General features: G+C 66.7%; 55 protein-coding genes. 38 read left to right on the top strand and 17 right to left on the bottom strand.

Going from position 1 to position 57008, the window contains the following annotated elements:
- Nucleotides 1-313 precede the first annotated feature (313 nt).
- Complete coding sequence (locus QOC76_RS07485) at nt 314-949, bottom strand: GntR family transcriptional regulator (protein ID WP_526355771.1); 636 nt, start codon at nt 947-949, stop codon at nt 314-316.
- 161 nt (nt 950-1110) lie between these two features.
- Here QOC76_RS07485 and fadD5 point away from each other — a divergent pair, with 161 nt between their 5' ends.
- From fadD5 to QOC76_RS07400, 17 genes are all read left to right on the top strand, one after another.
- Nucleotides 1111-2760: a fatty-acid--CoA ligase FadD5 gene (gene fadD5 / locus QOC76_RS07480; protein WP_526355775.1), complete on the top strand. Its 1650-nt coding sequence runs from the start codon at nt 1111-1113 to the stop codon at nt 2758-2760.
- A 213-nt stretch (nt 2761-2973) separates the two neighbouring features.
- Nucleotides 2974-3774, top strand: coding sequence for an MlaE family ABC transporter permease (locus QOC76_RS07475; protein WP_526355769.1), 801 nt, complete (start codon nt 2974-2976; stop codon nt 3772-3774).
- A gap of 1 nt (nt 3775) precedes the next feature.
- Entirely contained in the window at nt 3776-4645 is an 870-nt protein-coding gene (locus QOC76_RS07470) for an MlaE family ABC transporter permease (RefSeq protein WP_526355767.1), read from the top strand.
- 3 nt (nt 4646-4648) lie between these two features.
- Entirely contained in the window at nt 4649-5917 is a 1269-nt protein-coding gene (locus QOC76_RS07465) for an MCE family protein (protein WP_526355765.1), read from the top strand.
- A complete protein-coding gene (locus QOC76_RS07460) occupies nt 5914-6945 on the top strand; it encodes a virulence factor Mce family protein (protein WP_526355763.1) in 1032 nt (343 codons plus the stop codon). The genes QOC76_RS07465 and QOC76_RS07460 overlap by 4 nt, the downstream gene beginning before the upstream one ends.
- The gene (locus QOC76_RS07455; protein WP_526355761.1) at nt 6942-8552 is read left to right on the top strand and encodes a virulence factor Mce family protein; all 1611 of its coding nucleotides are present in this window, start codon (nt 6942-6944) and stop codon (nt 8550-8552) included. Before QOC76_RS07460 ends, QOC76_RS07455 begins: the two co-directional genes overlap by 4 nt.
- Nucleotides 8549-10183 (top strand): virulence factor Mce family protein, encoded by a 1635-nt coding sequence (locus QOC76_RS07450; RefSeq protein WP_526355759.1) that lies wholly within the window; start codon nt 8549-8551, stop codon nt 10181-10183. Before QOC76_RS07455 ends, QOC76_RS07450 begins: the two co-directional genes overlap by 4 nt.
- Nucleotides 10183-11334, top strand: coding sequence for a virulence factor Mce family protein (locus tag QOC76_RS07445; RefSeq protein WP_526355757.1), 1152 nt, complete (start codon nt 10183-10185; stop codon nt 11332-11334). Before QOC76_RS07450 ends, QOC76_RS07445 begins: the two co-directional genes overlap by 1 nt.
- Before the next feature lie 3 nt (nt 11335-11337).
- On the top strand, nt 11338-12885 hold the full coding sequence (locus QOC76_RS07440) for a virulence factor Mce family protein (protein WP_526355755.1): 1548 nt from the start codon (nt 11338-11340) through the stop codon (nt 12883-12885).
- Nucleotides 12855-13562, top strand: a complete 708-nt coding sequence (locus QOC76_RS07435) for an Rv1363c family protein (RefSeq protein ID WP_526355753.1) — start codon at nt 12855-12857, stop codon at nt 13560-13562. Before QOC76_RS07440 ends, QOC76_RS07435 begins: the two co-directional genes overlap by 31 nt.
- On the top strand, nt 13559-14536 hold the full coding sequence (locus tag QOC76_RS07430; RefSeq protein ID WP_526355751.1) for an RDD family protein: 978 nt from the start codon (nt 13559-13561) through the stop codon (nt 14534-14536). Before QOC76_RS07435 ends, QOC76_RS07430 begins: the two co-directional genes overlap by 4 nt.
- Entirely contained in the window at nt 14533-15084 is a 552-nt protein-coding gene (locus QOC76_RS07425) for an Rv1363c family protein (RefSeq protein WP_526355749.1), read from the top strand. Before QOC76_RS07430 ends, QOC76_RS07425 begins: the two co-directional genes overlap by 4 nt.
- Nucleotides 15051-16010, top strand: a complete 960-nt coding sequence (locus tag QOC76_RS07420) for a mammalian cell entry protein (protein WP_526355747.1) — start codon at nt 15051-15053, stop codon at nt 16008-16010. Before QOC76_RS07425 ends, QOC76_RS07420 begins: the two co-directional genes overlap by 34 nt.
- A gap of 9 nt (nt 16011-16019) precedes the next feature.
- Complete coding sequence (locus QOC76_RS07415; protein WP_526355745.1) at nt 16020-16706, top strand: YoaK family protein; 687 nt, start codon at nt 16020-16022, stop codon at nt 16704-16706.
- Between the two features lie 10 nt (nt 16707-16716).
- A complete protein-coding gene (locus QOC76_RS07410) occupies nt 16717-17562 on the top strand; it encodes an SDR family NAD(P)-dependent oxidoreductase (RefSeq protein ID WP_526355743.1) in 846 nt (281 codons plus the stop codon).
- A complete protein-coding gene (locus QOC76_RS07405; protein ID WP_526355741.1) occupies nt 17555-18328 on the top strand; it encodes a fructosamine kinase family protein in 774 nt (257 codons plus the stop codon). Before QOC76_RS07410 ends, QOC76_RS07405 begins: the two co-directional genes overlap by 8 nt.
- Before the next feature lie 783 nt (nt 18329-19111).
- A complete protein-coding gene (locus QOC76_RS07400; protein WP_526355739.1) occupies nt 19112-20668 on the top strand; it encodes a beta strand repeat-containing protein in 1557 nt (518 codons plus the stop codon).
- A gap of 21 nt (nt 20669-20689) precedes the next feature.
- On the opposite strand, the gene QOC76_RS07395 is transcribed toward QOC76_RS07400, so the two are convergent.
- The 3 genes from QOC76_RS07395 to QOC76_RS07385 are packed head-to-tail and all read right to left on the bottom strand — an operon-like array spanning nt 20690 to nt 24877.
- Nucleotides 20690-22864 carry an SGNH hydrolase domain-containing protein gene (locus QOC76_RS07395; protein ID WP_526355737.1) on the bottom strand — a complete coding sequence of 725 codons (2175 nt, stop codon included), beginning with the start codon at nt 22862-22864 and terminating at the stop codon, nt 20690-20692.
- Nucleotides 22865-22914: 50 nt separating this feature from the next.
- The gene (locus QOC76_RS07390) at nt 22915-23766 is read right to left on the bottom strand and encodes an alpha/beta hydrolase (protein ID WP_526355735.1); all 852 of its coding nucleotides are present in this window, start codon (nt 23764-23766) and stop codon (nt 22915-22917) included.
- Between the two features lie 7 nt (nt 23767-23773).
- Nucleotides 23774-24877 (bottom strand): phosphodiester glycosidase family protein, encoded by a 1104-nt coding sequence (locus QOC76_RS07385; protein ID WP_526355733.1) that lies wholly within the window; start codon nt 24875-24877, stop codon nt 23774-23776.
- Between the two features lie 170 nt (nt 24878-25047).
- Here QOC76_RS07385 and QOC76_RS07380 point away from each other — a divergent pair, with 170 nt between their 5' ends.
- The gene (locus QOC76_RS07380; protein ID WP_526355731.1) at nt 25048-25335 is read left to right on the top strand and encodes a GlsB/YeaQ/YmgE family stress response membrane protein; all 288 of its coding nucleotides are present in this window, start codon (nt 25048-25050) and stop codon (nt 25333-25335) included.
- A 3-nt stretch (nt 25336-25338) separates the two neighbouring features.
- Here QOC76_RS07380 and QOC76_RS07375 read toward each other — a convergent pair whose 3' ends face one another.
- The 3 genes from QOC76_RS07375 to QOC76_RS07365 are packed head-to-tail and all read right to left on the bottom strand — an operon-like array spanning nt 25339 to nt 28389.
- The gene (locus tag QOC76_RS07375; protein WP_526355729.1) at nt 25339-26646 is read right to left on the bottom strand and encodes a PQQ-dependent sugar dehydrogenase; all 1308 of its coding nucleotides are present in this window, start codon (nt 26644-26646) and stop codon (nt 25339-25341) included.
- A complete protein-coding gene (locus QOC76_RS07370; RefSeq protein WP_526355727.1) occupies nt 26624-27349 on the bottom strand; it encodes a pirin family protein in 726 nt (241 codons plus the stop codon). The genes QOC76_RS07375 and QOC76_RS07370 overlap by 23 nt, the downstream gene beginning before the upstream one ends.
- A gap of 20 nt (nt 27350-27369) precedes the next feature.
- The gene (locus tag QOC76_RS07365; protein WP_526355726.1) at nt 27370-28389 is read right to left on the bottom strand and encodes an RNA polymerase subunit sigma-70; all 1020 of its coding nucleotides are present in this window, start codon (nt 28387-28389) and stop codon (nt 27370-27372) included.
- Between the two features lie 70 nt (nt 28390-28459).
- Between QOC76_RS07365 and QOC76_RS07360 the strand changes: the two genes are divergently transcribed.
- From QOC76_RS07360 to QOC76_RS07340, 5 genes are all read left to right on the top strand, one after another.
- Nucleotides 28460-29302 (top strand): alpha/beta hydrolase, encoded by an 843-nt coding sequence (locus QOC76_RS07360; protein ID WP_526355724.1) that lies wholly within the window; start codon nt 28460-28462, stop codon nt 29300-29302.
- Nucleotides 29299-30288, top strand: a complete 990-nt coding sequence (locus QOC76_RS07355) for a hypothetical protein (RefSeq protein ID WP_526355722.1) — start codon at nt 29299-29301, stop codon at nt 30286-30288. Before QOC76_RS07360 ends, QOC76_RS07355 begins: the two co-directional genes overlap by 4 nt.
- Nucleotides 30289-30305: 17 nt before the next feature.
- Nucleotides 30306-31055: a DUF2786 domain-containing protein gene (locus QOC76_RS07350; RefSeq protein WP_526355720.1), complete on the top strand. Its 750-nt coding sequence runs from the start codon at nt 30306-30308 to the stop codon at nt 31053-31055.
- Nucleotides 31052-31546 carry a TIGR04338 family metallohydrolase gene (locus tag QOC76_RS07345; RefSeq protein ID WP_526355718.1) on the top strand — a complete coding sequence of 165 codons (495 nt, stop codon included), beginning with the start codon at nt 31052-31054 and terminating at the stop codon, nt 31544-31546. The genes QOC76_RS07350 and QOC76_RS07345 overlap by 4 nt, the downstream gene beginning before the upstream one ends.
- 77 nt (nt 31547-31623) lie before the next feature.
- Nucleotides 31624-32286, top strand: coding sequence for an O-methyltransferase (locus QOC76_RS07340; RefSeq protein WP_526355716.1), 663 nt, complete (start codon nt 31624-31626; stop codon nt 32284-32286).
- Between the two features lie 75 nt (nt 32287-32361).
- Here the strand turns inward: QOC76_RS07340 and malQ are convergent, their stop codons facing one another.
- Nucleotides 32362-34362: a 4-alpha-glucanotransferase gene (malQ, locus tag QOC76_RS07335; protein ID WP_526355714.1), complete on the bottom strand. Its 2001-nt coding sequence runs from the start codon at nt 34360-34362 to the stop codon at nt 32362-32364.
- Nucleotides 34363-34512: 150 nt separating this feature from the next.
- On the opposite strand from malQ, the gene QOC76_RS07330 reads away from it, so the two are divergent.
- Genes QOC76_RS07330 through QOC76_RS07315 form a run of 4 tightly spaced genes read left to right on the top strand, consistent with a single transcriptional unit; the run spans nt 34513 to nt 37503 of the window.
- A complete protein-coding gene (locus QOC76_RS07330) occupies nt 34513-35097 on the top strand; it encodes a TetR/AcrR family transcriptional regulator (protein ID WP_526355712.1) in 585 nt (194 codons plus the stop codon).
- Nucleotides 35094-35792: an SDR family NAD(P)-dependent oxidoreductase gene (locus QOC76_RS07325; protein ID WP_526355710.1), complete on the top strand. Its 699-nt coding sequence runs from the start codon at nt 35094-35096 to the stop codon at nt 35790-35792. Before QOC76_RS07330 ends, QOC76_RS07325 begins: the two co-directional genes overlap by 4 nt.
- A 17-nt stretch (nt 35793-35809) precedes the next feature.
- Nucleotides 35810-36175 carry an SRPBCC family protein gene (locus tag QOC76_RS07320; RefSeq protein WP_526355708.1) on the top strand — a complete coding sequence of 122 codons (366 nt, stop codon included), beginning with the start codon at nt 35810-35812 and terminating at the stop codon, nt 36173-36175.
- A gap of 59 nt (nt 36176-36234) precedes the next feature.
- Complete coding sequence (locus QOC76_RS07315) at nt 36235-37503, top strand: HNH endonuclease signature motif containing protein (protein WP_526355706.1); 1269 nt, start codon at nt 36235-36237, stop codon at nt 37501-37503.
- 282 nt (nt 37504-37785) lie between these two features.
- On the opposite strand, the gene QOC76_RS07310 is transcribed toward QOC76_RS07315, so the two are convergent.
- Nucleotides 37786-38877, bottom strand: coding sequence for an IS110 family RNA-guided transposase (locus QOC76_RS07310; RefSeq protein ID WP_526355704.1), 1092 nt, complete (start codon nt 38875-38877; stop codon nt 37786-37788).
- A 125-nt stretch (nt 38878-39002) separates the two neighbouring features.
- On the bottom strand, nt 39003-40709 hold the full coding sequence (gene ilvD / locus QOC76_RS07305) for a dihydroxy-acid dehydratase (protein ID WP_526355702.1): 1707 nt from the start codon (nt 40707-40709) through the stop codon (nt 39003-39005).
- A gap of 78 nt (nt 40710-40787) precedes the next feature.
- On the opposite strand from ilvD, the gene ricR reads away from it, so the two are divergent.
- A complete protein-coding gene (gene ricR, locus QOC76_RS07300; protein ID WP_526355700.1) occupies nt 40788-41078 on the top strand; it encodes a copper-sensing transcriptional repressor RicR in 291 nt (96 codons plus the stop codon).
- On the opposite strand, the gene QOC76_RS07295 is transcribed toward ricR, so the two are convergent.
- Together QOC76_RS07295 and QOC76_RS07290 are read right to left on the bottom strand one after the other, a co-directional pair.
- Nucleotides 41079-41378, bottom strand: a complete 300-nt coding sequence (locus QOC76_RS07295; RefSeq protein WP_526355698.1) for a thiamine-binding protein — start codon at nt 41376-41378, stop codon at nt 41079-41081.
- Between the two features lie 2 nt (nt 41379-41380).
- Nucleotides 41381-41770 (bottom strand): PPOX class F420-dependent oxidoreductase, encoded by a 390-nt coding sequence (locus tag QOC76_RS07290; RefSeq protein WP_526355696.1) that lies wholly within the window; start codon nt 41768-41770, stop codon nt 41381-41383.
- A gap of 54 nt (nt 41771-41824) precedes the next feature.
- On the opposite strand from QOC76_RS07290, the gene QOC76_RS07285 reads away from it, so the two are divergent.
- The 7 genes from QOC76_RS07285 to QOC76_RS07255 all read left to right on the top strand — a co-directional run bounded on the left by QOC76_RS07285 (nt 41825) and on the right by QOC76_RS07255 (nt 48528).
- On the top strand, nt 41825-43084 hold the full coding sequence (locus tag QOC76_RS07285; protein WP_526355694.1) for an MFS transporter: 1260 nt from the start codon (nt 41825-41827) through the stop codon (nt 43082-43084).
- 117 nt (nt 43085-43201) lie between these two features.
- Nucleotides 43202-44302 (top strand): L,D-transpeptidase, encoded by a 1101-nt coding sequence (locus tag QOC76_RS07280; RefSeq protein WP_526355692.1) that lies wholly within the window; start codon nt 43202-43204, stop codon nt 44300-44302.
- A 42-nt stretch (nt 44303-44344) separates the two neighbouring features.
- Nucleotides 44345-45268: a DUF4129 domain-containing protein gene (locus QOC76_RS07275; protein ID WP_526355690.1), complete on the top strand. Its 924-nt coding sequence runs from the start codon at nt 44345-44347 to the stop codon at nt 45266-45268.
- A gap of 2 nt (nt 45269-45270) precedes the next feature.
- Complete coding sequence (locus QOC76_RS07270; RefSeq protein ID WP_526355773.1) at nt 45271-45756, top strand: hypothetical protein; 486 nt, start codon at nt 45271-45273, stop codon at nt 45754-45756.
- Nucleotides 45753-46721 carry an AAA family ATPase gene (locus QOC76_RS07265; protein WP_526355688.1) on the top strand — a complete coding sequence of 323 codons (969 nt, stop codon included), beginning with the start codon at nt 45753-45755 and terminating at the stop codon, nt 46719-46721. Before QOC76_RS07270 ends, QOC76_RS07265 begins: the two co-directional genes overlap by 4 nt.
- Nucleotides 46718-48049 (top strand): DUF58 domain-containing protein, encoded by a 1332-nt coding sequence (locus tag QOC76_RS07260; protein WP_526355686.1) that lies wholly within the window; start codon nt 46718-46720, stop codon nt 48047-48049. Before QOC76_RS07265 ends, QOC76_RS07260 begins: the two co-directional genes overlap by 4 nt.
- Complete coding sequence (locus QOC76_RS07255) at nt 48046-48528, top strand: hypothetical protein (RefSeq protein WP_526355684.1); 483 nt, start codon at nt 48046-48048, stop codon at nt 48526-48528. The genes QOC76_RS07260 and QOC76_RS07255 overlap by 4 nt, the downstream gene beginning before the upstream one ends.
- Here QOC76_RS07255 and QOC76_RS07250 read toward each other — a convergent pair.
- Together QOC76_RS07250 and QOC76_RS07245 are read right to left on the bottom strand one after the other, a co-directional pair.
- Nucleotides 48512-50506 carry a M13 family metallopeptidase gene (locus QOC76_RS07250; RefSeq protein ID WP_526355682.1) on the bottom strand — a complete coding sequence of 665 codons (1995 nt, stop codon included), beginning with the start codon at nt 50504-50506 and terminating at the stop codon, nt 48512-48514. The two genes, QOC76_RS07255 and QOC76_RS07250, sit on opposite strands and share 17 nt — an antisense overlap.
- Nucleotides 50507-50552: 46 nt before the next feature.
- A complete protein-coding gene (locus QOC76_RS07245) occupies nt 50553-50711 on the bottom strand; it encodes a hypothetical protein (RefSeq protein ID WP_526355680.1) in 159 nt (52 codons plus the stop codon).
- A 209-nt stretch (nt 50712-50920) separates the two neighbouring features.
- On the opposite strand from QOC76_RS07245, the gene QOC76_RS07240 reads away from it, so the two are divergent.
- Nucleotides 50921-51529 (top strand): Rv1363c family protein, encoded by a 609-nt coding sequence (locus QOC76_RS07240; protein WP_526355678.1) that lies wholly within the window; start codon nt 50921-50923, stop codon nt 51527-51529.
- Nucleotides 51526-52215: a hypothetical protein gene (locus QOC76_RS07235; RefSeq protein ID WP_526355676.1), complete on the top strand. Its 690-nt coding sequence runs from the start codon at nt 51526-51528 to the stop codon at nt 52213-52215. Before QOC76_RS07240 ends, QOC76_RS07235 begins: the two co-directional genes overlap by 4 nt.
- Here the strand turns inward: QOC76_RS07235 and QOC76_RS07230 are convergent.
- Genes QOC76_RS07230 through QOC76_RS07220 form a run of 3 tightly spaced genes read right to left on the bottom strand, consistent with a single transcriptional unit; the run spans nt 52202 to nt 56101 of the window.
- Nucleotides 52202-52609, bottom strand: a complete 408-nt coding sequence (locus QOC76_RS07230; RefSeq protein WP_526355674.1) for a CoA-binding protein — start codon at nt 52607-52609, stop codon at nt 52202-52204. The genes QOC76_RS07235 and QOC76_RS07230 overlap by 14 nt on opposite strands.
- 37 nt (nt 52610-52646) lie before the next feature.
- A complete protein-coding gene (locus QOC76_RS07225) occupies nt 52647-53186 on the bottom strand; it encodes a helix-turn-helix domain-containing protein (RefSeq protein WP_526355672.1) in 540 nt (179 codons plus the stop codon).
- Nucleotides 53183-56101 (bottom strand): MMPL family transporter, encoded by a 2919-nt coding sequence (locus QOC76_RS07220; protein WP_526355670.1) that lies wholly within the window; start codon nt 56099-56101, stop codon nt 53183-53185. Before QOC76_RS07220 ends, QOC76_RS07225 begins: the two co-directional genes overlap by 4 nt.
- A gap of 314 nt (nt 56102-56415) precedes the next feature.
- Between QOC76_RS07220 and QOC76_RS07215 the strand changes: the two genes are divergently transcribed.
- Nucleotides 56416-56982 carry a hemophore gene (locus QOC76_RS07215; protein WP_526355668.1) on the top strand — a complete coding sequence of 189 codons (567 nt, stop codon included), beginning with the start codon at nt 56416-56418 and terminating at the stop codon, nt 56980-56982.
- Nucleotides 56983-57008 lie beyond the last annotated feature (26 nt).

Genomic DNA, 57008 nt, shown 5'->3' with positions numbered 1-57008 from the left:
GATCGTTTGAGTCCCGCTCGACGCCGTCGGCGAGCGGCCCCACCGACGGCCCGTATCGCCGCCGCGGTCTTCACGGTGCGACACGTGGGCCAGTACAGCACAATACGAAGCCCAATTTAGTGTGCAGATTTCGGCCCGACAACGAACAAAACCGCACCTCAACGCACTGCGTTGGCACCAACCGCCGGAACATGTCCTAAGTCAGGTCATAGCCGCGAAGCCGGCGCATCTTTCTCATGCCCGAACAGGTCTTTCTCCGGCCGACATTGTCGACCAAAGGAGGGCACCTCGGAAACTGGTGTGGCGCCCCGGCTCAGCGCCAGATACCGGTGGACTCCAGCCGCTCGGTCAGTCGCCGTGCGCCGTCGTCGAATTGCCAGCCGGTGAGGCGAACCACCTCGGCGACGTCGCGGCGGCGCAGCGCCGCGATCAGCCCGCGATGGTTCTCCACCGCTTCGACACCCCACTGTGGGTCGGCGGCATAGATCAGCGGCGGCATGTAGCGCGCCACGTGCAGCAGGAACCACGCCAGTTTGATGCGGCCCGTCGTTTGGTTCAGCGACCGGTGAAACGCGAACTCGGCGGCTGCGATGGCCAGGGGCTCACCGGTCGCGACGGTCGTGGCGAGTTCGTCGTTGAGCCGCTCCAGCTCGGCGATCTCGTCGTCGGCGATCCGCTCGGTGGCGGCCGCCGCGAGCTCCTTCGCGATCGTGGCCTGCAGCCAGAAGATGTCCTCGATATCGCGCCGGCTCAAGGGGGCCACGACGTGGCCGCGGTGGGGCTCCAGCAGCACCATGCCGTCACCACGCAGGGTACGTAGCGCTTCGCGCACCGGGGTGATGCTGACGCCCAGCGCAGCGGCGGTTTCGTCGAGCCGAATGAAGCTGCCCGGCAACAGCGTCCCGGACATGATCGCGGCCCGCAGACGCCCGGCGACCTCGTCTGACATCTGTTCCCGCCGCACGGGCCGACGCAGGCGTCGAACGGCTCTCGCCGGTGCCTTCACTCGGCCTCCATTCCAGGGGTTGTCCCTTGACCGCCGAGGCCATAGTGTGACCGAGGCAACCGCATGTTTGATCAAATATAAAACGCCGTGCAACCCAGGAGCTCCTGCCGTTGACCGCTCCACTCGCGCCGACCGCTCAGCCGTATCTGGCGAGAAGGCAGAACTGGACCAACCAGCTGGCGCGGCACGCGCACATGCAGCCCGACGCGACGGCTCTGCGCCATCTCGGTCGCACGACCACCTGGGCTGAACTCGACCGCCGCGTCAACGCGCTGGCGGGTGCACTCAGCCGTCGCGGCGTCGGCTTCGGCGACAGGGTGTTGATCCTGATGCTGAACCGGACCGAGTTCATCGAGTCCGTCCTGGCCGTCAACAAGCTCGGCGCCATCGCGGTTCCGGTCAACTTCCGCATGACGCCGCCCGAAATTGCCTTCCTGGTCAGCGACTGCGACGCCACGGTGATGATCGCCGAGTCGGTGCTCGCGAAGGTGGCGACGGCGGTCAGGGATCTCGAATCGAAGCTCGAAACGATGGTCGTCGCGGGCGGGGCCGCCGACGACGGTCTGCTCGGCTACGACGACCTGCTGGTCGAAGAGGGTGAGTCCGCGCCGCCGGTCGACATCCCCAACGACTCCCCCGCGCTGATCATGTACACCTCCGGCACCACGGGGCGGCCCAAGGGCGCGGTGCTCAGCCACACCAACCTGGCCGGGCAGGCGCTGACCTTCCTGTTCACCAACGGCGCCGATATCAACAACGACGTCGGCTTCATCGGCGTCCCGCTGTTCCACATCGCGGGAATCGGCAACATGATCACCGGTCTGCTGCTCGGCCGGCCGACGGTGGTGTATCCGCTCGGCGATTTCGACCCCGGTGCGCTGCTCGACGTGCTGGAGGCCGAGAAGGTCACCGGCATCTTCCTCGTGCCTGCGCAGTGGCAGGCAGTTTGCGCTATGCAGCAGGCCAGTCCGCGTCGGCTGCGGCTGCGCGTGCTGTCGTGGGGCGCGGCGCCCGCATCGGACACGCTGTTGCGCAGCATGTCCGAGATCTTTCCCGGCACCCAGATTCTCGCGGCGTTCGGACAGACGGAGATGTCGCCGGTGACGTGCATGTTGTTGGGCGACGACGCAATTCGCAAACTCGGCTCGGTCGGCAAGGTCATTCCGACGGTCGCCGCCCGGGTCGTCGACGACGATATGAACGACGTACCGATCGGTCAGGTCGGCGAAATCGTCTACCGCGCCCCGACGCTGATGGAGGGCTACTGGAACAACCCGACCGCGACCGCGGAGGCGTTTGCCGGCGGCTGGTTCCACTCCGGCGACCTGGTGCGCCAGGATGAGGAGGGCTACATCTGGGTGGTCGACCGCAAGAAGGACATGATCATCTCCGGCGGAGAGAACATCTACTGCGCGGAGGTGGAGAACGTCCTCGCCGCCCATCCGGCGATCGTCGAGGTGGCCGTGATCGGGCGGAGCGATGAAAAGTGGGGCGAAGTCCCCGTCGCCGTTGTGGCAGTGCGGGCGGTGTCCGATTCCTCTCTCAAACTGGCTGATCTGAACGAATTCCTCACGCAGCGGCTCGCCCGGTACAAGCATCCGAAGCACCTGGAGGTCGTCGACGCCCTCCCGCGCAACCCCGCAGGCAAAGTCCTCAAAACGGAACTGAGAAATCGGTTCGCCGCGGAGAAATTGGTTGACGCTGACGAAAGGGTCTCTGCTGCAACGGTTTCTGCAGGTAAGGCCAAGGGTTAACAGGGGCGAGGTGGGCTTGCTAACGGTTATAGGCTCAATCCGACGGATGCGGTGCAACCCTCCGGGGGCATCGGGTACAGTCCTGTGGTCCGTCTTACTACCCACGGGTAGGGAGACGGCGATCACAGGATCGGGTTCGGTGCAAGGAGGGGGCGTGCGACAGGTGCTGCCGTGCCGCCACGTCGGCCGAAGCGTCGGCGCGGGGGCGCGCTGATGACTGCGACGCGAACTGGGATCGGCGACTACGTCTCCAAGCAGACCCGGCCGGCGCTGGAGGCCGTCGGCGGCTTCGTGCGCATGTGCGTGCTGACCGGAAGGGCGCTGTTCCGGCGGGATTTTCAGTACCGTGAGTTCGTCCTGCAGAGCTGGTTCCTGTTCAAGGTCTCCTTCCTGCCCACGCTCGCTGTTTCCATACCCCTGACCGTCCTGCTCATCTTCACCCTCAACATCCTCCTCACGGAGTTCGGCGCCGCCGACATCTCAGGTGCCGGCGCGGCGCTGGCCGCCGTCACTCAGCTGGGGCCCCTGGTCACCGTGCTCGTCGTCGCCGGTGCCGGCTCGACGGCGATCTGCGCTGACCTCGGTGCCCGCACCATCCGCGAGGAGATCGACGCGCTCGAGGTCCTCGGCATCGATCCGATTCATCGACTCGTCGTGCCCCGCGTGGTCGCATCGACATTCGTCGCCCTACTGCTCAATGGTGCGGTGATCACCATCGGTCTGGTCGGCGGCTTCATCTTCGGCGTTTACCTGCAGAACGTGTCCGCTGGCGCCTACGTCTCCACGTTGACGCTCGTCACCGGATTGCCCGAGGTGTTGATCTCCGTCATCAAGGCCACCACCTTCGGCTTGATCGCCGGGCTGGTCGGCTGCTACCGCGGCCTGACCGTCGCCGGTGGCGCGAAGGGCGTCGGCACCGCGGTGAACGAGACGCTGGTGCTCTGCGTCATCGCCCTGTTCGCGGTGAACGTCGTGCTGACCACGATCGGTGTTCGGTTCGGCACGGGGAGCTGACATGAGCACAACGAATGTCCTCAAGGCCCGCTTCCCCCGGGGATACGCGCGCACCGAGCGGTTGGCCGGTGCGCCTGCGCGGTTCCTCGACAGCGTGGGGCATGTCGCCTGGTTCATCGTGACCGCGATCGGATCGATCGGCCACGCGCTGCGCTACTACCGCAAGGAGACGCTGCGGCTGATCGCCGAGATCGGCATGGGCACCGGCGCGATGGCGGTGGTCGGCGGCACCGTCGCCATCGTCGGGTTCGTCACCCTGTCCGGGTCCTCACTGGTCGCTATCCAAGGGTTCGCCTCGCTGGGCAACATCGGTGTCGAGGCGTTCACCGGGTTCTTCGCCGCGATGATCAACGTGCGCATCGCGGCACCTGTAGTTGCGGGTCAGGCACTGGCCGCCACCGTCGGCGCGGGCGCCACGGCGGAACTCGGCGCCATGCGGATCAGTGAGGAGATCGACGCGCTCGAGGTGATGGGCATCAAGTCCATCTCCTATCTGGTGTCGACCAGGGTGATGGCGGGCTTCGTGGTCATCATCCCGCTCTACGCGATGGCGATCATCATGTCGTTTTTGTCCGCGCAGATCACGACGACGTTCTTCTACGGCCAGTCGATCGGAACCTATGAGCACTACTTCCGGACGTTCCTGCGGCCGGACGACGTGTTCTGGTCCTTCGTGCAGGCGATCATCATCTCGGTGATCGTCATGCTCAACCACTGCTATTACGGCTACTTCGCCAGCGGCGGACCGGTCGGCGTCGGCGAGGCCGTCGGCCGGTCGATGCGCGCCTCGCTGGTCGCCATCGTGTGTGTTGTCCTGTTCGCTTCGTTGGCGCTCTACGGCGTCGACCCGAACTTCAACCTCACGGTGTAGGGCATGACGGCACCCCTGAACCAGTCGCGCACACCGCCGTACAAGTTGGCCGGCGTGGTGTTGACGCTGCTGACGGTCGTCGCCGTCGTGCTGGTGTATCTCCAGTTCCGCGGCGATTTCCTGCCGCGCGAACAGGTGACGATGATGTCGAGTCGCGCGGGCCTTTCGATGGACCCCGGCTCGAAGGTGACGTACAACGGTGTCGAGATCGGCCGGGTGGCCGATGTCACCCAGACCGCAGTCGGCGACCAGCCGCAGGCGAAGATCACGCTCGAGATCGACAAGAAGTACCTCGACCTGATCCCGAGGAACGTGGACGCCAAGATCAGCGCCACCACGGTGTTCGGCAACAAGTACATCTCCTTCACGTCGCCGAAGAATCCGTCGCCCCAACGGATCACGTCGTCCGACGTCATCGATGCGACGCATGTGACCACCGAGTTCAACACGCTGTTCGAGACGGTCACCTCGGTGTCGGAGAAGGTCGACCCGATCAAGCTGAACCAGACACTCACCGCGACCGCGCAGGCGCTGCAGGGGCTCGGCGACCGGTTCGGACAGTCGATCATCAACGGCAACAAGATCCTCGGCGACCTGAACCCGCGGATGCCGCAGATCCGTCGGGACAACCAACTGCTGGCCGATCTCGGCGATGTCTACGCCAACGCGGCGCCGGATCTGTTCGACGGCCTCGAGAACGCCGTCACGACCGCGCGCACCCTCAACGAACAACAGGGCAACATCGACCAGGCGTTGATGGCCTCGATCGGATTCGGCAACACCGGCGCCGAGATCTTCGAGAAGGGCGGCCCGTACCTGATCCGCGGCGCCGAGGACCTGATTCCGACGTCGCAGCTGCTCGACGAGTACAGCCCCGCGCTGTTCTGCACGATCCGCAACTTCCACGACGTCGAGCCCAAGATCGCAGCGTCGCTCGGCGGCAACGGTTATTCGCTGAGCACCCGCACGCTGATCGTCGGAGCACCTAACGCTTATGTCTATCCGGACAACCTGCCTCGGGTGAACGCGCACGGCGGGCCGGAAGGCAGGCCCGGATGTTGGCAGCCCGTTACCCGTGATCTGTGGCCGAGCCCGTATCTGGTGATGGACACCGGCGCCTCGATCGCCCCGTACAACCACCTCGAGGTCGCATCGCCGTTCGGTTGCGCGCTTTGCGTCATTCCCATCCTCCCAGCGCCAATACCGGTTCTGTTCCCGGGCAGCGAATACATCTGGGGCCGTCAGCTCGGGGAGTTCACGATCAACCCATGAAAATCACCGGTACGGCCATCAAGCTCGGCATCTTCGCCCTGGTGCTGTTGCTGTTCACTGCGATCATCATCGTGGTGTTCGGTCAGATGCGGTTCGACCGCACGACCGGCTACTCGGCCATCTTCAGCGATGCCAGCGGTCTGCGGGCCGGCGAGTTCGTCCGGGCGTCGGGCGTTGAGGTCGGGAAGGTCTCCAAGGTCGAGATCCGGGACGGTGGACGCGTCGCCGAGGTGCATTTCGCCGTCGAACGCGACCTGCAACTGTTCCGGGGGACGACGGCATCGATCCGCTATCTGAACCTGATCGGCGACCGCTACCTGGAACTCAAGCGCGGCGACAACGACCAGCGGCTGCCCGGGGGTTCGATCATTCCGATCGAGCGCACCGAGCCCGCCCTCGACCTGGACGCACTGATCGGCGGCTTCCGGCCGTTGTTCCGCGCGCTGGATCCCGACAAGGTCAACAACATCGCTCAGTCGATCATCACGATCTTCCAGGGCCAGGGCGGCACCATCAACAACATCCTGGATCAGACGGGGCAGCTCACCTCCGCGCTGGCCGACCGTGACCAGGCCATCGGCGAGGTGATCCGCAACCTGAACAACGTGCTCGACACCACCGTCAAACACCAGAAGCAGTTCGATCAGACCGTCGTCGACTTCGAGAAACTGATCACCGGCCTGAAGAACCGGGCCGACCCGATTGCCAGCTCCGTCGCCGACATCAGCGACGCGGCGGGCACCGTCGGAGATCTCCTCGCCGACAACCGTCCCCTGCTGCAGAGCACGATCAGCAACTTGGAAATCATCCAGCAGCCGCTCGTCGACCAGCGGGACCAGCTGAACGATCTATTGACCAGGCTTCCGACGGCGCTGAAGATCATCGGCCGCGCGGGCGGCGTCTATGGCGACTTCTTCAACTTCTACGCCTGCGACGTCACGCTCAAGCTGCCCGGGCTGCAGCCGGGTGGCCCGGTGCGCACGGTGAAGGTCTGGTCGCAGCCCACTGGTAGGTGCACGCCGCAATGAGAGTCCTTGAGGGTTCGAACCGCGTCCGCGGCGGGTTGATGGGCATCCTCATCCTGTTGCTCGTCATCGGGGTAGGGCAGAGCTTCACAAGCGTGCCGATGCTGTTCGCGCAACCCACCTACTACGCCTACTTCTCCGATACCGGCGGCCTCAGCGGCGGAGACAAAGTCCGCATCGCGGGTGTCGACGTCGGCAAGGTGAAGTCGTTCGAGATCGAGGGTGACAAGGTCAAGATCGGCTACTCGCTGAGCGGCACGCAGATCGGCACCGACAGCCGGGCCGCCATCCGCACCGACACCATCCTGGGCCGCAAGAACCTGGAGATTTCGCCGCGCGGAAATACGGCGCTGCAGGCAAACGCGATCCTGCCGCTCGGTCAGACGACCACGCCGTACCAGATCTACGACGCCTTCTTCGACCTGACGAAGGCGGCGTCGGGCTGGGACACCGAGACGGTCAAGCGGTCGCTGAATGTGCTGTCGGAGACGATCGACCAGACCTATCCGCACCTGAGCGCAGCGCTGGACGGGGTGGCGCGGTTCTCCGACACCATCGGCAAGCGCGACGAAGACGTTCGAAAGTTGCTGGCCAACGCCAACAAGATCGCCGGCGTGCTGGGCAACCGCTCCGAGCAGATCAACGCCCTGTTGACCAACGCGCAGACCCTGCTGGCCGCGGTGAACGAGCGCAGCTACGCCGTCAGCATGCTGCTGGAACGGGTCAGCCAGTTCTCGACCCAGGTGACGGGCTTCGTCAACGACAACCCGAATCTCAACAAGGTGCTCGAGCAGCTCCGCACGATCAGTGACACCCTCAAGGACCGCAAGTTCGACCTCGTCGACGTGCTGTCCACGTTGAGTAAGTTCACCGCATCACTGGCAGAGGCCATCGCGTCGGGACCGTTCTTCAAGGTCATGATCGTGAACCTGCTGCCACCGTGGCTGCTGCAGCCGTTCGTCGACGCCGCGTTCAAGAAGCGCGGCATCGACCCCGAGGAGTTCTGGCGCAACGCCGGCCTGCCGTCCTGGCGGTTCCCCGACCCGAACGGCACGCGATTCCCCAACGGCGCGCCTGCACCGGGACCCGAGGCGCTCGAAGGCACACCGGAGCATCCGGGACCCGCCGTCGTGGCAGGGACGCCGTGCTCGTACACCCCGACGCCCGAGACGCTGCCGCGCCCGGCCGATCCGCTGCCGTGCTCGCATCTGCCGACCGGCCCGTTCGGTCCTAACCCGTACTCCAACCCGCCTGGTGTGGACTACACGGCGCCCGACGTGCTGACGTCGCCGCCGAATCCGAACGGCCCCGGCTTCACGCCCGGTGTGCCCGCCGCCGCCGTACCGGGTCAGCTACCGCCGGATATGGGTGGTGTGCCCGCCGCGCTGCCGCCCGCTCCGCCGGGTGCCCGCACCGTGCCGGTCGGTCCGTTGCCTCCAGAGGGACCGGACTTCACACCGGGCATCGCCCCGCTGCCGCCTGCGCTGAACGGGCCTCCGCCGCCGCCGGGGCCGGGCCAACAGCTGCCGCCTGCCGACACGCCGCCACTGCCGGGCAACCCGCCGTACCAGCCACCGGGCTCGGGCGGACTATTAGGAACTGGCCAATGACGACCATCTTCAATCTGCGAAACTTCAAGCTGCCGGGCGTTTCTCGGACAGCGGTGATCGTCGGAGCGGTCGTCGTGGTGCTGGCTTTAGTCGCCGGCATCGTCGGGTGGCAGCTGTACAAGAAGCTCACCTACAACACCGTGGTCGCGTACTTCCCGCAGACGCTGGCGCTGTATCCCGGCGACAAGGTCCAGATCATGGGTGTCAAGGTCGGCACCATCGACTCGATCGACCCCGCGGGCGACAAGATGAAGGTCACCTTCAACTACGCCAACAAGTACAAGGTTCCGGCGAACGCCACCGCGTCGGTCCTCAACCCGAGCCTCGTCGCGTCGCGCACCATCCAGCTGTCACCGCCGTACACCGGCGGGCCGGAGATGCAGGACAACGCGGTCATCCCGATCGACCGGACCCAGGTGCCGGTCGAATACGACGAGTTGCGCGACTCGATCAACCGCATCCTCACCGACCTGGGGCCGACGAAGGAGCAGCCCAAGGGTCCGTTCGGCGACGTCATCGAGTCCTTCTCGAACGGGTTGGCGGGCAAGGGCGACCAGATCAACAAGACGCTGTCCGGCTTGTCGGAGGCGGTCACCACGCTCAACGAGGGCCGCGGCGACTTCTTCTCCGTGATCAAGAGCCTGGCGCTGTTCGTCAACGCGCTCTACAAGAGCGACCAGCAGTTCGTCGCGTTGAACAACGATCTGGCGCAGTTCACAAACTCGTTCACCAACACCGATCAAGAGTTGGCAACCGCCCTGCGCGACCTGAACACTCTGCTGACCACCACACGCAAGTTCATCGGCGAGAACGGCGAGGTGTTGGCGCACGATGTCGACAACCTCGCCGAGGTGACCAACGCGATACTGCAGCCGGAGCCGCTGAACGGTCTGGAGACCGGCCTGCACGTGTTCCCCAACCTCGCCTCGAACTTGGTGAACATCTCGTCACCGAACTCAGGCGGCATTGTCGGTCTGCCGGCCGTGACGAACTTCGCCAACCCGATGCAGTTCATCTGCAGTTCGATTCAGGCGGGCAGCAGGCTCGGGTACCAGGAGTCCGCCGAGCTCTGTGCTCAGTACCTGGCGCCGATTCTCGATGCGATCAAGTTCAACTTCCCGCCGGTCGGCCTCAACCAATTCGTCACCGCCGAGACGCTGCCTAAGGAGATCGCCTACTCCGAGCCGCGGCTGCAACCGCCGCCGGGCTATAAGGACACCACGGTGCCGGGCATCTTCTCGCGCGACACTTTGTTCTCGCACGGCAACCATGAGCCGGGCTGGGTCGCGGCACCGGGCATGCAGGGCATCGAGGTGCAGCCGCACACCGAGCGGAACATCACGCCCGAGTGCCTGGCGGAACTGCTGGGCGGACCCGACTGCGCGATCCCGGGCGCGCCCCCGGCATTCGGCGTCAACAATGGCAGGCTGCCCGGACCGCCGAACGCGTACGACGAGAACAACCCGCTGCCGCCGCCGTGGTACCCGCAGCCGGGACCGCCGCCCGGTCCGGCACCGGGCGTCATCCCTGGCGATCCGCTCGGCGCCATCGCACCGGGACCTGCGGCCGCGCCTGCAGCCGCACCCGCACCGGCGGGACCACCGCTGCCCGCTGAAGCTGGAGGGGGCTAATGACCGCCCGTAAGTGGAGCCGCATCGCCCGGCGCGCCGCCGGATTGCTGGCGGTCGCGCTGGTGCTGACATCGTGCGGCAACTGGCGCGGCATCGCGAACGTGCCGCTGCCCGGTGGCCCCGGTACAGCGCCCGGCCACCTGACGGTCTACGTGCAGATGCCGGATACCTTGGCGCTCAACGTCAACAGCCGGGTCCGAGTCGCCGACGTCTACGTCGGCCGGGTGCGCTCGATCGAGTTGAAGAACTGGATCGCGACGCTGACCCTGGATCTGCAGCCCAGTGTCAAGCTGCCGCAGAACGCGCTCGCCAAGATCGGGCAGACGAGCCTGCTGGGTAGCCAGCACGTGCAACTCGATCCGCCGCCGGACCCGTCGCCGCAGGAGTTGAAGAACGGCGACACCATCCCGCTGAAGAACTCAACGGCGTTCCCGACGACCGAGCGGACGCTCGCCAGCATCGCCACGATCGTGCGCGGCGGCGGCATCCCGAACCTCGAAGTGATCCAGACCGAGGTGAACAACCTGCTCACCGGCCGCGCCGATCAGATCCGCGAGTTCCTGAACCGGTTGGACACCTTCACAGACCAACTCAACCAACAGCGCAACGACATCACCCGGGCGATCGATTCGACGAACCGGCTGTTGACGATCGTGGGCAATCGCACCAACACGCTGGACCGCGTGCTGACCGAATTCCCGCCGCTGATCAAGCATTTCGCCGACACCAGGGATCTGTTCGCCGACGCCGTCGAGTCGCTGGGCCGGATCAGCAAGGCGGCCGACGCGGCGCTCGCACCCACGAGCGATAATTTGCATACCAACCTGCAAAACCTGCAGCGCCCGCTCAAGCAGCTCGGCAAGGCGTCGCCCTACCTGATCGGCGCACTGAAGGTGATGTTGACCGCGCCATTCGCCATCGAGAACGTGCCGAAGGCGGTGCGTGGCGACTACATCAACATCTCGCTCAACGTGGATCTGACACTCAGCTCGATCGATCAGGCCTTCCTGTCCGGGACCGGTGTGGCAGGCATGCTGCGCGCACTCGAGCAGGCCTGGGGTCGCGATCCCAACACGATGCTGCCGGACCTGCGCTACACGCCGAACCCGCACGACGCGCCGGGCGGACCACTTGTGGAAAGGGGTGAGTGAGCGGTGCTGACACGGTTCATCAAGTTTCAGCTGGTGCTGTTCACCATCCTGACAATCATCGCGCTGGTCGTGCTGGGCTGGTACTACCTGCGGTTGCCCAGCCTGGTCGGGGTCGGCCAGTACAAGCTCTACGCCGACCTGCCCCGGTCGGGTGGTCTGTACGCGACGGCCAACGTCACCTATCGCGGAACTCAGATCGGCAAGGTCACCGCCGTCGAGCCGACCGAGAAGGGCGCCAAGGCGACGATGAGCATCGACAACCGCTACAAGATCCCGGCGGATGCGACGGCCAACGTGCATTCCGTGTCGGCGATCGGCGAGCAGTATCTCGACCTGGTGTCGACGGGCAACCCCGGCCAGTACTTCAGCAACGGGCAGACGCTTGCCACCGGTACCGTGCCCAGCGAGGTCGGGCCTGCGCTGGACGCGGCGAACCGGGGCCTTGCGGTGCTGCCCAAGGAGAAGATCGACTCGTTGCTGACCGAGACGTCGAAGGCCGTAGGTGGCTTGGGCCCGGGGCTGCAGCGTTTGGTCGACGGCACCACGAACCTCGCCCAGGGCCTCGATGAAAACCTGCCTCAGCTCGATGATCTCGTCGAGCACTCGACTCCGATCCTGCAAAGCCAGGCCGATTCCGGTGACGCGATCGCGCAGTGGTCGCGCAATCTGAATACCCTTGCGGCGCAGTCGGCCTCGGAGGATCAGGCGCTGCGCAGCGGGCTTCAGCAGGCGGCGCCGACGCTGGATCAGGTTGCCGCGACGTTCAGCGACGTCCGAGAGTCGCTGCCGCAGACACTGGCGAACCTCGAAGTCGTCATCGACATGCTCAAGCGCTATCACAAGGGCGTCGAGCAGGCGTTGGTGATTTTGCCGCAGGGCGCGACGGTCGCGCAGACCGCGACGATCGATGAAGGTCAAGGCCTGCTGCATGTCGGCTTGTCGATAAATCAGCCACCGCCGTGCCTTACCGGCTTCCTGCCGGCGTCGGAGTGGCGGTCGCCTGCCGACACCAGCATGGCGCCGCTGCCGTCGGGCACGTACTGCAAGATCCCGAAGGACGCCACCAACGTGGTTCGCGGTGCGCGTAATTACCCGTGCGCCGATGTGCCGGGTAAGCGTGCGGCGACCCCGAGAGAATGCCGGAGCAATGAGCCGTACACTCCACTCGGCACCAACCCGTGGTACGGCGACCCGAACCAGATCGTGAACTGCCCGGCACCCGCGGCTCGGTGTGATCAGCCGGTCAAACCCGGCTATGTCATACCCGCACCGACGGTGAACAACGGGATGAACCCGTTGCCCGCCGACCAGTTGCCTGCTGGCGGGTCACCACAACCGGTCAGCGATGCGCTGACCCCGCCCAACCAGGGCAGCGTGCAGTGCAGTGGACAACAACCCAATCCCTGCACGTACACTCCGGGACCAGGCAGTGCGGTCTACAGCCCGTCTAGCGGCGAGGTCGTTGGGCCTGACGGCGTGAAGTACTCCGTCAGCAATTCGAAGAACCCAGGAGACGACGGATGGAAGGAGATGCTGGCACCCGCCAGCTGAACCCCACCGATGCTGAGGATGCGCCCGACGATTCGGTAGCGGTATCCGAACAAGAGCAGACAGGCCAGGAGCACGAAGACGGTCCGGCCGCCGAGGTAGCAGAACAGACAGCCCAAGACGTTGAGCCGTCAGCGGGCCTCGAGGAACTCGGCGAAGGTGAGGGTGTCGATCGTCGGCCGCCACGGCTGGGCCGTGGATGGATGGCCGGAATCTGCGCCAGCTTGTTGGCGCTGACAATTGCCGCGGTGGTGGGCGGTGTTCTCTTGATCCGCGACGACCGCGATATCCAAGAGGTCAACCGCAATGATGCGGCGGCACTGCAGGCCGCCAAGGACTGCGTGACCGCGCTGCAGGCCCCTGACACCGCTGCGATGAACGCGGCGCAGCTGAAGATCGTGGAGTGCTCCACCGGCGCGTTCGGGGCGCAGGCCTCGACGTTCGGAGGCATCCTGGTAGAGGCCTATCAGGCTGCGAACGTCAAGGTTGCGGTGTCCGACATGCGGGCAGCTGTCGAACGCCACGACCCCAGCGGGTCGGTGGACGTCCTGGTTGCTGTGCGGATCAAGGTGACCAACAGCGCCGCCGCCGATCAGGAATCCGGCTACCGGCTGCGCTTGACGATGACGCCCGACCAGGGTCAGTACCGGATCGACAAGATGGAACAGGTCACGTCGTGACGGCTGTTCTCGACGTCAGGGCGGACGCGGCGGTCGGCAGTTCGTCGCCGACGCAGGCGCTGGCGTCGTGGCCGGCCCGTGCGGGCGCCCTCTGTCTGGACGTGCTGCTAGGGATCGGTGTGCTTGCGGTGCTGGTGCCCCTCGTGTGGACCGCGCCGCGCGAGGGCTGGCTCTGGTGGGTCTATATGGTCGTCGCGGCCGTAACGGTCCTGCTGATCCTCGCCAACCGCTGGCTGCTGCCCGCCGTCACCGGATGGAGCCTCGGCCGGGCGCTGTTCGGAATCAGGGTCGTGCGCCGGGGCAACGGCGCCGACGTCGGTTTCGGGCGGCTGCTGGCCCGCGACTTCGCCCACCTGTTGGACACCGCGGCGCTATTCATCGGATGGCTGTGGCCGCTGTGGGATCCGCGCAACCGCACCTTTGCGGACCTGTTGTTGCGCACCGAGGTCCGGTGGGTGCAGCCGCCGGAGCGCGATATGCGCCGGTTCACCGCGAAGGTGCTGGCGGCCGTCGTGGTGGTGTGCGCGGCCCTGGTGGCATCGAACTACGTCTTCGTCTACCGCGACGAACGGGCGGTCGATCAGGCCCGTCAGCAGATCACCGACGAAGGCCCACGGATCGTCGAACAGATGTTGACCTACAGCCCCGACACCCTGAAGGACGATTTCGCGCGGGCGCAGTCGCTGGCGACGGAGGGTTACCGGTCGCAACTGGTCGCCCAGCAGGAGGCGGCACAGAAGGCCGGCCCGACGGCGAACGAGTACTGGTCGGTGAGCAGCGCGGTCACCAATGTGGCGGCGGATAGAGCGACGATGCTGCTGGCCATGCAGGGCCAGCGGGGCACCGACCCGAACACGTTGCGTTTCATCACCGCGACGGTGCTGGTCGACTTCGACAAGTCCCGTGACGGCAAGTGGCGGGTGGCCAGTCTCACCGTGCTCAAGAAGCCGTTCATGGGTCAGGCTCCGCAATGAGCCCGCGCCGCAAGATCGACGCCGAGGAGCCGGAGCTCTACACCGCTCCGCCGCCGAAACCCCCAAGGCGATGGGGGCTTCCGCTGGTGGCGACGGTCGCAAGCGTGCTCGTCGCGGCGGCGATCGCGGTGAGCACCTTGATGCTGGTTTCGCATCAGACCGACCGCAGGACGGCGGCCAAGGACGCCGACGTCACCGGTTACGTGAAGTCGTTCATGACCACGTACACGACGCTGGACCCGTTTCAGGCCAACTACTACGGCGACCGAATCGAATCGCAGGCCACCGGCGACTTCGCGAAGATGTTCAAAGAGAAGATCAACGAGATCCTCATCCAGGTGGCCCGCGCCGAACCCACGCAGGGCAACGTCGTCGCCGCAGGCGTTCAGCGCTGGAACGACGACGGCAGCGCCGATGTTCTGGTCGCCACCAACGTCTCGAGCAAGATGCCAGACGGCAAGACGCTTGAAAGCGGAAACCGTTGGGTCGTAACGGCGAAGAAGGAAGGGCAGCTGTGGAAGATCAGCCAACTGGTTCAGGTGATCTGACCACGGATGCGGCTGCGGCACCTTCGACGCCGACGCCCCGCGGTCGGCACCGGATGCCGAGCGGCAAGAAGCTGCGCACGGGCAACACCGAGCCCGACGAGTCGCAGGCCGCGCCCGAAGTCACCGAAACCACCGCCGAAGAGCCGGCCGCGGTCGAAGAGCCCACATCGACGGCGGAGACGGCGGTCGAGGACCCGGTTGAGGAACCGGCCGCCAAGACCGCCAGAAAAGGTCGGCGAAATCTGCTGCGACGGCGCAAAACCGAGCCCGACGTGGTTGGCGGGGCAACCGAATCGACGGAAGAAGCCGCCGAAGCCACGGATGCCACGGAGGCCGCAGAGCCCTCAGAGGCCGAGCGGCCCGCAGACGGCGACGAGCCGGAGAGGGAGCCCGTTCTCGTCCCCCACCAGCCGGCAGGCAAGCGGCCGAAGATCGCCGCCGCCGCGGCGGCTGTGCTGTTCGTGGCGGGCGGCGCGTTCGCAGGCGCGACGGCGCAACCGGTCATCGCCAACCGCGCGCTCGTCGAGACGAAGCTGGACATCGCGCGTACGGCGGCGAATGCGATCACGACGCTGTGGTCGTACACACCGGAGAACATGGACTCGCTTGCCGACCGGTCGGCGCGCTATCTCACCGGCGACTTCGCTTTCCAATACCGCAAGTTCATCGATTCGATCGTTGCCACCAACAAACAGGCTCAGGTGACGAACACCACCTCGGTGCTCGGTGCGGCGGTGGAATCGGTGAATCAGTCGGAGGCAGCCGCCATCGTATACACGAATTCCGTTGCGACGAGCCCGGTGTCGAAGAACATTCCGTCGCTGCGCTACTTGTCGTACCGATTGGAGATGAAGCGGGACCGGTCGGACTGGCGCATCACCCGGATGACGACGATCACCACTCTGGACCTCACCCCGCAGCTGTAGGCGGACGCCGTGCCCGTCACCTCCCCGGTCTCTCATCGGCTGACAGTGACCGGACTGCTGCTGTTGACTTTCGGCACGGGCATGATCGACGCGATCAGCGTGCTTATCCTCGGCCACGTGTTCGTCGCGAACATGACCGGAAACGTGATCTTCCTCGGGTTCTGGTTCGTGCCGCACACCGTCATCGACGTGACGGCGGCCGCCGTCGCCTTCGTGAGCTTCCTGGCCGGTACGGTCATCGGCGGCCGCTTCGCACGCCATCTCGAACATGACAGGCGGCGCTGGGTGACGGCGGCGCTCGCGGTGGAATGCCTTCTGCTGGTGGTGTTGTCGATTCTGGCGGGCGCCGGGGTGCTTGACTACCACAACGACACGAAGCTGATTCTGATCGCGGGCTTGGCGGTGGCGTTCGGCAGCCAGAACGCCACCGCCCGGCAGTTCGGCATTCAGGAGCTCAGCACGACCGTTCTGACGTCCACCATCGTCGGCATCGGCGTGGACAGCAGGCTGGCCGGGGGAACGGGCAAGCGCGAGAAGCTGCGCCTCTCGGTCGTGATCATGATGTGCGGGGGAGCGGTGGTCGGGGCGACACTGTCGCGGTTCATGGTGGCGCCGGTGATCGGCTTGGTGGCGGCGCTGGTGGCGGCGGCGGCCGTTCTCTTCTGGTTCGGGCCGCCGGTTCCGGCCGACGACTAAGGTCACCGCCATGCCATCAGTTCTCGTCACCGGTGCGGCCAGGGGCATCGGCAGGGCGATCGTCGAACATCTGGCGTCCTGCGGCTGGGACGTGATCGCCGGCGTCCGCAGCGAGGAGGACGCGAACGCGATCACCAAGGTCGACCCGCAGCGGGTGTCCGCCGTCATCCTCGACGTCACCAACGCCGACGACATCGCGCGATTGCCGGACTCGCTGCCGAAGCCTCTCGATGCGGTGGTGAACAACGCGGGGATCTCCGCCGGCGGGCCCGTGGAGACGGTGAGTTCCGACGATTGGCGAAAGGTGTTCGACGTCAACGTCATCGGGCAGTTTGCGGTCACTCAGGCGGTATTGCCACGGCTGCGGGAGTCGCGGGGGCGGGTGCTGTTCATCTCGAGTGTGAACGGCCGGATCGCCACGCCGATGCTGGGGCCGTATTCGGCGTCGAAGTTCGCAGTCGAGGCGGCGTGCGACGCGCTGCGCGTCGAACTGAAGGCGTGGGGAATTCCGGTCGTGCTGATCGAGCCTGCGCAGACCGACACCGACATGTGGCGCACTGCAGGCGACATGGTGCTGCAGATCGAGTCGGATATGTCACCCGAACACCGCGAGCTGTACGCAAAGCACATCGCAGGCATGAAGAAGTTCGTGCCGACGGCTCGCAAGATGGCCTCGCCGACAAGGAAGGTCGTCGCCGTAGTGGAGGAGGCGCTCACTGCTCGCAGGCCGAAGGCCCGGTACGTGGTCGCCCTGTTGCCGAAGGTGCAGACCGCTGTGGTGCCGAATCTGCCGGTGGCGCTGCGTGATTGGGTGATGGCGATGCTGGTCGGGCTGCCGCGCCGTCCACGTGGCTGACTTCGTCAAGACCAACGCCGGCGCACCGGCGGGCTTCTCCGAGCTGGAAGCGGCGGGTTTGCGCTGGCTTTCTGTGGGGGGTGGCGTGCCGTGTGCGCAGGTTGTTGCGTACGACGAGCGCTCGTTGACGTTGGAGCGGTTGGTGTCGGTGGCGCCGACGCGGGAGGCGGCTCGCGATTTCGGGAGTCGCCTGGCGGTGACGCACGACGCAGGGGCGCCACTGTTCGGTTGCGCCCCTGACGGCTGGTACGGGGACGGTTACTTCGGCCCGCTGACGGACCCGCTACCGATGTCGTTGTCAGGACATCAAGACTGGGGCGCCTTCTACGCCGAGGAGCGGTTGCGGCCGATGGCCAACCTTGCGGAGTGGCGGCTGAGCGCCGACGCGATGCGGTCGGTCCAGGCGGTGATCGACCGATGTCTGGCGGGTGACTTCGACGACGGTGATTCACCGGCGCGGATCCACGGCGACCTGTGGAGCGGGAACGTGATGTGGACGCGCGACGGTGTGGTGCTGATCGATCCGGCCGCGCAGGGCGGCCACCGGGAGACGGACCTGGCGATGCTGGCGTTGTTCGGCTGCCCGTATCTGGACGAGGTGTTGGCCGGATATCAGTCGGTGAGGCCGCTGCGGGAGGGGTGGCGCGAGCGGGTCGGGCTGCACCAGCTGTACCCGCTACTGGCGCATGTGCAGCTGTTCGGGAGGAGCTATGTCGGCCAGACGGAGGCGGCGGCGGTGAGCGCGCTGGCGATAGAAAGCGAATAGAGACGGGTGGAGAACCTGCCGAAGGTCCGCTATCGGTGCCGGACCGTGGCGGCCGCAGCGAGCACGTCTGCGACAGCCAGCTAACAACGATTTCGTGTTTGCTGTAGCGGCGGGATTCCCAGCCGCTGCCCAGATTGATCATGTCCCGCAGATGGGACACGTGCTTCGGAAAGGGTAAAGACGTGCGGATTCCGAAGTGTGGGCTGATCTTGAGTTTGCGAGCAAAGAGGTTGGCTACTCCGCGGCACAGCAACTTAGCCTCTTTAAAAAGGTGGCAGTTGCTGACGCCCGACCGCGAAGTAAGCAGAATGGGGGACTAGCTGCGGATTTATATTGACGCCGAGGCAAGTAACTCGTTTGCTTAGTGCGTGATCTGGACTGAGCACGAAAACTCGAGCTAATTAGTGACAATCATCACAACGGTGCTAGTGTGCCTGAGAGAAACCTAAGGCGACGACTGAAGGGACCGGTCACGTGGCATCGAAGCACCGTGGATCCAAGCGGCGGAAGCACGGCGAGCGCGTTAGCTCTGCAGGTAAGCACCGGGCACAGCACACGTCGGGCAATTCGCAGGCGGGCAAGGTTGTGGTCGGAGCCCTTGCAACCGGAGCGTGCGCCTCGGCTTTCTGGGGATTCTCCTCAGGCACGGCCAACGCGGCATGTATGTCGGTCGGCGGCCTCGGATCGATCGGTGACGGGAGCTGCGAAGCCACCGGGCAGGGGTCTTGGGCCATCTCGCTGTTCCCCGGGAGCACGGCGAAGGCCAGTGCGGGCAACGGTGCATTGGCGATCGGCCTGAACAACACGGCCACCTCGACCTACGGCACCGGCAACGTCTCCACAGCGATCGGCATCGGCAACGCCGCCACGTTGATCAACGCTGGCGACAACAACAAGAACACGGCGATTGGCCTTTTCAACACCGCATCGTCGACGGGCCTCGACGCATTGGACCTTGGTGTCCTGAGCACCTCGGCGACCGGAAACAACAACACGAACACCGCGTTCGGAATCGGTAACGCTGCGACCTCCATTTTGGGGAACGGCAACAAGAACACAGCAGGTGGTTTGTACAATCAGGCTCTCAGCATCGGTACACCCCGTGTCGAGGCCGATCTGCTCCCGATAGGAACGCTCGGCACCATAACGGGAACCATCGAACCGACCGGTGACAACAACACAAATACCGCGCTGGGCTTTGGCAACGTCGCGCTGACGGCGCTAGGAAACGACAACAACAACTTCGCGGCGGGTTTCCTCAATCAGGCCGCCACCGTTGGCAGTCCGGGCGTGAATGTGACAGCGGCGCTGGACGCGCTTGACCTCGGGGGCCTCGGCGATGTGCTTGGGCTCGGTGATCTCGCGGACGTGACTGCAACAGTAGATGCGGACGCGACAGGCAACGACAACAACAACTTCGCTGTGGGTGCGGCGAACACCGCGTTGACATTGTTCGGAAACAACAACAACAACCTCGCGGGTGGCGTTCTGAACCAGGCCGCAACTGTCGGCACGCCAGGTGTCGAGGCTCTACTTAACATCGACGCCATCGAGGGCGCGTTACCCCTGTTAGCGGGAGCGTTGACCGTGGAGCCGACCGGCAACAACAACAACAACATCGGTCTCGGCCTGGGAAACACGGCGGCCACGATATTGGGCAACGACAACAACAACATCGCGGCAGGCATCGTCAACCAGGCCGTCACCGTCGGCACTCCGGGGATCGACTTGCTCCTGAATTCACTCGGCGTGCCGGTGGCGACAGTGAAGGCGAGTCCAACCGGCAACGGCAACAACAATTTCGGATGGGGTCTGGGGAACACTGCGGCAACTGTGTTGGGCAACGACAACCAGAACACCGCCATTGGAGCCGCTAACCAGGCGGTGACCGTCGGCCTGCCGAATATCACCGCAGACGTGCTCGGAGTGGTGGACGGTACCGTCACGGGCACCGGTAATGGCAACAAGAACACCGGGATCGGCGTGGGGAACACAGCGCTCACCGCCCTAGGGAATAACAACAAAAACCTCGCCGCAGGCCTCAACAACCTTGCGGCAACAATCGGCACTCCGGGTGTCACGCTGAACGGCAAGCCAGGGTTGCCGTCCACGGGGAACGACAACAAGAACGTGGCCGTCGGCCAGGACAACGTGGCCGGCACCGTCCTCGGAAATTTGAACAAGAACATCGCGGTCGGGAAGGGCAACCTTGCCGCCACGGTTGCCGGTGTCGCCAACACCGTGAAGGCATTGGGCCACAACAACACCGCGACGGCGACCGGAGTGACCGGTAAGAACGTCGGCGCCACAGGCCACGACCAGACCTCGACAGCGCCTTAACGGAGAAGACGACGAGCGGGCCTAGTTGGGGGCTAGGGCCCGCTCGACCATCTCGGTAAGCAGTGGCGCGAGCACTTGGGCGTACTCGATCGTCACATGGTTGTCGTCGCGGTACACCAACGTATTCCCGACGACGACCGGGCATCGGTCGGCCGTGCAGAACAGCTCCGACAGGTCCGCATACTGGCCACCGCCTGCCATGACCGCGGTCTTCTCCGCCGCGATGCCGCCGTCGTTCAACCCCTCAGCGCGACCCGGCGCGCACGCGACCGCATTGTCCATATGCGCCGAGACACACGTCGGCACCGTCGAGTGTGGATCGGCGACCGGTCCCAGCACCAAAACCCTTGCGCCAGTCTCCCGTAACCGCTGCACCAGTCGCGTCACACCGTCCAGCCACGCCTGGTCGTAACTCGTGAACCCGAAGTCCGCGCCGTAGCGCCGTGACATGTCGACCACGACCAACTGCGGCCGCTCCTTTGCCAACCGCGCCATCACGTCACTCCGCCACTGCTCACACTCGGTGAACTTGCGGCCGAGATACGGGCTGTTGATAGGGAGATCCATCAGTGGGCACAACACCTTGCCCATCGTCTCCAGCCGCCAATGTCGCTCGCGTGCAGCCGGTTCCAACGCGGGCTGCCACATCGCCGCATGCGAGTCGCCCACCAGCGCCGCCGTCGTCGGCGCCCCCACATCACCCGACGCACATTCGGGCTGCTGCACATCCCGCCACGACAGCACGCATCCGTTCACGAACACTTCTGGCTTCGCGATCGCGTTGAGCGCCGGCGTCAGATTCGCCGGGACCGGCCCCGGCTCAGCGGACTTCGCAACCGCACTCACCACCTGGTCCCGCACCGACATCGACGGCGGCTGAGCCGACGACGGGGCAGGCCCGACAGGCGCGACAACCGCAACCGGGGCCGCCGCCGTTCCGTGGCCCACCGGGACCGGCCTCACCAACAACAACACCAAGCAGACACCGACCGCGGCAGCCGTCAACACACCGCCCACCGCCAGGCTGCGCTCCGCCGACGACTTGAGCGACGGTGAAAAACGCAGGGGGTTCTCGATCAGATGCAACGTCAGGATCGCGAGGCCGAACGACACCACCACCATCGCCAGCCGGCCCGCCAGCCCCAGGCCTGCACCGAACAACGCCGGCGCGAGCAGCAACACCGGCCAATGCCACAGGTACCAGGAATACGACAGCCTACCGACCGAGCGCATCCACGGCTTCGACAGAAAGAGTCCGACACCCAATTCCGGTGTCGCAGCGCCCGCGCCGATCACCAAGGCCGTCCCCAGCACCGGCAGCAGCGCCGTCGCACCCGGGTACGGGGTGTCCGCACCGATCTGCGTGCACGTGACGACGATCAGCGCCAACCCGCCCCAGCCCACCAACGCAGCCGACGGGCCCGGAAGATGCCGCCACGCACCCGCCGTCAACGCCACCAGTCCGCCGACCGCCAACTCCCACGCCCGCGTGGGCAGCGAGAAGAACGCCCACGACGGCCAGGTGTCGGTCCACACCAGCGACACCACGAACGACATCGCCGCCAGCAAGCCGAGTAGCACGACATACGGCGCCACAGAACGCGTTGCCGTTCCGCCGACCCGTCGAGCCACCCGCGCCAGAAGCCATGCCGTACCGATGATCAACGCCGGCCACAGCAGATAGAACTGCTCCTCCACGCCCAGCGACCAGTAGTGCTGCATCGGTGAAGGCGGCGCATCCGCTGCCAGATAATCCGTCCCCTGAATCGCGAACCGGTAGTTGCCGACATACAGTGCGCTCGCGATGCCATCACCGATGACGCTGCGCGCCTGCAGCGGCGGCAACAGGACCGCCGAGGCCGCACACGTCGCGACAAGCACCGTGACCGCGGCCGGAAGCAGGCGTCGCGCCCGTGCGCCGTAGAACCGGGCCAGCCGCACCGATCCGGTATTGGATGCCTCACGCCACAGCAGGCCGGTGATCAGGAAGCCGGAGACGACGAAGAACACGTCGACTCCGATGAACCCGCCGCCGACGCCGGGTACACCGGCATGGAACAGTACGACGGCAATGACGGCAACCGCCCGCAGCCCTTCGATGTCGGGACGGAACTGCTTCCGCGGCAGAGCCGTCCGCCCGCTCGCAGGAGAACCACGTCGGTAGGCGGGGCGGGGCGCAGTCGCAACTCTGTTCACTCGAGCAACGATCGTCTCACGGGACCCAGGGGTATTCAGGGATCAACGCGCTAGGTAGCCAGCCAGGCCAGCTCTCGCGGTAGCTTTTCGCGCCACGCCGCCACATCGTGGCCACCGATGAACGAAACTCCCGACGGTGGTCTGCGCAGCGACGCGACGAACTGCTTGGTGGCGTTGTAAAACCGGTCTTCGGCACCGCAGTCGATGCGCAGCGGAATCTCTGATAGTGCGGGGGTGCCGTACACCGAGTACGCGAACCAATCAGCCGGACCGTCGAAGGCGCCTTCTTGAAGCGCCAAGCCGTAGTCGGTGAAGAGCGCCGGTGCGACGGCGCAGATCGCGGCCGTTCGCGCCGGGCCGAGCGCGCCGCCGAGCAACAAGGCGCCATAGCCGCCCATCGACCACCCGATGAAACTCACCCGGGAAGTGTCCAGGCCCTTGGCTGCAAGCATCGGCAGCAGTTCGGTGAGCACCATCGTTCCCGAGTCCTCACCGTTGACTCGTCTGTGCCACCACCCGTTTCCGCCGTCCACAGCCACCACCGCGAAAGGCGGGTAGCCCGCATTCGCCAACTCGGCCAGACCCGCTTCGACGCCCATACCCATCACACCGTCGGCGTTCATGTCGCGCCCGTGCAACGCGATGACCGGACGCAACGGCCGACTGTAGCGGCCCGGCGGCAGGGCGATCGCCCACTTGGTCTCGACGCCGCCGCGTGCCGCGGAGACAAACGAACCGGTGACGTACGTCCCCGTCGTCTTCGCCGACGAGGGCGACGGCTGATCGACCGGCGGAGCGCCGGACGCGGTCGCAAGGCCCAGTTGCCACAACGGATCCAACGCACTTGCACCCGCGAATCCTGCGCCCAGCCGCAAGAGCATGCGGCGCGTCATCGGTCGCATCGGCGTGCTAGGCGAAGGCGAGCCAGCTGGGGAGCGCGCGCTCACGCGAATCGCAGAGCACCTGCTGTGTGTCGCAGCTGCCCTTGGGAACGCCGGCGCCGCTCCACATTCCGCCGGTGTCACGGCGCAACACAATGGCCGACGAGCCGCCGCCGTCCAGCAGCACGGCGGTGTCGGAGCCCAAGCCGCGGAACAGGTCTTGAATCTGGTCGGGTGTGTAGCTGCCGCCCTGGAACACGTACAGCTGATCGTTGGTGCGGTTGTAAGCGATCGCCGTTCGCGCTGCACTAGGGCCGCCGTCGTTCAGCTGACCGGTGTCCCCCGGAGCAAGCAGACCGATTCCCGCGACCGCGACGAATCGTGCGTTCTGGTCGAGCAGCTTCGCAATTTCCGGGGAGGCCGAGTCATAGTCGTTGGGCCCCTTGGGCATAACGACGGAGGGCGCCGCGCCGATTGGCAGGATCATCGTGGCCAGCGACGACCAGTGCTCGCCGCCGCCTGACAGACCCTGCTTGCCCGCGTAGGCGAGGGTGCCGGTGACAGTGGCGTTGGCCCGGCCCTGTCCCCGAGTGTTGTCGACGTACGCGCCGAGCGGCGAACTGCATTTGGTGTCGCGCCACGAGCCGCCCTGTTGACCCCGCACGTCGAAGAAGTTCGCGTTGATCGCGATCGTCGGCTGCCCGAGGGCCTGCCACGCCTCCAGTGGCGCATAGATTTCAGACGCCTGCCACAACCCTTCGCCGGTGCGTGCGCCGCCGTCGCGCTCGCAGCGAGCCTGGTTGCCCTGGTGACTGTCGACCAGCAACCGCGGCTGGATCCGGCCGGAGGCGTTCTTGATCGTCATCAGGTGCCCGCCGTTGTTCATCTCATACCAGCCGCCGCCTGCGTTGAGCATCGGCGCCGGGTGGCCGTCGCCGAAGTTGTAGACGAGGTAGGAACCGCGGGTGTTCGCGATGGCGCCAGCGAGCATGGACCGCCCGTCCGCGCGGGCGACGGGGGTAGCCGTCGTCGCCAGCGCAGCACACAGCATCAACGCTGCGGTGACCGCAAGAAGCTTTCTGCTCAACGCGTCCACCGCGGAACGCCGACAGATTGCGGTTGGTGACGGCACGGTTGCCCCTCTAGCAAAAGACCAGGAATCGAGATAACTCTAATCACACCAACCTCACAGTCAACTTACGTAACAGCATCGTCACGATTGAATATCGACCGGATGAGGAGTGAATTCACGCGCCGATTGGGTAATCCCGTCTGGGTCGGATCTCACCAAAAGGAGCAGACATGATCGGAACGATTCTCAGCGCGTTGGTCGTCGGCTTGATTGTCGGCGCGCTCGCGCGGCTCATCATGCCCGGCAAGCAAAGCATCGGCGTGATTATGACAATCGTGCTCGGTGCGCTCGGCTCGTTCATCGGGTCGTGGCTGACCTACCAGCTCGGTTACCACAACGCCAACGGCGGCTGGCAGGTCATCCCGTTCCTCGTCGGGATCATCGTCGCGATCGTGCTGATCGCGATCTACGTGGGCGTCACCGGGCGCCGCGGCACCAGGACGCCGACGGTGCGTTAAGCGTCAACGGCCAGGTGGGGCCAGTCGGTACACGGCGCCGGCGGAATCGTCGGTGACGTAGACCGCGCCGTCCGGTCCGACTACCGCCGCGACCGGACGGCCCCACCGAGACCCGTCGTCGGCCTGGAAACCGCCGACGAGCGTCTGTTGATCGCCGAGAGTGCCGTCGCGCCAGGGGAAGAACGACACCTCGGGTGCACGCGGCGGCTGCCGGTTCCACGAGCCGTGTACGCCGGCCAATGCTCCGGCCGCGTACGGCGCCGGCAGCACCCCGGTGGTGAATGCCAGCCCCAACGGCGCCGAATGGGAGCCGAAACTCTGCTCCACCGGCGGCAGCGATGCGCAGTCCATCCGAGAGCCGTCCTTGTTTGACGACATGTCGCGAATGAAGCGCAGGTTCGCGGGCCCGCCGTCGGGATTGCAGTAGGGCCAACCCAATTCGCGCCCAGGCGTGAGTTTCGCCAAGGCCTCCGGAGGATGGTCGTTGACGTATTGGCTGTCGACGTTGCCATCTGGGTCGGGTGCGTTGTCGCGGGTGTTGACCGCCGTCCACACCGAACCGTCCGGCGCCACGGCCAGCCCGGTCCCGTTGCGGACGCCCGTCGTGAATGGCTGGGCAACATCGCCGCCCGGCGGGACGCGCATGATCGTGGCGCGCGGCGGGTTGGCCTCGCGGTCGGCCTGCGAGATGTTGCCCGTCGAGCCGATCGAGAAATACACCGCACCGTCGGGCCCGACGGCGACGCTCTTCAGCGCGTGCGCGTACGCACCCTGCAGTTCGGGGCTGCGCGCGTCGGGAAGATCGGCGGCAATGGTGCGACGGTTGGTGGCCGCCCCGCCGGCGTAGTCGTAGGCATCGATCTGGTCGCTTTCGGCGACATAGAGCGTGGAATCCGCGAACGCCATCCCGTGCGGCTGGTCCAAACCATTGAGGAGTGTCGACTGTTGCGGCGCTGCACCGGGTTTCGGTGTCATCTTGACGATCTCCCCGCTGCCGGGCACCGACACGAGCAGTGCACCATCCGGTGTCCACGCCTCCAGCCGGGCCTTGGGGATCCGCGCCCACACCGACATCGACCAGCCGGCGGGTATCAGCGCCTGCCGTGGTTCATCGAACGGTGACTGCGCAAGATCACCGGCGGCCGCGACGGGTGCCGACACCAGAGCCGCAGACGCCGGAGCCGGTGCGGCGGGGGTTGTCTGCGACGATGCGGAAGACTGCTGCGGAGGTGACTCCGACGAACACCCGGCAAGAAGCATGATGGCGACGAGTCCGACGGCGAACCCGTTACGCACCAGCCAGATGCGCATGCATCTCCCAGACGAGTATTTCGGTCGAATCGGTCGCGGTGACATGGTGACCGCCCGCGCCGGTGAATCGGACGGCGTCTCCCTCGTGCAGATGCTCGGCGCCCTCGAGCGTCACCGAACCGCGAGGCACGAACAGGTGTAGCAGCGGTGCATCCGGCAGCGTGACGGATTCTCCCGGCAAGAGCCGTGCACCGTGCAACGCGGCGTTCTTGTTGTGAAGGCCGATGGCTGCATCGTCACGCATGCCCGACGCGATGGTCATCAAGCCGCCGGCGAGCGAAGCGTCGTCGATCTCGGCCTGCTGGTACCCGGGGTCGATGCCCGTCTGGTCGGGAACCACCCACATCTGCACGAAATGCACGCGCTCGTCGGCAGATCCGTTCTTCTCGGAATGCAGGACGCCCGTCCCCGCCGACATCCGTTGCGCCAGGCCCGGATAGATCACGCCGGCATTCCCCATCGAGTCGCGGTGCTCCAGCGAGCCCTGCAGCACCCAGGTGACGATCTCCATGTCACGGTGCGGATGCGTGTCGAAGCCGGCGCCCGGCGCGACAACGTCGTCGTTGTTGACGAGCAGAAGCCCGTGGTGGGTGTTCGACGGGTCGTAATAGCCCGCGAACGAGAACGAGTGCTTGGAATCGAGCCAGTCCGTCGTGCTCCTGCCGCGCTCAGATGCGCGGCGGATGTCGACGGATGTCGTCATGCACCCAGCCTACGGACGGCTCAGAGGGAGGCAGGCAGGCCCAACTTCCCGAACAGCCCGTCGCCGGCATGGAAGGCCACCACGTGCGCGATGCCGCCCGGACGCACCTCGAGCACGTGCAACTGGAACTCCTCGTGCAAGCCCGTCTCGCGGTTGAGCATGTACAGCGCCGCCGCGGGTTGGCCGTTCGCGGTGATGGCGATGAACCGCATGTCTCCCGGGCCCTCGGCGGGGCAGTGCGTCTTCGACAGCGCGACGATGTTCGCCGGTCCCTGGTACCAGCCGTCGAAGGGCGGCATCTCGAAAACCGCGTCCTCGGTGAACAGGGCAACCAGCTTGTCCATGTCGTAGGTCTCGAACGCCTCGATGTACTTGGCGAGCTGATCCTTGGCTTCCGGCGACTCCGGGTCGGCGAGCTCACCGTCTTGTGTCGGCTGCGCGGCGTCGAGTTGCGCGCGCGCCCGCTGCAGCAGGCTGTTCACGGCGGCCGTCGATGCGCCGATGGCCTCACCCACCTCGGCGGCCTTCCACTGCAGCACCTCGCGAAGGACGAGTACTGCGCGCTGCCGTGCCGACAGGTGCTGGAGAGCCGCCACGAATGCCAGCCGCACCGATTCGCGGGACTCGACGATCACCGACGGATCGGACGGGTCCTCCTTCGGCGAGTCGGGGAGCGGCTCCAGCCACGTGATCTCGCGGTGCTCGGCGATGTCGCCGGTCGGGTCCGACGCCGGCTGGCCGAGCCCGGACGGCAGTGGTCGTCGCCCTCTGCCCTCGAGCGCGGTCAGGCAGGTGTTGGTCGCGATCCGGTACAACCAGGTCCGCACGGAGGATTTGCCCTCGAACCCCTTGTAGGACTTCCAGGCGCGCAGGTACGTGTCCTGCACGAGGTCTTCGGCGTCGTGAAGGGAGCCGGTCATGCGATAGCAATGCGCGAGCAGTTCCCGCCGAAACCGCTGGGCATCGGCAAGAAATGCATCCGCGGCGGCTCCTGCATCCTCCGGGCCAGTGGGTTCCAGGCTTGCTGCCAGCACGCTCACGCCGTCGAGCTTACGCAGCGCTCCGACAACTTCCACGGACCGATTTCGATGGGTTGGCTACTCTGCGCTGATGGCCAGTAGCCGACACGAGCGGTCCTTCGAGGGCGCCGGAGGCGTCCGCATCGTCTACGACGTGTGGGAACCGGAGGACGAGGACTGTCGCGGCGTGGTGGTGCTGTGCCACGGCTACGCCGAACACGCCCGCCGCTACGACCACGTCGCTCGGCGGTTCGGCGAGTCCGGCCTGGCCGTATATGCCCTGGACCTTCGCGGCCACGGCCGCTCCGGCGGCAAGCGGGTCTACCTCCGCGACATCTCCGAATACACCGACGACTTCCACACCCTCGTCGGCATCGCGGCCGCGGAGTACCCGGACCTCAAACGGGTCGTGCTCGGCCACAGCATGGGTGGCGGCGTTGTGTTCGCCTACGGCGTCGAGCACCCCGACGACTACGCCGCGATTGTGCTGTCGGGACCTGCGGTGGACGCCCAGGACGGGCAGATGCCGGTGAAGCTGCTGCTTGCGAAGGTCCTCGGCAAGGTGCTGCCCGGCCTGCCCGTCGAGCAGCTGCCCACCGACGCCGTGTCCCGCGATCCCGAGGTGGTGGCCGCCTACAACGCCGACCCCCTGGTCTTTCACGGCAAGTTCCCGGCAGGCATCGCGCGAGCGCTGATCGGCGTCGGCGAGACAGTGCCGCAGCGCGCGCCCGGGTTGACGGCGCCGCTGCTTGTCGTGCACGGCGAGCAGGACAAGCTGGTTCCCGTGAAGGGCAGCAGGCGTCTGATGGAGTACGTCGGATCCGAGGACGCGCACCTGACGGTCTACCCCGGGCTCTACCACGAGGTGTTCAACGAACCCGAGCGTGCCGTGGTGCTCGACGACGTCGTATCGTGGATCGAGGCGAAGATTTGAAAGTCCTTGCCGCACTGGTACTTTCTCTGCTTCTCCTGCTGTCGTCCGGCTGCTCGTCGGACCAGAAGCCGCAGTGGGTCGAGGACGAGGTGAGCTTCGACGCCGGCGGCCTCACCATCCACGGCACCTACCGCCATCAGAAGGACGCGGCCCCCGGCCCCGCCGCGCTACTGATCTCCGAAAGCGGCAACACCGATCGCAACGGCGACAACATCGTCGTCGGAAAGATCGGCAACATGCGTCAGCTCGCAGAACTGCTGTCGGACCGCGGTGTAGCCAGCCTGCGGTACGACAAGGTCGGCACCGGCAAGACCGGGTTGGGCCCCTATCAGCAGCGGCCCACCGATGTCGGCAGCAGCGTCTACACCACCGGAGCGCAGGCTGCCGCACGCTTCCTCGCCGGGCAGGCGGGCACGGACAAGGGCCGCCTTTCGGTTTACGCGCTGGGAGAGGGCGCCGTGCACGCGATCACGCTGGCGTCGGACACCTCGCCCGGCGCGCCGAAGATCCATTCGCTGGGCCTGCTGCAACCGCTGTCGGGCCGCTACCTCGACATCATCACCAACCGGGTGCGCTCGGACGCCAGCCCTGAGACGTTGAACACCTGGCTGGCCGCCGTCGACGAGGTCCGCACCAAGGGCACCGTGCCCAAGGACCTGCCGGAAGGGCTCGGCGCCATCCTCAATCCGGGCAACGCGAAGGCGATCGAGGAAGCGGACAAGATCGACCCGGTGGCGCTGGCCGCCAAGATTCCCGCGGGCACGCCGATTCTGTTGACGTGTTCCGACACCGACCGCCAGGCATTGTGCAACACCATGAAGCCGCTCATCGACGCCCTCAACCACACGGCGCTGACGGTCGTCGAGCTCAAGGGCGTCAACCACGTGCTGCGCGACGATCCGACCGACAGCATCGCCAACCTCGCGAAGGACGCGCCGCTTTCTCCACAGGTGGTGACCGCGCTCGACGGATTTGTCACGAAGTAGTTTTAGTCTGTTGGGCGATGACTGACGACAGGATGCTGGCCCGCATCGCCGCGCTGCTGCGCCAGGCCGAGGGCACCGACAACGCTCACGAGGCGGAGGCGTTCATGGCCGCCGCGCAACGGCTGGCCACCGCGACGTCGATCGATCTCGCCGTTGCGCGTTCGCATGCGGACCAGCGGACCAAGGCACAGACGCCCGTGCAGCGCACGATCACGATCGGCAACGCGGGGACCAGGGGGCTGCGGACCTACGTGCAGCTCTTCACCGTGATCGCGCATGCCAACGACGTGAAGTGCGACATCGCGTCCAACTCGACATTCGTCTACGCCTACGGGTTCGCCGAGGACATCGACGCCAGCCATGCGCTCTACGCGGGCCTGGTGACGCAGATGGTGAAGGCGTCGGAGGCCTACATCGCCTCGGGTGCGCACCGGCCCACCCCGACGATCACCGCGCGCATCAACTTCCAGCTGGCGTTCGGCGCGCGCATCGGGAAGCGGTTGGCGGAGGCACGCGAGCAGGCGTTTCGGGAAGCGATCAAAAGCAAGACGCGCCAGCCAGGCACCGCGATCGCGTTGCGGGACAAAGATATCGAGCTCAAAGACTTCTATCGCGAGACGTCGCAGGCCCGTGGCAGCTGGCGAGCCAGCAGCGCGACCGCCGGTTACTCGTCGTCTGCGCGGCGGGCGGGTGACCGCGCGGGCCGACGCGCCCGGCTCGGCAACAGCCAGGAGATCAACGGCGCGCGCACCGCGCTGAACCGGTGACCGCTCGCGACACCCAACGCTCGAAGGTCTACGCCGCCGAGGAGTTCGTCCGGACGTTGTTCGACCGTGCCGGCGAACACGGCAACCGCACGATCGAGTTCTTCGGCACGAACCTCACCCTGCCGCCGGAAGCGCGGTTCTCCTCCGCGGAGACCGTGCAGCGCTACGTCGACGACGTGCTCGCGCTCCCGTCGGTTCGCGCACGGTGGCCCGACGCCGGTCCACTGACCACGCGACGACGGCGCGGGACCACCGCCGCGCACTACGAACGTGACGACGACGGCGCCGCGATCGCCGTGCCCGAGCGACGGGCCACCTGGGCGCTCCGCGAGCTCGTCGTGTTGCACGAGCTGGCCCACCACCTCTGCGACGCGGACCCGCCGCACGGGCCTGAGTTCGTCGCGGCCTATTGCGAACTCGCCGAGGCGGTGATGGGCCCCGAGGTGGCCCACGTGCTGCGGGTGGTCTACGCCAAGGAAGGTGTGCGGTAGTCGGGCGACGATTGAGCGGCGAGGTACGAGCCGCGTTGAGAAGTCCGACAATCCCACCTAGCGGTAACGTCGGAAACGTGACCGAGCCGGACCCGAAAGCCCTTGATGAGCTGTTCAATCGGGTGTTGCACACCGAGGACGACGCGCTGCGCGCCGCGCGGGAATCGGCTGCGGCGGCGGACATGCCTGCCATCGAGGTGTCGGCCCAGCACGGCAGGCTGCTGTCGCTGCTGGCGAAGGTGACGAACGCGAAGCGGGTCCTGGAGATCGGCACGCTGGCCGGTTACAGCACCATCAACCTCGCGCGCGGCGTGGGCACCGACGGGCGGGTCGTCACACTCGAATTCGAGCCGCGGCACGCGGCGGTGGCGCGGAAGAACTTCGAGCGAGCCGGTGTCGCCGACCGCATCGAGGTCGTCGTCGGGGCCGCGCTGGACACATTGCCCCGATTGGCCGAACGTGGCGAGACGTTCGACATGTTCTTCATCGACGCCGACAAGGAGAACAACGTCGCCTATGTCGAGTGGGCCATCAAGCTCGGGAGGCCGGGTTCAGTCATCGTGGTGGACAACATCGCTCGCATGGGGCGGGTGCTGGATCCGGCGCCCGACGACCACCAGGCGCGAGCCGTTCGCGACATGTTCGACATGATCGGCGAGAATCCGCGCCTGGATGCGGCGGCGATTCAGACGGTCGGCACCAAGAATTGGGACGGCTTCGCGGTTGCGCTGATCAACTAGCTTCCGCGAGTGTGTGGCCTGTGTACGAGAACCGCCCGAATGGCGTACATAGCCCACACACTCGGCGCGTGCTGATCAGGTCGCCGCCCGGAACGCCGCAGTGATGTCGGCCACCCTCGGGTCGGCCTTCAATTGCTCCAATGTCACTGGCAACGGGAGTCGCCAGTTCGGATATTCATCAACCGTCCCGGGCAGATTCGGCTGCCGGGTCTCGGCGATCACGTCGTAGGGCGAGATGAGCTTGAGCCGGCTCGGCGTCGATGCGAGAAACCGGTGCATCGCGGCGATGATCGCCGTTTCGTCCGGTTCCGGCGCACCGTCGTCCGCGTCGGGAAGCAGCCCCTCGGAACGCAACAGGGTCAGCCACTCCACGCGTTCCTTGTCGGCTTTGGCCTGCTCGGCCGCGACGTCATCGAGGAGGCCGAGGTCGGCACGCGCCCGAACGTGGTCACCGCGCAGGAAACCCGCCGCGGTCGGCAGGTCATGTGTGGACAGGCTGGCGGCCGCTCGCGATGGCCATTCGGCCGGCGGCAGAAGCGGTTCGCCGGCTGCGGACTCGTCACGGGTGAACCAGGCCACCGCGCACCCGAGCATCTCGTTACCGGCCAGCGCCTCGGTGACTTCTGGTTCGACGGTGCCGAGGTCTTCGCCGACGACGGTGGCTGCGGCCCGGTGCGCTTCCAGCGCCAGCACCGCGAGCATGGTGTCGGCGTCGTAGTGCACGTAAGTGCCTCGATCAGGACTGTCGCCCGGCGGGATCCACCACAGTCGCCACAGGCCCGCGACATGGTCGATCCGCAACCCGTCGGCGTGCGCGAGGACGGCGCGCAACATGTCCCGCAGGGCGGCGTACCCGGTAGCTGCCAGGCGATCGGGTCGCCACGGCGGCAGCCCCCAGTCCTGGCCGCGCGGGGTGAAGTTGTCCGGCGGCGCGCCGACGCTGACGCCGGATGCGAGCACGTCGGCCAGTGCCCACGCGTCGGCACCGTCGGCGTCGACGCCCACCGCGAGGTCGTGAAGCACGCCGAGCGACATCCCCGCCTCGTGCGCAGCAGCCCGAACGGCGGTGAGTTGTTCGGCGCATCGCTGCTGCACCCAGGCGTGAAACGCCAACCGCGGCGCCAACTCCCGGCGCGCGGACGCCACGGCCGGGCCGGCGACGTCGCGCAGCGGTTCGGGCCAGCGTGACCATCGGCCGCCGTGCCGCTCGGCCAGCGCGCAGTATGCAGCCCAGTTCCGCAGCCCCTCCGACACCGACGGGTCGTCGAAGGGACTGGGTCGGCCCTCGCTCCGCCAAAGCAGTTCCAGCGCATCGCGTTTGGCCGCCCATACCAGGTCGTGATCGATACGACCCGTGGTCGGGGACACTCGCAGCGCGTCCACCTCCGCACGGGTGTCCGGGTCGGCTCGGCGGTAGGCGTCGATGTCCTCGATGCGCAGGGCCAACGGGTTGGCGAATCGCCGGCTGGACGGCGTGTAGGGCGACGGCTGCACCGGATGCGTGGGACCTGGCGCGTGCAGCGGGTTCAGCAGTACCGCGCCGGCGCCGTGCTCGCCTGCGGTCCAGTTCACGAATTCGCGTAGATCACCGAGGTCGCCGATGCCCCATGAGCGGGCCGAGCGCAGCGCGTAGAGCTGCAGCATCCAGCCCCATGTGGCGGGTGAAGCCGGAACCTGGGACGGCGCCGCGATTACGGTCGCCTCCTGCCCGTCGTGTGTGTGCAGCCGGTACCAGCCCGGCGAAAGGTCAGCCGGCAGCTCATCGCGCACCGCCATCTCGCTGCCGTCCTCGCCCACCAGCGAAGCGGCCCCGGGCAGCGGCCGTCGGCGCCCATCCAGCCGAACGGCGATGGTCGGCGCGATCACCCCGGCGCGGTCGCGCTCAGCCAACTTGGCCAGCTCTGCGTGGCGGTCTGCCTCGGTCCCGGCCTCGACATCGAGCAGTGCGAGCACCCGGATCACCACATCGGCGTCGACCTGCACCGGCTCGCGGCGCTCGTTCCGGTAGCTGGTCGCGACCCCGTGAGCGGCGGCCAACCGGCGCAGGTCATCGGGAATCGGCTTCGGGTTCGCCATCACCCGACGCTCATAAGTGCGGCGAAACGGACGTCGACGACTCGGCGAAGTTGAAGCACGCGGCTGCTATACCCAGGAGACGATTTCTCAAGCCGGTGTCGTGCCGACCGCTTTACGGTCGGCAAGTAATCTCCTGTACGGTCGTAAAGTATGCAGACCGTCGCGGTTCAGGCGCCCGGTGCAGCCGACACCAGGCAGCGCCTGATCGACGTCGCCGTCGACCTGTTCACCCGGCATAGCTTCGCGGGTACCTCGCTGCAGATGATCGCCGACGAGATGGGCTTCACGAAGGCCGCCATCTATTACCACTTCCGTACCCGCGAGGAACTGCTCGCCGCCGTCGTCGAACCGATCTTCGAGCAGCTCAGCGGCGTCATCACGGCCGCGGAAGCGCAGCGCAGCGCCACCGCACGCGCCGACCGCATGCTGCGCGGCTACGCCGAGTTGGCTGTGGCCAACCGTGCTCTCGTCTCGGTGCTCGCGTGCGACCCCAGCGTGACGACTCTGCTTCGCCGGCAGCCACACTGGGCGGAGATGATCAACCGGCAACTGGCGCTGCTCGCCGGAGATGAGGACGATCCCGGCGGGCTGATCAAGGCCACCGTCGTGCTGGCAGGAATCTCGAGCGCCGTCGGGCCGGCATGGATCGCCGTCGACGACGACGACCTGCTGGGACATCTCGTGGAAACAGGACGGCGCACCCTCGGGTTGCGCAGGAAAGGAATCCGGTCATGAAGACAGCTGTGGTCACCGGCGGGGCGTCGGGCATCGGCCGCGCCATCGCGCAGCGACTGGAAGCCGACGGTCATCACGTCGCCACGATCGACCTCCAGCGCTCAGAAGGTGACTTCGGCTACACCGCCGACGTGACCGATCGTGAACAGGTCGACGCCGCACTCAACAAGATCCGCACACAGCTCGGCCCGGTGTCGATCCTTGTCAATGCCGCTGGCCTGGACGGCTTCTCGCGCTTCCTCGACATCTCGTTCGATGACTGGAGGCGGGTGATCGACGTCAACCTCAACGGCGTCTTCCACTGCTGTCAGGCCGTGCTGCCCGACATGGTCGACGCCGGCTGGGGCCGCATCGTGAACATCAGTTCATCGAGCACACACTCGGGAGTGGCGCGCATGACGCACTACGTGTCCGCCAAATCGGCCGTGAACGGGCTGACCAAATCGCTGGCGCTGGAGTACGGGCCCAGCGGCATCACCGTCAACGCGATACCACCGGGCTTCATCGACACCCCCATGCTGCGTAGCGCCGAGGAGCGCGGCTACACCAACGTGGAAAAGACGATCGCGATGACGCCGGTGCGCCGAATGGGCAGACCCGAAGACATCGCCGCGGCGTGCGCTTTCCTGGTCTCCGAGGAGGCCGGCTACATCACCGGGCAGATTCTCGGTGTGAACGGCGGTCGCAACACGTAATTGGGTATGCCGACCCAATGCTTTCGGTCAGCAGACACATCGATGCACCGGCCGAGGCCGTGTGGAAGCTTCTCGTGGACACCGACGCGTGGCCGCAATGGGGACCGACCGTCGCCGGCGGGGAGATCGACGGCGGTGAGATGACGCTCGGCGCGTCTGGACGCGTACACACGCCGGTCGGCGTCTCGCTGCCGTTCAGGATCACGGAGTTCATACCCGGACGCCGGTGGGCGTGGTCGGTGGCCGGCGTGCCCGCCACCTCGCACTCGGTGGAACCCGACGGCACCGGTTGCCGCGCGAGCATGGCAGCTCCCTGGTGGGCGCCCGCGTACCTGCCGGTGCTGGCGATCGCTCTGCAGCGAATCGACCGGATGGTGCGCTGACCGGGTGCCCGGCGTGCGACGCTCCCGGATTTGTCGTACCTGGGTGCGATGATGGCGTCATGTCTTCCACTGCAGCATCTTTCGCCGCTGGGGTACGCCCCGACGAGCGGCTTGCGGTGTTGTTCGATGAGTTGGCCGAGTTGACCGGTCAGCGCAACGCGATCGACGGGCGCATCGTCGAGATCGTGGCCGAGGTGGATCGCGACGAGTTGTGGGGCGCCACGGGCGCGCGTTCGGTCGCAGCGTTGGTGGCCTGGAAAACCGGCTCGTCGTCGACAAATGCCAACACCATCGCCGCCGTGGCGAACCGACTCGGTGAGTTTCCCCGCTGCGCCGACGGCATGCGCGAGGGCCGACTGTCGCTGGATCAAGTCGGGGTCATCGCAGCGCGGGCGGGCCAGGGATCCGATGCCCACTATGCGGAGTTGGCGCGCAGCGCCTCGGTCAATCAGCTGCGCACCGCGGTCAAGCTGGAACCGCGACCCCAACCCGAACCCGGCCCGCAGCCCGAACCGCAGTCCTCGATCACCAAGAGCACCGATGCCGAGTTCACCTGTTGGCGCATCAAACTGGCTCACCACGACGCGGCGAAGTTCGACGCGGCACTGCAGTCCCACCGCGATGCGCTGTTCGCCGAATGGAAGCGCGATTACGACAACAACAACGGCAAGGGCGAAGGCGAATCAAATCAACGGCCCCCAATGCCCGGCACAGCCGATGCGTTCATGCGGCTGGTGGAGGCCGGCTGGGACGCCGAGGTGGCCCGCCGACCACACAGCCACCACACCACGGTCGTGATCCATCTCGACGTCAAAGAACGCCTCGCCGCCCTACATCTCGGCCCGCTGCTATCGGAGTCGGAACGCCGCTACCTGACCTGTGATGCCACCTGCGAAGTTTGGTTCGAACGCGACGGCCAACCCATCGGCGCCGGCCGTACGACGCGGGTGATCAACCGCCGGCTGCGCCGTGCCCTCGAACACCGCCACCCCACCTGTGCGGTGCCCGGGTGTGGGGCCACCCGCGGCCTGCACGCCCATCACATCCGGCACTGGGAAGACGGCGGGCTCACCGAGTTGGACAACCTCGTCCTGGTGTGTCCGTATCACCACCGGTTGCATCATCGCGGGGTCATCACCATCACCGGACCCGCGCACGCCCTGACCGTCACCGACAGCGAGGGCCGACAACTCAGCGCGGGATCACTGGCCCGTCCACCGACCAAACCCCCACCGGCCGTGCCGCCCTATCAAGGACCCACCGGTGAGCGCGCGGACTGGTGGTGGTACGAACCCTTCCAACCACAACCTCCACCCAGCAACAACTGATATGTAGAGAATCTTGTCAAGTGGGCATGGGGAGGCGCCGTCGGGGAGCTAACCCGACGGCGCCTCTTTGCTTTCTCGCGAGTCCGTGTGGTGAGCGTGTCGGTTGGCGACGCGCGGTCAGACTGATATGCGCGGGTTGGCTACCGCAGGACGGGGTTTCGGCTGGATCGCATCCGCGTGTCTAGGGTCGAGCGTCGACCCGATCGGGTCTGCTCATAGTTGTGTCGCGGGTCGATCCACGCGCTGCCACCACCGTGCTCGCGAGAAGCAGTCAGGTGGCGGTCAGTCCTCCATGACCGCCAGCGACCAGCACCAGCCGGCCAGTTCACGGGCGATCGCGACGTTGGCCACGGTGGACCGCTTGCGCCGTGCCAGGAAATCCACCCACCGGTTATGGAGACGACGGTTGCCCTCGTGACCACGAGCACGGGCCGCCGCCGGGGCCAGCTCCCACCGGGCACGCATCACCGCTCGCACCTGATACTTGGGTCGGTGATGCCAGGCCGCCTCGACCATCAACCGGCGTACGTGAGTGTTGCCGGTCTTGGTGATCGGTCCCTGTGCCCGCGTGGAACCCGACGAGGACTCTGAGGGCACCAATCCGATGAACGAACCAATCGTGTTGCCGGTGAACCGATTCCAGTCGCCGATCTCGACTGCCAACGCGAACGCGGTCAACGTGCCCACCCCGCGAAGACACGACACCCTACGTACGATCGGGGTGAATTCACTATCGGCGGCGATGTCCTCGATCGCCGAGTCCAAACTTCGGCGTCTGGCATGCAACATCAACACCTGCTCGTAGTCGGAATCGAACGCCATCCGCGTGGCCGGTGTCTGCAACCGCGGCGCCGCCCGACCCCGCAGCCAACGATCGTGCGCATCGGTCCAGGCAGCACCTTCGTGATAGACGATGCCGTGGCGCAGTAGCAGCTTGGACAGTCGATGACGCGCCCTCATCAGATCACCGCGGCAGTCTTCGCGCGTACGCACCAGATCGCGGCAGGCTTCCTGGTCCACACTCGGGATCGACACCGAGGTGACCTCGTTCAGGCGCAGCAGCCGCGCCAAATGCAGCGCATCGCGGGCATCGGTCTTCACCCGGTCCCCGGCGGGCCTCTGCAGCTTCGATGGTGCCACGACCTCACACCTCACCCCCGCATCGGTCAGCGCCCGATACAACCCAAAACCAGTAGGCCCGGCCTCGTACGCCACCGCTACCGGACCCGGCAGCTGCCTGATCCACGCCCGAATGTCGTCAAAAGACGGCGTCAACCGGGTCTGGGTCACCTCCCCGGTGACGCCGTCAATTGCCGCTGCCACAACGGAACGTGCGTGCACGTCCAGCCCAATACTCGTACGCTCTGTGAACACCGGGGCCTCCCACCACTGTCGGATAGACCGAGCGGGCCCACTACCCACCCGGTAACCCACGAACATGGGTGAGCGAGGCCCCGGCCCGCAACCCCCGACAAGACGTCAACGGTCACCCATACCGTCTAGCCGCAGACTGCTCCGGTCGCCGCCGACCCGACCAGCTTGGTGTACTTCGCCAGCACGCCGGTGGTGTAGGTCGGTGGCAGCGGCTCGAAATCCGCTTTGCGCGCCTCGAATTCGGCCGGATCGACGAGCACGTCCAGGGTGCCCTTGGCGACGTCCAGACGGATGCGGTCACCGTCGCGCACGAACGCGATCGGACCGGCGTCGACCGCCTCGGGGGCGACGTGCCCGACGCACAACCCGGTGGTGCCGCCGGAGAACCGCCCGTCGGTCATCAGGAGCACATCCTTGCCGAGCCCAGCGCCCTTGATCGCTCCGGTGATCGCGAGCATCTCACGCATTCCCGGGCCGCCCTTGGGGCCTTCATAGCGGATGACCACTACGTCGCCGTTGGTGATCGTGCCGTCCTCGAGCGCGTCCAATGCGGCGCGCTCCCGCTCGAAAACCCTTGCGGTGCCTTCGAACACGTCGGAGTCGAAGCCGGCCGACTTAACCACCGCGCCCTCCGGCGCCAGCGACCCGTGCAGGATGGTGATGCCGCCGGTCGGGTGGATGGGGTTGTCCAGCGCGCGCAGCACCTTGCCGTCGGGGTCCGGCGGTGCGATGTGGGCGATGTTCTCCGCCATCGTCTTGCCGGTCACGGTGAGGCAGTCACCGTGCAGCAGGCCGGCATCCAGGAGTGCCTTCATCATGACGGGCACGCCACCGATGTGGTCGACGTCGAACATCACGTGCTTGCCGAACGGTTTGACGTCGGCCAGGTGGGGGACCTTCTGGCCGATGCGGGTGAAATCCTCCAGCGACAGCTTGACGTTGGCCTCGTGTGCGATCGCCAGCAGGTGCAGCACCGCATTGGTGGAGCCGCCGAACGCCATCACCACCGCGATCGCGTTCTCGAAAGCCTCCTTGGTGAGGATGTCGCGGGCGGTGATGCCGCGGCGCAGCAGCTCGACGACTGCCTGCCCGCTGCGCCGGGCGAACCCGTCGCGCCGCCGGTCGGTGGCGGGTGGAGCGGCGCTGCCCGGCAGCGACATTCCCATCGCCTCGGCGGCCGACGCCATGGTGTTGGCGGTGTACATGCCGCCGCACGCGCCTTCGCCGGGGCAGATCGCCCGCTCGATCGCGTCGACGTCCTCACGGGGCATGAGCCCGCGTGCACATGCGCCGACCGCCTCGAACGCGTCGATGATCGTCACGTCCATCTCGGTGCCGTCGGAGAGCTTGGCCTTGCCGGGCAGGATCGAACCGGCATAGAGGAAGACGCTGGCAAGGTCGAGCCGGGCGGCGGCCATCAGCATGCCGGGCAGCGACTTGTCGCAGCCGGCCAGCAGCACCGACCCGTCGAGGCGCTCCGCCTGCATGACGACCTCGACGCTGTCGGCGATGACCTCACGCGAGACCAGCGAGAAGTGCATGCCTTCGTGGCCCATTGAAATGCCGTCGGACACCGAGATGGTGCCGAACTCCATCGGGAAGCCGCCGGCGGCGAAGACGCCGTCCTTGACGGCCTTGGCGAGCCGGTCCAGCGACAGGTTGCACGGGGTGATTTCGTTCCATGACGACCCGACACCGATCTGCGGCTTGGCGAAGTCGTCGTCCTCCATGCCTACTGCCCTAAGCATTCCGCGGGCGGCGGCTTTTTCGAGGCCGTCGGTCACGTCGCGGCTGCGGGGCTTGATGTCGATGGAACCGGAGTCTGAGGGCATGGGTGTCAGTATGCTCGCCGCGTTTCGCCCGGCCAAACCAATATGCATACCCCGCAGGGGTACCGGTACGCTGGTGGTATGACTGCCCCACACGGCTACACGTCCAACAAGGACAACTACGCCAAGCGGTTGCGGCGCATCGAGGGTCAGGTCCGCGGGATCGCGAAGATGATCGACGACGACAAGTACTGCATCGACGTTCTCACTCAGATCAGCGCCGTGAACAGCGCGCTGCAGTCGGTTGCCCTGAACCTCCTCGACGAGCACCTCGGCCACTGCGTGACGCAGGCGGTCGCCGAGGGCGGTGACGAGGCCGACACGAAGCTGGCCGAGGCGTCGGCCGCCATCGCGCGACTCGTTCGGTCGTAGCTATCCGCCGAGCTCCCGCTCGATACTCTCGACCTTGGCCGTCAGCTGACCGCTGTGGCCGGCCCTGATGTCGGCCTTGAGCACCAGACTGACGCGTGGCGCGACCGCGGCCACGGCGTCGACCGCCTGCTTGACGACCGCCATCACCTCGTCCCACTCGCCCTCGACGTTGGTGAACATCGCGTTGGTCTCGTTCGGTAGACCAGAAGCGCGAACCACCCGAACCGCTTCGGCGACGGCTGCCGACACCCCACCGGTGTCGTCGCCGCCCGTCGGGCTGACGCTGAACGCGACCAGCATTGCTACTGCTTCGTGAACCCGGTCGGCCGCACGACGATGATGACGCGGTCGGCCTTGTCGGGCGGCGGCTCGGTCAGCGGACCGCTGTAGCGGTCGTTCAACTGCATGTAGAACGCGCCCGTCGGGTCCGGAACGATCTCTTCGACGACGCCGCGGACCTCGAGATAGCGGTACGGGTTCTCCGGATCGACGACCGACATCGCCACGTTCGGATTGGCCGCGAAGTTGCGGAACTTCTGCCGCTTCGTGGTGTGGGTGAACCGCAGCAGTTGCCCGTCCCAGTCGAACCACATCGGGTTCACCTGCGGGCTACCGTCGGGTCTGACGGTGGCGAGATGCCCGAAGTTGGGCTGCTCCAGCAGTGATTCATAACCCTCAGGAATTGCAACCATCGCGAGCCTTTCCTCGATTGCGCGATTGAGCCGATACCGTGATGTACCCAGGTTATGACCGTAGACACCCCCACTCGGCCGAGCCGGGCATGGACACCACGCATCGCCGTACAACTGGCGGTGCTGGCGTCGGCTGCGTTCGTCTACGTCACCGCGGAGATGGTTCCGGTCGGCGCGCTGCCGGACATCGCATCCGATCTCCGCGTCAGCGAGGCGTTGGTAGGCACCCTGCTGGCCAGCTACGCGCTCGTAGCCGCGGTGACGACGGTGCCGTTGGTGCGGCTCACCGCGCACTGGCCACGCCGTCGCACGCTGATCGTGACACTGGCGTGTTTGACTGTCTCCCAACTGATTTCGGCGCTGGCACCGAATTTCGCCGTGCTGGCGGGAGGTCGCGTGCTGTGCGCGGTGACGCATGGGCTGATGTGGTCGGTCATCGCGCCGATCGGCGCGCGGCTGGTGCCCGCGACGCACACCGGGCGCGCGACCACCGCGATCTACGTCGGAACGGCCCTCGCGCTCGTCGTCGGCAACCCGCTGACGGCGGCGATGAGCGAGCTGTGGGGCTGGCGGCAGGCGGTCGTCGCGGTAATGGCCGCCGCCACCGCCGTCACGGTCGCGGCGTGGGCGACGCTGCCTCCGATGGTGTTGTCGGTCGCCGAGCTCGGTACCGCGCGGACCCGTGAACGCCATCACCGCGACAGCCGGTTGATGACACTGAGCGTGTTGACGCTCGCCGGGGTCACCGGCCACTTCATCTCCTTCACGTTCATCGTGGTCATCATCCGCGACGTGGTCGGCGTGCACGGCCCGCACCTCGCATGGCTGCTCGCCGGCTTCGGCATCGCAGGGCTGCTGGGGATGGCGGTGATGGCCCGACCTCTGGACCGGTATCCGAAGGCGTCGGTGATCGGCTGCCTCGCCGCGCTGGCGGCCGTGTTCGCGGTGCTGACGGCGCTGGCGAGCGGCCGACACCTCGCCGCCATGACCATCGCGGTCGGCGCCGCCGCGATTTTGCTGTGGGGCGCGGCGTCCACGGCGCTGCCGCCCATGTTGCAGTCCGCGGCCATGCGCACCGCGCCGAACGACCCTGACGGCGCCTCCGGCGTCTACATCACGGCCTTCCAGGTCGGGATCATGGCCGGCTCGCTGGCAGGCGGCCTGCTCTACGAACAGGCCGGTCTTGCGGCGATGACCGCGTCATCGACCCTCTTGGTGTTGGTCGCACTCGGCGGTGCGCTGGCCACCCGTGGCCTGTTGGTCGTTCGTCCAGGTAACCAGCAGGAAGTAACATCGGACCCCTCGTCGCGATGAACACAGCAGCTCAGCGCCGTTCTCTGGACAGATGTCCAGCGCACAGAGGTCTCTCACGGCGTTAGCCGGTCCTCGTCCTATGCGAGACTGGTCGAAGCTCTGACTGGAGGTGTTCGCATGCCGCAGCGCACGATGCGGAAGCTCGTCACCGCGACGATCGCGGTTGGAATGATCGGTGGATTGGCCTTCGGCAGCCCGTTGGCTTTCGCAGATCCCGAACCGGCACCCGACCCGTTCGGTCCGCCGCCCGGCCCGGCGCCGGCCGGGGAGGTCCCCGCGCCGGAGGCGCCGGTCGACGCGGCCGCGGCGGTGGCACCGGCCCCGCCCAATCCGGCGGACCCGTTTGCGCCGCCACCCGCGGCGGATCCGCTGGCCGTGCCGCCGGCTGACGGCGCTGCTCCGGCCGCGCCGCCGAACCCGTCCGCGCCTGCCGCCGATCCGCTTGCGCAGCCGACGACCATTCCCGAGGGCACCCCGGCCGGCCAGAACCCGACGCCCTACACGGGCGACCCGGTGTTCGTTCCGCCGTCGTTCAACCCGCTCAACGGCTCCATGGTCGGCGTGGGCAAGCCGATCATCATCAACTTCGCGCGGCCGATCGTTGACCGCCCGATGGCCGAGCAGGCGATTCACATCTCCTCCAACCCGCCCGTGCCGGGCAAGTTCTACTGGATGAGCAACACCCAGGTGCGCTGGCGTCCGCTGAACCTCTGGCCGGCGAATACGACGGTCAACATCGATGCGAGCGGCGCCAAGTCCAGCTTCCGCACCGGTGAGTCGCTGGTCGCAACGGTCGACGACAAGACCCACCAGATGACCATCACCCGCAACGGCAAGGTCGAGAAGACGTTCCCGGTGTCGATGGGCAAGCCCGACGGCAAGCACGAAACCAAGAACGGCACCTACTACGTGCTGGAGAAGTTCGCCAGCATCGTGATGGACTCCGCCACCTACGGCGTGCCCAACACCTCGCCCGAGGGCTACAAGCTGACCGTTCAGAACGCGGTCCGAATCGACAACAGCGGCTCCTTCGTGCACAGCGCGCCGTGGTCGGTCGGCGATCAGGGCAAGCGCAACGTCAGCCACGGCTGCATCAACCTCAGCCCCGACAACGCCAAATGGTTCTACGACAACTTCGGCAGTGGCGACCCGGTCGTCATCAAGAACTCCGCAGGCACGTACAGCCAGAACGACGGCGCCCAGGACTGGCAGATCTGACGTTCGCTTGCGACCTTGATGCGGGCGCGGCCAGGATGAAATATGGCCCATCGGCCCCGCGTCGTCGCCGTGATCGTGCTTCTGATCGTGGCCGGCGCCGCGCTGCACGGATATCTGCCAGGGGCGGAGACCCCGCCGCACGACCGGCCGACGACTAGTTTCGGCAGCCTGTTCGCCGTCGTCGCCATGCTGGTGGTGTCGATGGCGATCATCGTGATCGCGGTCGTCACGCAATCGCGGCACCGGCCCGTCTCCTACGGCCCTGGCGAACCGCCGCGCGAGATGACGGGCCAGCGGCGGCCACTGACGTGGCGGATGATCCTTTTCGCTGTGGCTGTGGTGATCGCCTGGCTGCTGCTTGTTGCGCTGCTGTCGCGGATGAACGCGCACTTGGACGTCGAGCAGCCGCCGCCAGACGCCGGCATGCCGCCGTCGGGCCCGCCCCGGCCTCCGGCGGACCAGCCGCAGGACCCTGAGCCGTCGTCCAACGTCTTCTCTCTGCTCGCCGGGTCGACGGTGCTGCTGATGATGCTGGTGTTCGTCGCGGCGGCGATCATCGGCCGCCGGCAGCGACGTCGTGTCACACCGGTCGCGTCGTCCGTCGACGAATACCGTCCCGCCGCAGCGGTATTGGGGTCCGATCCGCTTGCCAGCGCGGCGGAGGTCGGGCTGGCGGAGGCCGGCGACCTGAGCCGCGAGCCACGGGAAGCGATCATCGCATGCTATGCGGCGATGGAGCGGACACTGGAGAATTCGCCGGATATCGTTCCGCGCGAATCGGATACGCCGTCGGAAGTGTTGGCCCGCGCGGTCGAACACCACGCGCTGCGCGCGGACAGCGCGACCGAACTGGTCGACCTGTTCGAAGAAGCGCGGTTCAGCCCTCACGTGATGACCGAGGATCACCGGGAGACCGCAATGCGAGTGCTGAGGCTCGTCCTCGCCGAACTGCGGAGCGTCGCATGAATCTGAAGAAGCTTGTCGCCGCCGGCCTGTCCCTGGTGTTGGGCGTGCAGGTACTGGCGATGCTGATGCCCGACCGGCGGTTCGTTCTCGTCATCGTCGGGGTTGCCGTGGCGCTGACGTTGCTCGCACTGCGCGGCTATCTGGCGCACTTGAGCGAAGAGCAGCCCACCGCCCCGATGATCAACGACGCAGAAGTGTCGTTGCGGCGCTGGTTGTCTCGAACCGAGACGCTGATCTCGTGGTCGGAGTCCACCCGATCGGACTGGGATCGGCACCTGCGACCGATGCTGGCGCGGCAGTTCGGCATCGCGACGGGCCAGAAGCAGAACAAGAACCGTGACGGGTTCCGCGCCACCGGCCGGATGCTCTTCGGCGACGAACTGTGGGCGTGGGTGGATCCCGAGAACATCGCGCGCACGGACAAGCATGTGCCCGGCCCCGGCCGGGAGGCGCTCGACGAAATCCTTCGGAGGCTGGAGCAGGTATGACGAGTTCTTCACTGCCGGCGGCGACCACCACCGCCAACTGCGAAGCGGTGCTCGACGAGATTCAGCGCGTTGTGGTCGGCAAGCGATGGGCGCTGACGTTGATCCTGACGTCGGTGCTCGCGCGCGGGCATGTGTTGATCGAAGACCTTCCTGGCCTCGGCAAGACGCTGATAGCGCGGTCGTTTGCGGCGGCATTCGGCCTGGAGTTCACCCGCGTGCAGTTCACCCCCGACCTGCTTCCGGCCGACCTGCTCGGTTCGACGATCTACGACATGCAGTCGGGCCGTTTCGAGTTCCGCTCGGGGCCGATCTTCACGAACCTGCTGCTGGCCGACGAGATCAACCGGACGCCGCCGAAGACGCAGGCCGCGTTGCTCGAGGCGATGGCCGAAGGCCAGGTCAGCATCGACGGCGTCACCCATCCGCTGCCCGCGCCGTTCCTGGTGCTGGCCACCGACAACCCGATCGAGTACGAGGGCACCTATCCGCTGCCCGAGGCGCAGTTGGACCGCTTCGCGATCCGGCTCGAACTGCGCTACCTGTCCGAGCAGGAGGAGACGTCGATGTTGCGCCGCCGCCTCGAGCGCGGCTCGGCGGAGCCGACGGTCAACCAGGTGGTGGACGCCCATGATCTGATCGCCATGCGCGAGTCGGTGGAGCAGGTGACCGTGCACGACGATGTGCTGGCCTACGTCGTGTCGCTGGCCAACGCCACCCGCCAGCATCCGCAGGTGGCCGTCGGTGCCAGTCCGCGCGCCGAACTCGACCTGGTGCAGCACGCGCGTGCGCGGGCTCTCCTGTTGGGCCGCGACTACGTGATACCCGAGGACGTGAAGTCCCTCGCCGTTCCCACCATGGCGCACCGGATCAGCCTGAAGCCGGAGATGTGGGTGCGCCGTGTGCACGGCGCCGACGTCGTGGAGGAGCTGTTGCGACGGCTGCCGGTTCCGCGGGCCCGCACGTGATCGAGACCCGTCGCACCGAGGTCGACTTGCGCTGGCACGCCTCACCGTTGACGCGCGCGGCGGCCACCTGTGCCGGCGTGGTCCTCGTCGCCGCGTTGATCGGGTCGCGGTGGCAGCTCATCGCGTTCGTGGCGCCGCTGCTCGGCGTGTTGTGTTCGATCGGCTGGCAGCGCGGCCTGCCGAAGGTCTTCGTGCACGCGGCGCCGGGCCTGCAGCGCTGCTTCGAGGGTGAGCAGACTCAGATCAGCGTATGGGCCACCACGGAGCCTGCCGACCTCACCGTCGCGCTCGCGATAACCGGTGTCGACGGTATGCGACTCGACGTCATACCCGAACCCTCTGGGCGGCAGAGGGTTACCATCGCCGCCGACAGGTGGGGTCGCTACCCGATCCGCGCGACGGTCGAAGTCGTCGCGCCCGGCGGGCTGCTGTCGGGCACCGCGACCGTCGACGCCGCCGACGCGTTCGTGTTCCCGTTGGCGCCTCCGCAGTCCACCGCCATTCCCAAGACGGAACTGCTCGACCGGCTCGGCACGCACCTGACCCGGCACATCGGGCCGGGTGTCGAATACGCCGACATTCGGCCCTACGTCCCCGGTGACCAGTTGCGGACGGTCAACTGGCCGGTGAGCGCGCGTCGCGGCAGCCTGCACATCACCCAGCGGTTGACCGACCGGGCCGCCGATGTGGTGGTGCTCATCGACATGTACGCCCAGCCGCCTGGCCCGGCGACGGACGCGACCGAACGGGCGCTGCGCGGAGCCGTGCAGGTGGTGCAGAGCGCATTGCGGAGCGGTGACCGTGCCGGCGTCGTCGCGCTCGGCGGCGGCAGGCCCCGCTGGCTCGGCGCCGACATCGGGCGCCGACAGTTCTATCGGGTACTTGACACGCTGCTCGGTGCTGGTGACGAATTCGAGCCCACCACAGGCAGTTTGGCGCCGCGCGCCGCATTGCCGCCGGGCGCGATCGTCGTAGCGTTCTCCACGATGCTCGACACCGAGTTCGCACTCTCGCTGATCGACCTGCGCAAGCGCGGGCACACCGTCGTCGCGGTCGACGTCCTCGAAGGCGCCCCGTTCGGCACCGCGGACGCGAGGAGCGGAGAAGGCACCGCGCACGCGAGGAGCGGAGGAGGCACCGCGCACGCGAGGAGCGGAGGAGGCATCGACCCGTTGTTCACCCGGATGTGGACGATGCAGAGATCGTTCATGTACCGCGACATGGGCACTGTCGGTGTAGACGTCGTGTCGTGGCCGTCGGAGAACACCCTCGACCAGGCGATGCGACTGGTTCCCGAGCATCGGCGGCCGGTGCGGAGGCGACGATGACGGAGGTCCTTCGGAAAGCCCACCTGCTCTCGACGGCGTTCGGGTTGGTGATGGTGGCGGCGGCGGGATTCCAAACCGTCGGGCCGGCACTCGTTCTGGCGATGATCGCGGCGGGCACGGTGGTGGCCGGGATCGTGCTTCGCGTTGCGGCGACGGCGGCGGTCCTGTTGGCCGCCGCGGCGATCGTCGTCTCCGACGCGCCACCGATGCCGGCCGCACTCGCCGGCCTGTCGGCAGCGTGCTACCTGGTGCTGCGCTACACCGAGGGTGGTTCGGCCAGGGTGGTCGGCGCCTCGGCAACGGCGATGCTTGCAGCCCTTGGGTTTACGTTCATCGGCGTGCTGGCGGCATCGTTCCCGTTCGAGCTGCCGTGGTTGCCGCTGCTCGCGCCGCTGGCGGTGTTCGGGATCTATGTGCTCGCCACCCGCCCGTTCTTTCAGGCGGGCGAGGGCAAGCTGGAGATCAGCTCCAGATCCTGACCCGTCGCTCCGGCTCGAGGTAGAGGGCGTCGTCCTCGTCGACCTCGAAGGCCTCGTAAAACGCGTCCATGTTGCGGATCACGCCGTTGCAACGGAACTCCGGCGGCGAGTGCGGGTCGATCGCGAGCCGCCGAATCGACTCGGCGTCACGTGATTTCGTGCGCCACACCTGCGCCCAGCCGTAGAACACCCGCTGCACACCGGTCAGCCCGTCGATCACGGGTGCCGGCTCACCGTTGCGCGAAAGCTGGTAGGCCCGCAGAGCGATCGACAGGCCGCCGAGATCGCCGATGTTCTCGCCGACGGTGAATGCACCGTTCACGTGATACCCGTTGCTCAGGGCGCGGGGCACGTACTGGTCGTACTGCTCGATCAGTGCCTTGGTACGCGCGCCGAACTCGGTGCGGTCGTCGTCGGTCCACCAGTCCACCAGGTTGCCGTCGCCGTCGTACTTGGCGCCCTGGTCGTCGAAGCCGTGGCCGATCTCATGGCCGATCACCGCCCCGATACCGCCGTAGTTGGCCGCGTCGTCGGCGTCGGCGTCGAAGAACGGCGGCTGCAGAATCGCCGCGGGAAAGACGATCTCGTTCATGCCCGGGTTGTAGTAGGCGTTCACCGTCTGCGGCGTCATGAACCATTCGTCGCGGTCGACCGGGCCGCCCAGCTTGGCGAACTCTCGCTCGGAGCCCAGCGCATAGCCGCGACGGTAATTGCCGTAGAGGTCGTCGCGTTCGATGACCAGTTTCGAGTAGTCCCGCCACTTCGCGGGATAGCCGATCTTCGGTGTGAACTTGTCGAGCTTGGCCAGGGCGCGCTGACGGGTCTCCGGGGTCATCCACTCCAGCTGGTTGATGCTGACCCGGTAGGCCTCCCGCAGGTTGGCGACGAGTTCGTCCATGCGGGCCTTGGCGCCGGGCGGGAAGTGCCGCTCGACGTAGAGCTTGCCCAGTGCGTCACCCATCAGGCTCTCCACCACCGAGACGCCGCGCTTCCACCGCTCGCGGATCGACTCGGTGCCGCTCAGCGTGCGGCCGTAGAAGTCGAAGTCCTCGGTCACGAGATCGTCGGTGAGCAGCGAAGCGCGAGCGTGGATCAGCCGCCAGCGGGCCCAGCGCTTCCAGTCCTCGATGTCCTCGCCTGCCCACAGTGCGGCGAACGCGGTGAGGTAGTCGGGTTGGCGCACCACGAGTTCGGCTGCCGTCTCCGGTGTGGTGCCCATCGCCGTGATCCAGCCGGCCCAGTCGAAGCCCGGCGCCTCGGCGGGCAGGTCGGCGAACTTGCGCAGGTTATAGGTGAGGTCGGCGTCGCGCCGCTTGACGACGTCCCAGTGCGCGGCCGCCAGCTTCGACTCCAGCGCCACGATGCGCTCCGCGGTGGCCTGCCACTCTCCCGGCTGCGGCTCCTCGCCGTAGACGAGCCCGAACATCGCGGCGATGTGGCGCGGATAGGCGGCCAGGATGTCGGCGTGCTGCTCGTCGCGGTAGTACGACTCGTCGGGCAGCCCGATCCCCGACTGGCTCAGGTGCAGCAGGTAGCGGTTGGAGTCCTTGGAATCGGTGTCGATGTAGGCACCGGTGCCACCGCCGACACCGGTGTGCTGCAGACCGCCGATCACCGCGGCCAGCGCGTCGGCGTCGGAGGCGTTGTCGATCGTCGCCAGCTCGTCGAGCAGCGGCTGCACACCGATGCGCTGCACCGTGTCCTCGTCCATGAAGCTCGCGTACAGATCGCCGATGCGCTGCTGATCGGTGCCTTTCTCGGCGCCCGGTGCCGCTGCGGCTCGGGTGATCAGATCGTGGATCTGCTCCTCGGCACGGTCGTACAGCGAGCGGAACGCGCCGTCGGTGGCCCGGTCGGCGGGAATCGTGTAATCGGCCAGCCAACGGCCGTTCACGTGGCCGAACAGATCGTCTTGCGGGCGGGCTTGCTGGTCGACGTGGCTCAGGTCGATGCCCGAGCGAGTTGCTTCTACCGTCACCCCGACATTCTTCCAGAAGTGCGAGAGTGCGCCGTCTGCCAGGAGATCACCAGCTCGACGAGGAACCTTCCCCAGCGTTGCCTGCAGTGGCGTCACCCAGCTCGGTTCCGAGCATCGCGGCCAGGCAGCCGCGATCCGCGCAGTCATGTGGCGCGACCGCTGCGGCGGCCGCTCGACGGGTCGAGGTGGTGGTGTTGGCTGTCATCTCAATTCTCCTGTTTGCGTTTTCGATTCGGATGTTCACCGGTTCGTTCCGGCGGTCACAAGCTATGTGTCCGCGGTCGAAGTGGCTCGCTTGTGCGCGCAAACCGCAAAAGACTCGATCTCCGTCTTTTGCGCATTGTGCTCAAGGAGTGGACCGCGCCCGCGGCGACGGCGATCGTGCCGAAATCACGGTTAGGTACCCTCACGGCCATGCCCGACGACGAGCGCACCGGCGACGACCTCGCCGAGGACGACGGCCCGCTCTTCTCCTGGTACGGCGTGGCCTCCGCGGCGCTCGGCCTGCTCTCGGTGGCGGCGATCGTCCTCGCACTGATGATCTGGTCGGGCCACCGGTCGGACGCCGACGAGCGCCGCTACCGGACCGAGGTGCTCAAGGTCGCCGCCGACTGGACCACCGTCCTGATCAACATGAACTCAGGCGACGTCGACACCAGCATGCAGAGGCTGCACGACGGCACGGTCGGGGAGCTCAACAACGAGTTCGAATCCGTGCTGGAGCCGTATAAGAAGGTGATCGAGACGCTGCAATCGCGGACCAGGGGCCAGGTCGACTCGGTGGCGATCGAGTCGATCTACCACCGACCGCAGACGCTGCCCGACGGCAGCCCCGCGCCCGCACCGACCCCCCAACCCGCGCTCGCCGATCTGGTCAAGCGGACCGACACCGTGATGGTGGTGGCGACGTCGATCAGCGACAACGTCGCAGGCAAGCCGCAGACCGTGCGCTGGAACATCCGGCTGGACGTCTCAGATGTCGACGGCAAGCTGCTGATCTCCCGCCTCGAGCAGGTCCGATGAGGAACCGGCTGCGGGTGCTGGCGTTCGACATCGCCGCACCGCTCGCGGCGATCGCCGCGGTGATCTACATCGGCATCGCGATGGCCTGGCCGCTGTGGTGGGTGGCGCTGGCGTCGGTGCTGTGCCTGTTGATCGTCGAGGGCGCGATCGTCAACGCCGTGCTGGCGCGCCGCGACGGGGTGACGGTCGGCACCGACGACGACGGGCCGGGACTGCGGCTCGCGGTCATCGGCCTGGCCGCAGTGGCGTTGGTCGCCGCGGTGGCGATCGGCTACACGCAGTGGACGGTGCCGGACCGCAACCTGCGCGACGACAGCGCGGAAGTGGTGGGCATCGCGAGCAGTGTGGCCGAGGCCAGCGCGACGTTCACACCGGCGAGTCCGACGGCGGCGATCGACCGGGCCACCGAGCTGATGACGCCGGACCGCGCCGACAAGTACAAGAACGAATTCGCGGCTGTCGCAAAGCAATTGACGAGCAAAAACGTGACGGCCTCTGCCAGCACGATTTCGGCGGGTGTGGAGGCCATCGGGCCGCAGGACGCCAGCGTCGCGGTGATGATGCGCGGAACGCAGAACGTGCCGGGTCAGCCACCGGACATGGCCGTGCTGGCGTTGCGGATCACCTTGTCGAAGGAAGGCAACCGCTGGCTCGTCGACGACGTGACGCCGATCAACTCACGCTGAGCAGGCGGGCGTAGTCGACCTTCAGGCAGCGGTCCATCACCACCTGCAGCCCCGCGGCTTCGCCGTCGCGCGCCACCTGTTCATCCCACAGGCCCGACTGCAACCACAGGGTTTTCGCGCCGACTCCGATCGCGTCGGCGAGCACTGCGGGCAGATGCGCGTGGCGCCGGAAGACGTCGACGAGATCCGGTACGACGGGCAGCGCCGCCAAACTCGGATACGTCGGAGTGCCGTCGATTTCGCTGACCGTCGGGTTGACGAGGTAGCACTCGTAAACGCTGGCCGACTCGAGGTATTTCCACACGCCGTAGACGGCGCGGACCCGATTGGCGGACGCGCCGACGATCGCGACGGTTCGGGTTTCGCGCAGGATTCGATCGATATCGGCTGCCATGATTACCGGTATACCCGCGAGATGAGACCGGCGGCGCTCAGTGCGCGGCAGGGCCGCCCGGGCGGTGCGCCTTCATCTTCGCGAAGCGATCCGACAGCCTGCTCATCCGGACCATCAGGGATGCGGGCGGGCTGGTCTTACCATCGAGATATCCCGCGAGTTCCTCACCGGGCACGCCGATGCGCGACGCGAACTCGGTCGGTTTGAGACCCGACCGGCTGAGCAACACCCGGATCTGCCGGGCCACCTCAGCGCGTTCGTTGGCTTCCAGATTTTCCCTGGTGCGGGTCAGCACTTCGGACAGTGCCTTCGAAACCCCATACGGCCGTGTCGACTCCAACACCTCCTCGACTTGGCGCGCGGTCCTGCCGTACGGATCGCGCTTGATGGCGGTGACGATGCGCTGCCAAACGGTCAGGTCGTCGGTTTCCAGCGCCTCGCGGATCGCGGCCGTCGGCCAGAACTCCACGGGCTTGTCGTCATCGATAGGCGGGCGCACCCGTTTCGGGGCCCCGGTCGGTATGCGTGCGGTGGCGGCGTCGCGGCGCGCGGCGCCGGTCTCGGGAGCCACCGTCACCTCGCCTCCTCCAGCATTGCGACCGCCACCGACAGGCACCGCTCCCTGACCTTGGCCCAATCAGCCTCCGCCTCGGCGCCCGACATCGGAATGTCGAACTCATCCGACGGATGCGGATCGGCCAACCGGCGCACCAGCTGCGTGGCCACCCATTGCTTCCTGGATGGCTCACCACAGTAGTACCGATCCATTCCGGTCAGTACCACAGCGGCGGTTTGAGTCTCCATGTAGGCGACCAAATCGGCAAACTCAGCGAAGTCTTTGGTGCTGTTCCGGCACATGATCAGGTAGCTCTTGAGCCGCAGCGTCTCGGCGCCGGTCGGTATCGACAGCCGGTCGCCGGTGGGCAGCTGAACGTTGGTGGTCTCCATCGGGCTGTTGCGCTCGACGGCCGGCCGATCGGTTTCAGCCTCGGTCTCGAGGGCGTCCAGCGCCACCGACAGCCGGCCGCGCCACATCGTCACGGGATGCATGGGCCGCGGTCCGCGCTTCAGCTTGACCGTCTTGCCGTTCCCGGCGCCGTTGGTGTGCGAATGACCGTTGGTGTGGCCGTTGAGTGCGTTGATGCAATCCGACCCGTTGGAGGGCAGGCAGCCGCTGAACGCGAGGGGATCGGCGACGGAGATCGTGTGCGGAGCCATGTTCTTCAGCTTGGCCGCCGACTTGACCACGTTGCGAATGTCGATGCCCGATGCCGCCAGCGTCGAGATGTCGTCCGGAATGATGACCAGATCGCCGATGTCGGCCTTGGGAAGCGGCTTCTCGAAGTCCACCGACGGCAGCAGACGGTCCAGCCAACGCGGCAGCCACCAGTTCCATTGGTCGAACATCGCCATCAGCGCGGGCACCAGGATCAAGCGCACGACGGTCGCGTCGACGGCGATCGCCACCGCGCACGCGACACCCAACTGGGCCACAAGCGGCATACCCGCGAACGCGAAGCCGATGAAGACCGCGATCATGATCAGCGCCGCGCTGGTGATGGTGCGCGCGCTGGTGCTCACGCCGTAGGCGACGGCGTCGCGGGTGTTGTTCGTCTGCAGGAACCGCTCGCGGATTCGGGTCAGCAGGAAGATCTCGTAGTCCATGGACAACCCGAACGTCATCGCCAGCACAAGCGGCGGAATGGTGCTGTCCAACGAGGCGATGGGCCGGAAACCGAGCGCTTCGAGCCAGCCCCATTGGAAGACGGCGACGAGGCTGCCGTAGGCGGCGGCCACCGACAGCACGGTCATCAGCACGCCCTTGAACGCCAGGAACACCGATCGGATGGAGACCAGCAGCATCACGAATGCGATCAGCGCGACGAAGCCGAACACCGCGGGCTGAGTCTTGCCCACCCGGTCGTCGAAGTCCTTGATCAACGCGGTCGGCCCACCGACGTCGATCGTTGCCTCATTGCCCGCCACCGGTGGCAGCTCCGCGCGCATCCAGTCGACGGACTGGCGGGCGGCCATGTCCTCCGGATCCACTGTCAGCACCGCCGAAACCAGCGCGCTGCGGTAGTCGTTGCCGAACACCGCCGGTTGCACCGTGACGACGTTGGGCGCCTGCGACATTCGCTGTTGGACCTTCTGCAGAAGAGGTTCCTTCGTCGGCGCGGACGCGGAGTTGCCGTCGGGGAACGTCACCAGCACGCGGACCGGACCGAGCGCGCCGGGGCCGAGCGCGTCCGCCGCGGCGTTCACACCGCCGCGGATCTCGTGCGTCGGGTCGAACTGCCGCAGCATGCTGTTTCCGAGCACCATCGAAAAAGCCGGCGCGGCAAAGGCCAGCAAAAGCACCGTCGCGCCCAGCGCCGACAGCCACGGGCGGCGCATGACCCAGCCGGTCCACCGGGTCCAGAACCGCGACTGGGTGGTCTCAGGCCGTCGCGACCAGTGCAGCAGCCATGACCGCTTCGCCGCCGCCCGCCCGAACGTCGCCAGCACCGCGGGTGTCAGCGTCGTCGAGGTGAGCACGGCGACGGCCACCGCGAGGATCGCGCCCGTCGCCATCGACATCAGCACGGGCGTGTTGATCAGGTAGATGCCGGTGACCGATGCGATGACCGTCAGACCGGACAGTACGACGGCCAGACCCGAGGTCGCCATCGCAGCGTCGGCAGCCTGTTCGGGCTCTCGGCCTGCCCGCAGTTCCTCGCGGAACCGCATGAGAATGAACAAGGAATAGTCGATGGCCAGCGCGATCCCGAACATCGACACCGTTGACGTCACGAACACCGACATCTGGGTGTACATCGACAGCAGATAGACCAACCCCATGGTGACCGCGACCGTGCAGATGCCGAGGACCAACGGCATGGCGGCGGCGGCCAGCGAGCCGAACACCGCCAGCAAGACGATCAGGACGATCGGAAGGTTCCACTGCTCGGCCTGGGCGATGTCGTGTTTGGTGGCCGCGGTCGCGGCGGCGCCGAGCGCACCCTGGCCGATGACGTAGAGCTTGACCTTCCCGTCGGAGACCTGGCCGGGCTGATCGCCGTTGATCCCGACCTTCTGCCGCAGCTGCTTGGCGACGTCGACCGCGCCGGTGTTGTTGAAGTCCAGCTGCAGCGTGACGACGTAGGGCCGGTCCGGCTGCGGCGGCGGCTGCTGCGGGTTGGGCACCACCTTGACGCTGGGCACCTCGCCCGCGAGCCGCTCCAGATGGGCGACGGCCGCATCCATGTCCGCGTAGGACGCGTCGGCCCGCGGCGCCGCGACCAGGGCGAGCGGCGACGCCCCCTGGTCGGGGAACTGCTCCTCGAGCTCCTGCTGCACGTACAGCGACTGTGAACCGGCCACCTCGAAGCCGCCGCCGGTGAGGTGGCTGGACTGGGTCATGCCGAGATACACCGCAGGCACGAGGAGAAGTAGCCACACCACGAAAACTGCCCAGCGGAATCTGCGCAGGCCACTGCTCAAGCGCATCATGAACTGCTGGATGGTTGTCCCGCTTTCTCCCCGGCTCGCGTTACGTAGCCCGAGGATATATCAGCGCGTGCAGGCAAGACGCGCCCTAACTAACGCCTTAAGCTGCTCTAACCCGCCTTTGTGAAATAGCGGCGGCCTTGCCGGCTGCTACCGATCACCTGCCGTTCACCTGGGCGCTCGGTTGCTGGATTGGCCCGGTTGGGGCGGCGATGGCATTATGTCGTCTTGGTTGCCACTGCGTCGCGAGCCTCTTCGCCGCCGATGGCAGCCGTTTGCGAGACACCAGCTGTCCGCAAATCGTAAGGAGTTCGTCGATGACACCGACCCATATGACTGCCCGTCGCAGCCTGTTCGCCTTGTTCGCTGTTTGTGCAGCGGGCGGCGCCACCGTCGCCGTGCTGGCTGCGCCCGCCGGTCCTTCCATGCCGTCGGCAACGGCAGCGTCGGATCCGTGTGCGGCGAGCTCGGTCGCCAGGACGATCGGGACGGTGGCCAACTCCACAGGTGTCTACCTGGACTCGCATCCGCAGACCAATCAGGCGCTGACGACGATTTCGCAGCAGCAGGGCGGCCCGGCCTCTCTCGTCGCGCTGAAGTCCTACTTCGACGCCAACCCGCAGGTGGCCAAGGACATGCAGCAGCTGCAGCGGCCGCTGACCGATCTCTCCGGTGAGTGCCGGCTTCCGGTGACCCTTCCGCAGATCATCGGTCTGCTGCAGGGCGCACAGCAGGGGCTGCCCGGCGGTTTGCCAGGATCGTCGCCCGGCGCGCAGTCCGTCGGTGTGCCCGGCACGGCTTTGCCGGCGCAGTCGTCGCCCGCATCGGCGGTGGTCCAGGGCGTGGGGCCGCTGCCCGGTCCGGCGACCGTCGCCACGCGGTAGCTGGCCTGCGCCACGCCGCCGTTGTG

Origin of the sequence: Mycobacterium sp., from assembly GCF_032159565.1 — a bacterium.
Lineage (GTDB): Bacteria > Actinomycetota > Actinomycetes > Mycobacteriales > Mycobacteriaceae > Mycobacterium.
The sequence above is the reverse complement of the archived record's forward strand: the minus strand, read 5'-3'. Positions and strand labels throughout refer to the sequence as shown.

What these genes read in the sequence shown, in the direction of transcription:
- QOC76_RS07485 (WP_526355771.1), bottom strand. Translation starts at nt 949, where the DNA reads ATGTCAGACGAGGTCGCCGGGCGTCTGCGGGCCGCGATCATGTCCGGG.
- QOC76_RS07475 (WP_526355769.1), top strand. Translation starts at nt 2,974, where the DNA reads ATGACTGCGACGCGAACTGGGATCGGCGACTACGTCTCCAAGCAGACC.
- QOC76_RS07470 (WP_526355767.1), top strand. Translation starts at nt 3,776, where the DNA reads ATGAGCACAACGAATGTCCTCAAGGCCCGCTTCCCCCGGGGATACGCG.
- QOC76_RS07465 (WP_526355765.1), top strand. Translation starts at nt 4,649, where the DNA reads ATGACGGCACCCCTGAACCAGTCGCGCACACCGCCGTACAAGTTGGCC.
- QOC76_RS07460 (WP_526355763.1), top strand. Translation starts at nt 5,914, where the DNA reads ATGAAAATCACCGGTACGGCCATCAAGCTCGGCATCTTCGCCCTGGTG.
- QOC76_RS07455 (WP_526355761.1), top strand. Translation starts at nt 6,942, where the DNA reads ATGAGAGTCCTTGAGGGTTCGAACCGCGTCCGCGGCGGGTTGATGGGC.
- QOC76_RS07450 (WP_526355759.1), top strand. Translation starts at nt 8,549, where the DNA reads ATGACGACCATCTTCAATCTGCGAAACTTCAAGCTGCCGGGCGTTTCT.
- QOC76_RS07445 (WP_526355757.1), top strand. Translation starts at nt 10,183, where the DNA reads ATGACCGCCCGTAAGTGGAGCCGCATCGCCCGGCGCGCCGCCGGATTG.
- QOC76_RS07435 (WP_526355753.1), top strand. Translation starts at nt 12,855, where the DNA reads ATGGAAGGAGATGCTGGCACCCGCCAGCTGAACCCCACCGATGCTGAG.
- QOC76_RS07425 (WP_526355749.1), top strand. Translation starts at nt 14,533, where the DNA reads ATGAGCCCGCGCCGCAAGATCGACGCCGAGGAGCCGGAGCTCTACACC.
- QOC76_RS07410 (WP_526355743.1), top strand. Translation starts at nt 16,717, where the DNA reads ATGCCATCAGTTCTCGTCACCGGTGCGGCCAGGGGCATCGGCAGGGCG.
- QOC76_RS07390 (WP_526355735.1), bottom strand. Translation starts at nt 23,766, where the DNA reads ATGCGACCGATGACGCGCCGCATGCTCTTGCGGCTGGGCGCAGGATTC.
- QOC76_RS07380 (WP_526355731.1), top strand. Translation starts at nt 25,048, where the DNA reads ATGATCGGAACGATTCTCAGCGCGTTGGTCGTCGGCTTGATTGTCGGC.
- QOC76_RS07375 (WP_526355729.1), bottom strand. Translation starts at nt 26,646, where the DNA reads ATGCGCATCTGGCTGGTGCGTAACGGGTTCGCCGTCGGACTCGTCGCC.
- QOC76_RS07370 (WP_526355727.1), bottom strand. Translation starts at nt 27,349, where the DNA reads ATGACGACATCCGTCGACATCCGCCGCGCATCTGAGCGCGGCAGGAGC.
- QOC76_RS07360 (WP_526355724.1), top strand. Translation starts at nt 28,460, where the DNA reads ATGGCCAGTAGCCGACACGAGCGGTCCTTCGAGGGCGCCGGAGGCGTC.
- QOC76_RS07350 (WP_526355720.1), top strand. Translation starts at nt 30,306, where the DNA reads ATGACTGACGACAGGATGCTGGCCCGCATCGCCGCGCTGCTGCGCCAG.
- malQ (WP_526355714.1), bottom strand. Translation starts at nt 34,362, where the DNA reads ATGGCGAACCCGAAGCCGATTCCCGATGACCTGCGCCGGTTGGCCGCC.
- QOC76_RS07330 (WP_526355712.1), top strand. Translation starts at nt 34,513, where the DNA reads ATGCAGACCGTCGCGGTTCAGGCGCCCGGTGCAGCCGACACCAGGCAG.
- QOC76_RS07325 (WP_526355710.1), top strand. Translation starts at nt 35,094, where the DNA reads ATGAAGACAGCTGTGGTCACCGGCGGGGCGTCGGGCATCGGCCGCGCC.
- QOC76_RS07320 (WP_526355708.1), top strand. Translation starts at nt 35,810, where the DNA reads ATGCTTTCGGTCAGCAGACACATCGATGCACCGGCCGAGGCCGTGTGG.
- QOC76_RS07315 (WP_526355706.1), top strand. Translation starts at nt 36,235, where the DNA reads ATGTCTTCCACTGCAGCATCTTTCGCCGCTGGGGTACGCCCCGACGAG.
- ilvD (WP_526355702.1), bottom strand. Translation starts at nt 40,709, where the DNA reads ATGCCCTCAGACTCCGGTTCCATCGACATCAAGCCCCGCAGCCGCGAC.
- ricR (WP_526355700.1), top strand. Translation starts at nt 40,788, where the DNA reads ATGACTGCCCCACACGGCTACACGTCCAACAAGGACAACTACGCCAAG.
- QOC76_RS07295 (WP_526355698.1), bottom strand. Translation starts at nt 41,378, where the DNA reads ATGCTGGTCGCGTTCAGCGTCAGCCCGACGGGCGGCGACGACACCGGT.
- QOC76_RS07290 (WP_526355696.1), bottom strand. Translation starts at nt 41,770, where the DNA reads ATGGTTGCAATTCCTGAGGGTTATGAATCACTGCTGGAGCAGCCCAAC.
- QOC76_RS07285 (WP_526355694.1), top strand. Translation starts at nt 41,825, where the DNA reads ATGACCGTAGACACCCCCACTCGGCCGAGCCGGGCATGGACACCACGC.
- QOC76_RS07280 (WP_526355692.1), top strand. Translation starts at nt 43,202, where the DNA reads ATGCCGCAGCGCACGATGCGGAAGCTCGTCACCGCGACGATCGCGGTT.
- QOC76_RS07275 (WP_526355690.1), top strand. Translation starts at nt 44,345, where the DNA reads ATGGCCCATCGGCCCCGCGTCGTCGCCGTGATCGTGCTTCTGATCGTG.
- QOC76_RS07265 (WP_526355688.1), top strand. Translation starts at nt 45,753, where the DNA reads ATGACGAGTTCTTCACTGCCGGCGGCGACCACCACCGCCAACTGCGAA.
- QOC76_RS07255 (WP_526355684.1), top strand. Translation starts at nt 48,046, where the DNA reads ATGACGGAGGTCCTTCGGAAAGCCCACCTGCTCTCGACGGCGTTCGGG.
- QOC76_RS07245 (WP_526355680.1), bottom strand. Translation starts at nt 50,711, where the DNA reads ATGACAGCCAACACCACCACCTCGACCCGTCGAGCGGCCGCCGCAGCG.
- QOC76_RS07240 (WP_526355678.1), top strand. Translation starts at nt 50,921, where the DNA reads ATGCCCGACGACGAGCGCACCGGCGACGACCTCGCCGAGGACGACGGC.
- QOC76_RS07235 (WP_526355676.1), top strand. Translation starts at nt 51,526, where the DNA reads ATGAGGAACCGGCTGCGGGTGCTGGCGTTCGACATCGCCGCACCGCTC.
- QOC76_RS07230 (WP_526355674.1), bottom strand. Translation starts at nt 52,609, where the DNA reads ATGGCAGCCGATATCGATCGAATCCTGCGCGAAACCCGAACCGTCGCG.
- QOC76_RS07220 (WP_526355670.1), bottom strand. Translation starts at nt 56,101, where the DNA reads ATGATGCGCTTGAGCAGTGGCCTGCGCAGATTCCGCTGGGCAGTTTTC.
- QOC76_RS07215 (WP_526355668.1), top strand. Translation starts at nt 56,416, where the DNA reads ATGACACCGACCCATATGACTGCCCGTCGCAGCCTGTTCGCCTTGTTC.